General features: G+C 73.7%; 50 protein-coding genes and 1 pseudogene (1 of these 51 only partly in view). 16 read left to right on the forward strand and 35 right to left on the reverse strand.

Annotation, left to right across the window (positions count from 1 at the left end; translation table 11 throughout):
* A pseudogene (locus IEY99_RS24795) lies at positions 1 to 1279 on the forward strand (hypothetical protein); the annotation flags it as partial.
* A 76-nt stretch (positions 1280 to 1355) separates the two neighbouring features.
* Positions 1356 to 1823 (forward strand): hypothetical protein, encoded by a 468-nt coding sequence (locus IEY99_RS24800; protein WP_189206455.1) that lies wholly within the window; start codon positions 1356 to 1358, stop codon positions 1821 to 1823.
* Positions 1824 to 1840: 17 nt separating this feature from the next.
* Here IEY99_RS24800 and IEY99_RS24805 read toward each other — a convergent pair whose 3' ends face one another.
* Both IEY99_RS24805 and IEY99_RS24810 read right to left on the reverse strand, forming a co-directional pair.
* Complete coding sequence (locus tag IEY99_RS24805) at positions 1841 to 2635, reverse strand: endonuclease/exonuclease/phosphatase family protein (RefSeq protein WP_189206456.1); 795 nt, start codon at positions 2633 to 2635, stop codon at positions 1841 to 1843.
* 103 nt (positions 2636 to 2738) lie between these two features.
* Positions 2739 to 3623, reverse strand: coding sequence for a glycosyltransferase family 2 protein (locus tag IEY99_RS24810; RefSeq protein ID WP_189206457.1), 885 nt, complete (start codon positions 3621 to 3623; stop codon positions 2739 to 2741).
* A 119-nt stretch (positions 3624 to 3742) separates the two neighbouring features.
* On the opposite strand from IEY99_RS24810, the gene IEY99_RS24815 reads away from it, so the two are divergent.
* A complete protein-coding gene (locus IEY99_RS24815; protein WP_189206458.1) occupies positions 3743 to 4339 on the forward strand; it encodes a hypothetical protein in 597 nt (198 codons plus the stop codon).
* A 355-nt stretch (positions 4340 to 4694) separates the two neighbouring features.
* Here IEY99_RS24815 and IEY99_RS24820 read toward each other — a convergent pair whose 3' ends face one another.
* The 5 genes from IEY99_RS24820 to IEY99_RS24840 all read right to left on the reverse strand — a co-directional run bounded on the left by IEY99_RS24820 (position 4695) and on the right by IEY99_RS24840 (position 8676).
* Positions 4695 to 5384, reverse strand: coding sequence for a response regulator transcription factor (locus tag IEY99_RS24820; RefSeq protein ID WP_189206459.1), 690 nt, complete (start codon positions 5382 to 5384; stop codon positions 4695 to 4697).
* Positions 5385 to 5485: 101 nt separating this feature from the next.
* Positions 5486 to 6250 (reverse strand): EAL domain-containing protein, encoded by a 765-nt coding sequence (locus tag IEY99_RS24825; RefSeq protein WP_189206460.1) that lies wholly within the window; start codon positions 6248 to 6250, stop codon positions 5486 to 5488.
* 178 nt (positions 6251 to 6428) lie between these two features.
* Positions 6429 to 6860, reverse strand: a complete 432-nt coding sequence (locus IEY99_RS24830; RefSeq protein ID WP_189206461.1) for a glycosyltransferase — start codon at positions 6858 to 6860, stop codon at positions 6429 to 6431.
* 132 nt (positions 6861 to 6992) lie between these two features.
* A complete protein-coding gene (locus IEY99_RS24835; protein WP_189206462.1) occupies positions 6993 to 8027 on the reverse strand; it encodes a hypothetical protein in 1035 nt (344 codons plus the stop codon).
* A 127-nt stretch (positions 8028 to 8154) separates the two neighbouring features.
* The gene (locus tag IEY99_RS24840; RefSeq protein ID WP_189206463.1) at positions 8155 to 8676 is read right to left on the reverse strand and encodes a hypothetical protein; all 522 of its coding nucleotides are present in this window, start codon (positions 8674 to 8676) and stop codon (positions 8155 to 8157) included.
* 86 nt (positions 8677 to 8762) lie between these two features.
* On the opposite strand from IEY99_RS24840, the gene IEY99_RS24845 reads away from it, so the two are divergent.
* Positions 8763 to 9839, forward strand: a complete 1077-nt coding sequence (locus tag IEY99_RS24845) for a hypothetical protein (RefSeq protein ID WP_229799210.1) — start codon at positions 8763 to 8765, stop codon at positions 9837 to 9839.
* Here IEY99_RS24845 and IEY99_RS24850 read toward each other — a convergent pair.
* The 6 genes from IEY99_RS24850 to IEY99_RS24875 form a co-directional block, all read right to left on the reverse strand.
* Entirely contained in the window at positions 9836 to 10867 is a 1032-nt protein-coding gene (locus tag IEY99_RS24850; RefSeq protein WP_229799211.1) for a 5'-3' exonuclease, read from the reverse strand. The two genes, IEY99_RS24845 and IEY99_RS24850, sit on opposite strands and share 4 nt — an antisense overlap.
* Before the next feature lie 34 nt (positions 10868 to 10901).
* A complete protein-coding gene (locus tag IEY99_RS24855; RefSeq protein ID WP_189206464.1) occupies positions 10902 to 11816 on the reverse strand; it encodes an ABC transporter substrate-binding protein in 915 nt (304 codons plus the stop codon).
* Between the two features lie 16 nt (positions 11817 to 11832).
* Positions 11833 to 13806: a putative bifunctional diguanylate cyclase/phosphodiesterase gene (locus IEY99_RS24860; protein WP_189206465.1), complete on the reverse strand. Its 1974-nt coding sequence runs from the start codon at positions 13804 to 13806 to the stop codon at positions 11833 to 11835.
* 46 nt (positions 13807 to 13852) lie between these two features.
* Positions 13853 to 14419, reverse strand: coding sequence for a TetR/AcrR family transcriptional regulator (locus tag IEY99_RS24865; protein ID WP_189206466.1), 567 nt, complete (start codon positions 14417 to 14419; stop codon positions 13853 to 13855).
* 13 nt (positions 14420 to 14432) lie between these two features.
* Entirely contained in the window at positions 14433 to 16838 is a 2406-nt protein-coding gene (locus tag IEY99_RS24870) for a PEP/pyruvate-binding domain-containing protein (protein ID WP_229799212.1), read from the reverse strand.
* Between the two features lie 92 nt (positions 16839 to 16930).
* Complete coding sequence (locus tag IEY99_RS24875) at positions 16931 to 18484, reverse strand: glycosyltransferase family 39 protein (protein ID WP_189206468.1); 1554 nt, start codon at positions 18482 to 18484, stop codon at positions 16931 to 16933.
* A 145-nt stretch (positions 18485 to 18629) separates the two neighbouring features.
* Here IEY99_RS24875 and IEY99_RS24880 point away from each other — a divergent pair, with 145 nt between their 5' ends.
* Entirely contained in the window at positions 18630 to 20672 is a 2043-nt protein-coding gene (locus IEY99_RS24880; protein WP_189206469.1) for a GGDEF domain-containing protein, read from the forward strand.
* Positions 20673 to 20685: 13 nt separating this feature from the next.
* On the opposite strand, the gene IEY99_RS24885 is transcribed toward IEY99_RS24880, so the two are convergent.
* On the reverse strand, positions 20686 to 21810 hold the full coding sequence (locus tag IEY99_RS24885) for a baeRF2 domain-containing protein (protein WP_189206470.1): 1125 nt from the start codon (positions 21808 to 21810) through the stop codon (positions 20686 to 20688).
* A 127-nt stretch (positions 21811 to 21937) separates the two neighbouring features.
* Between IEY99_RS24885 and IEY99_RS24890 the strand changes: the two genes are divergently transcribed.
* A complete protein-coding gene (locus tag IEY99_RS24890; protein WP_189206471.1) occupies positions 21938 to 22324 on the forward strand; it encodes a DUF2795 domain-containing protein in 387 nt (128 codons plus the stop codon).
* Here IEY99_RS24890 and IEY99_RS24895 read toward each other — a convergent pair.
* From IEY99_RS24895 to IEY99_RS24910, 4 genes are read right to left on the reverse strand one after another with little or no spacing between them, the layout of a single operon-like run.
* Positions 22232 to 23134, reverse strand: a complete 903-nt coding sequence (locus IEY99_RS24895; RefSeq protein WP_189206472.1) for an ABC transporter permease — start codon at positions 23132 to 23134, stop codon at positions 22232 to 22234. The genes IEY99_RS24890 and IEY99_RS24895 overlap by 93 nt on opposite strands.
* Positions 23131 to 23985, reverse strand: coding sequence for an ABC transporter permease (locus IEY99_RS24900; RefSeq protein WP_229799213.1), 855 nt, complete (start codon positions 23983 to 23985; stop codon positions 23131 to 23133). The genes IEY99_RS24895 and IEY99_RS24900 overlap by 4 nt, the downstream gene beginning before the upstream one ends.
* A 1-nt stretch (position 23986) precedes the next feature.
* Entirely contained in the window at positions 23987 to 25228 is a 1242-nt protein-coding gene (locus IEY99_RS24905; protein ID WP_189206473.1) for a polyamine ABC transporter substrate-binding protein, read from the reverse strand.
* Positions 25225 to 26331, reverse strand: coding sequence for an ABC transporter ATP-binding protein (locus IEY99_RS24910; protein ID WP_189206474.1), 1107 nt, complete (start codon positions 26329 to 26331; stop codon positions 25225 to 25227). Before IEY99_RS24910 ends, IEY99_RS24905 begins: the two co-directional genes overlap by 4 nt.
* Before the next feature lie 165 nt (positions 26332 to 26496).
* Between IEY99_RS24910 and IEY99_RS24915 the strand changes: the two genes are divergently transcribed.
* The gene (locus IEY99_RS24915) at positions 26497 to 28074 is read left to right on the forward strand and encodes a tetratricopeptide repeat-containing diguanylate cyclase (RefSeq protein WP_189206475.1); all 1578 of its coding nucleotides are present in this window, start codon (positions 26497 to 26499) and stop codon (positions 28072 to 28074) included.
* An 8-nt stretch (positions 28075 to 28082) separates the two neighbouring features.
* Here IEY99_RS24915 and IEY99_RS24920 read toward each other — a convergent pair whose 3' ends face one another.
* The 6 genes from IEY99_RS24920 to IEY99_RS24945 form a co-directional block, all read right to left on the reverse strand.
* A complete protein-coding gene (locus IEY99_RS24920) occupies positions 28083 to 29297 on the reverse strand; it encodes an FAD-dependent monooxygenase (RefSeq protein ID WP_189206476.1) in 1215 nt (404 codons plus the stop codon).
* Positions 29294 to 29863, reverse strand: a complete 570-nt coding sequence (locus IEY99_RS24925; RefSeq protein WP_189206477.1) for a TetR/AcrR family transcriptional regulator — start codon at positions 29861 to 29863, stop codon at positions 29294 to 29296. Before IEY99_RS24925 ends, IEY99_RS24920 begins: the two co-directional genes overlap by 4 nt.
* A 122-nt stretch (positions 29864 to 29985) precedes the next feature.
* Complete coding sequence (locus IEY99_RS34985) at positions 29986 to 31482, reverse strand: S8 family serine peptidase (RefSeq protein WP_268245149.1); 1497 nt, start codon at positions 31480 to 31482, stop codon at positions 29986 to 29988.
* Between the two features lie 119 nt (positions 31483 to 31601).
* Entirely contained in the window at positions 31602 to 32702 is a 1101-nt protein-coding gene (locus tag IEY99_RS24935) for a type III PLP-dependent enzyme (protein ID WP_189206479.1), read from the reverse strand.
* A gap of 311 nt (positions 32703 to 33013) precedes the next feature.
* The gene (locus IEY99_RS24940; RefSeq protein WP_189206480.1) at positions 33014 to 33229 is read right to left on the reverse strand and encodes a DUF397 domain-containing protein; all 216 of its coding nucleotides are present in this window, start codon (positions 33227 to 33229) and stop codon (positions 33014 to 33016) included.
* A 43-nt stretch (positions 33230 to 33272) separates the two neighbouring features.
* Positions 33273 to 34163, reverse strand: a complete 891-nt coding sequence (locus IEY99_RS24945; RefSeq protein WP_229799214.1) for a helix-turn-helix domain-containing protein — start codon at positions 34161 to 34163, stop codon at positions 33273 to 33275.
* Positions 34164 to 34325: 162 nt separating this feature from the next.
* Here IEY99_RS24945 and IEY99_RS24950 point away from each other — a divergent pair, with 162 nt between their 5' ends.
* Together IEY99_RS24950 and IEY99_RS24955 are read left to right on the forward strand one after the other, a co-directional pair.
* Entirely contained in the window at positions 34326 to 34964 is a 639-nt protein-coding gene (locus IEY99_RS24950; RefSeq protein WP_189206481.1) for a GOLPH3/VPS74 family protein, read from the forward strand.
* Positions 34965 to 35038: 74 nt separating this feature from the next.
* Entirely contained in the window at positions 35039 to 36850 is a 1812-nt protein-coding gene (locus tag IEY99_RS24955) for an APC family permease (protein WP_308427084.1), read from the forward strand.
* Between the two features lie 159 nt (positions 36851 to 37009).
* Here IEY99_RS24955 and IEY99_RS24960 read toward each other — a convergent pair whose 3' ends face one another.
* Positions 37010 to 37561, reverse strand: a complete 552-nt coding sequence (locus tag IEY99_RS24960; RefSeq protein WP_189206483.1) for a hypothetical protein — start codon at positions 37559 to 37561, stop codon at positions 37010 to 37012.
* A gap of 358 nt (positions 37562 to 37919) precedes the next feature.
* Here IEY99_RS24960 and IEY99_RS24965 point away from each other — a divergent pair, with 358 nt between their 5' ends.
* A complete protein-coding gene (locus tag IEY99_RS24965) occupies positions 37920 to 39809 on the forward strand; it encodes a Xaa-Pro dipeptidyl-peptidase (RefSeq protein WP_189206484.1) in 1890 nt (629 codons plus the stop codon).
* Between the two features lie 56 nt (positions 39810 to 39865).
* On the opposite strand, the gene IEY99_RS24970 is transcribed toward IEY99_RS24965, so the two are convergent.
* The 8 genes from IEY99_RS24970 to IEY99_RS25005 form a co-directional block, all read right to left on the reverse strand.
* Positions 39866 to 40354 (reverse strand): GNAT family N-acetyltransferase, encoded by a 489-nt coding sequence (locus IEY99_RS24970; protein ID WP_189206485.1) that lies wholly within the window; start codon positions 40352 to 40354, stop codon positions 39866 to 39868.
* 106 nt (positions 40355 to 40460) lie between these two features.
* Positions 40461 to 41981 (reverse strand): MFS transporter, encoded by a 1521-nt coding sequence (locus IEY99_RS24975; protein WP_189206486.1) that lies wholly within the window; start codon positions 41979 to 41981, stop codon positions 40461 to 40463.
* A complete protein-coding gene (locus IEY99_RS24980) occupies positions 41978 to 42517 on the reverse strand; it encodes a TetR/AcrR family transcriptional regulator (protein ID WP_229799215.1) in 540 nt (179 codons plus the stop codon). Before IEY99_RS24980 ends, IEY99_RS24975 begins: the two co-directional genes overlap by 4 nt.
* 52 nt (positions 42518 to 42569) lie before the next feature.
* A complete protein-coding gene (gene mgrA, locus IEY99_RS24985; protein ID WP_189206487.1) occupies positions 42570 to 43619 on the reverse strand; it encodes an L-glyceraldehyde 3-phosphate reductase in 1050 nt (349 codons plus the stop codon).
* Positions 43620 to 43700: 81 nt separating this feature from the next.
* Complete coding sequence (locus tag IEY99_RS24990; protein WP_229799216.1) at positions 43701 to 44129, reverse strand: phage holin family protein; 429 nt, start codon at positions 44127 to 44129, stop codon at positions 43701 to 43703.
* A gap of 160 nt (positions 44130 to 44289) precedes the next feature.
* Positions 44290 to 45114, reverse strand: a complete 825-nt coding sequence (melC2, locus tag IEY99_RS24995) for a tyrosinase MelC2 (RefSeq protein ID WP_189206488.1) — start codon at positions 45112 to 45114, stop codon at positions 44290 to 44292.
* A gap of 36 nt (positions 45115 to 45150) precedes the next feature.
* A complete protein-coding gene (locus IEY99_RS25000; RefSeq protein WP_189206489.1) occupies positions 45151 to 45573 on the reverse strand; it encodes a tyrosinase family oxidase copper chaperone in 423 nt (140 codons plus the stop codon).
* Positions 45574 to 45909: 336 nt separating this feature from the next.
* Positions 45910 to 46536: an NADPH-dependent FMN reductase gene (locus IEY99_RS25005; RefSeq protein WP_189206490.1), complete on the reverse strand. Its 627-nt coding sequence runs from the start codon at positions 46534 to 46536 to the stop codon at positions 45910 to 45912.
* A gap of 223 nt (positions 46537 to 46759) precedes the next feature.
* Here IEY99_RS25005 and IEY99_RS25010 point away from each other — a divergent pair, with 223 nt between their 5' ends.
* Positions 46760 to 48157 carry an acyl-CoA synthetase gene (locus tag IEY99_RS25010; RefSeq protein WP_189206491.1) on the forward strand — a complete coding sequence of 466 codons (1398 nt, stop codon included), beginning with the start codon at positions 46760 to 46762 and terminating at the stop codon, positions 48155 to 48157.
* 271 nt (positions 48158 to 48428) lie between these two features.
* A complete protein-coding gene (locus IEY99_RS25015; RefSeq protein ID WP_189206492.1) occupies positions 48429 to 49376 on the forward strand; it encodes a DUF5995 family protein in 948 nt (315 codons plus the stop codon).
* 281 nt (positions 49377 to 49657) lie between these two features.
* Here IEY99_RS25015 and IEY99_RS25020 read toward each other — a convergent pair whose 3' ends face one another.
* Positions 49658 to 50149: an Hsp20/alpha crystallin family protein gene (locus IEY99_RS25020; RefSeq protein WP_189206493.1), complete on the reverse strand. Its 492-nt coding sequence runs from the start codon at positions 50147 to 50149 to the stop codon at positions 49658 to 49660.
* A gap of 199 nt (positions 50150 to 50348) precedes the next feature.
* On the opposite strand from IEY99_RS25020, the gene IEY99_RS25025 reads away from it, so the two are divergent.
* Positions 50349 to 51482 carry a threonine synthase gene (locus IEY99_RS25025; RefSeq protein ID WP_189206494.1) on the forward strand — a complete coding sequence of 378 codons (1134 nt, stop codon included), beginning with the start codon at positions 50349 to 50351 and terminating at the stop codon, positions 51480 to 51482.
* Between the two features lie 22 nt (positions 51483 to 51504).
* Here the strand turns inward: IEY99_RS25025 and IEY99_RS25030 are convergent, their stop codons facing one another.
* On the reverse strand, positions 51505 to 52833 hold the full coding sequence (locus IEY99_RS25030; RefSeq protein ID WP_189206495.1) for a TIGR04013 family B12-binding domain/radical SAM domain-containing protein: 1329 nt from the start codon (positions 52831 to 52833) through the stop codon (positions 51505 to 51507).
* 172 nt (positions 52834 to 53005) lie between these two features.
* Here IEY99_RS25030 and IEY99_RS25035 point away from each other — a divergent pair, with 172 nt between their 5' ends.
* The 3 genes from IEY99_RS25035 to nirB all read left to right on the forward strand — a co-directional run.
* Positions 53006 to 54148, forward strand: coding sequence for a uroporphyrinogen-III synthase (locus IEY99_RS25035; RefSeq protein ID WP_189206496.1), 1143 nt, complete (start codon positions 53006 to 53008; stop codon positions 54146 to 54148).
* Positions 54149 to 54217: 69 nt separating this feature from the next.
* Complete coding sequence (locus tag IEY99_RS25040; protein ID WP_189206497.1) at positions 54218 to 56311, forward strand: molybdopterin oxidoreductase family protein; 2094 nt, start codon at positions 54218 to 54220, stop codon at positions 56309 to 56311.
* A 1-nt stretch (position 56312) separates the two neighbouring features.
* On the forward strand, positions 56313 to 57671 hold the 5' portion of the coding sequence (nirB, locus tag IEY99_RS25045; RefSeq protein ID WP_229799217.1) for a nitrite reductase large subunit NirB. The gene runs 1101 nt beyond the window's last position; only the first 1359 of its 2460 coding nucleotides appear in the window; it begins with the start codon at positions 56313 to 56315; its stop codon lies off the right edge, out of view.

The following is a 57671-nucleotide window of genomic DNA, read 5'->3' on the forward strand; positions in this document are numbered from 1 at the left end:
GCTGTGCCGCCGGGGCCCGCTCGCCGGGGCGCCGCTGGCCCTGCTCGCCGCCGCCGGGCTGCTGCTCGGCGCGGGCATCGAGGGCCCGCTCGCCCCGCTCTACCGGTGGGCCTTCGACGTCGTGCCGCTCTTCGCGGCCATGCGCGAGCAGCAGAAGTGGCTCGCGCTGACGATGCTGGCGTACGCGATCGGCATCGGGGTCACCGTGGAGGCGCTGGCCGCCGCCTGCCGCCGCGCGCGGCCGCTCCTGGTCCGCCTGACCGCCGCGGGCGCGATGGTGATGGTCGCCGGCGTCTACGCGGTGGTCGCCCCCTCGCTGGTGTGGGGCCTCGGCGGCAGCGTCCGGGTCACCCAGTACCCGCAGTCGTGGCACACCGCCGACGAGATCATGGGCGACGGCGACGAGGCCGTGCTGTTCCTGCCGTGGCACCTGTACCAGCCGTTCTCCTTCTCCGGCTCCCGGACCGTGGCGACCCCCGCGGCGGCGTTCTTCCGCCGCCCGGTGCTCAGCAGCGACGCCGTCGAACTGGGCCCGGTGCGCACCAACTCGGTCTCCCGGCGGATGGCGTACGTGCAGCGCCTGGTCGCCGCCGGGGGCGCGGGCGCCTTCGGCCGTCTCGTGGCCCCGCTCGGCGTGGGATACGTGGTGCTGGCCCGCGACCGGGAGGCCGACCTGTACGCCTGGCTCGACGCCCAGGACGACCTGCGCCGGGTGCTGCGCACCCCGGAGCTCGACGTCTACCGCGTCGAGGCGAGGGGCACCGGCCGGGTGGTCGCCGCCCGTCCCGGCGGCTACGACGAGGCGGTCGCCCTGGCGAACCGCGGAACGCTGGGCACCGAGGCGGTCCTGCCGGACGGTCAGGCCCGCGAACCCCTGCCGTCGACCGCCTCGGGGGGAATCCACCGGACCAGCTCCACCAGCTGGGACGTGGCGCCCGGGACGCCGGGCTGGGTGGTGATCCCCGAGGAATGGTCACCGGGCTGGTCGGCGGGCGGCCTGCCGAGCGCACCCACCGCGGCCGGCACGGTCGCCGTCGCCGCCGGCGCCGAGGCGGCCACCGTCCACTACGAGCCGTGGCGGTGGCTGCGGCTGGGCCTGATCGCCTCGGTGCTCTCCCTGCTGGTCCTGCTGGTGATCGGCCTCCTGGAACACCGCAAGGACCTGGTGCGCTGGTGGGCGGTGCCGTACCCCGAGGGCCCGTCCCCGCCGGCGCCGCCCGCCGTACGGGGCCGCGGCGCTACCGCCAAGGTTTACCGGCGGCCTGCCTCGCCGGGTTGACGCCGGGAGCGCCGCGGCGGCCTACCGTCCATCGGTGACGGCCGATGTCATCGGCCCTGACTGCGCGGAGGTAGGCATGACGTTCCCGAAGGGACACCTGCGGCGAGTGGCGCTCGTCGGCGCTTCGACGATCGGTGCGCTCGTGGTGTCGGCGAGCCCGGCGGCAGCCGCCGTCGACGACAGCTTCACCCTGTACACCACCGACGGCGGCTGCGGGATGGTCGAGTTCGTCGACTACGGGCCCGGCGCCCCGGGCGGCGGCAACAACGACGACTACCTCGTGATCCACGACTACTGCTCCGACGGCGACGGCGTCCAGGTCTGGGCCTCACTGTTCGTCGGCGGCTGGTCCGAGCGCGACCTCGGCACGAAGTACAACGGCAACGGGCGCGCGGGCGCCGCGGTGGTGTGGGACCCCTTCAGCCAGTTCTCCGGCAACGTCAACGCCGGTGACACCGTCCAACTGCAGGTGTGCGTCGTGGACGGCAAGAACGGTCCCGAGCACGGCTGCAACCTCGTGGCCGTCGACAGCGCCGACGGCTGAGCCGCAGGGACGCGGCCTCAGATGTCGAGGATCAGTGCCCGGTGGTCCGAGACCTCCGGCTCGGCCATGACCTCGAACCGCGCGACGGCGGAGACGTCCGAGACGAGCAGGTAGCCGGCGTGCCGCACGGGCTTGCGGTAGCGAGACGTCCGGGTGTCGGCCGTCCCGACCAGATCGGTGAGGCCCAGCCCGGCCAGCACGCCGAACGTCTCGCTGTCCGGTAGCAGGTTGAGGTCGCCGCAGACCACCACCAGGTCTCCGGCGCCGCGGATCCGGCGTACGAGCTCGGCGAGCCGCTCCGCCTGGCGGCGCCGCGCCGGGGTGTCGCCCTTGCCGGCCGGGTCGCGCAACCCGTGCATCTGCACGACCCACACCGACCGGCCCCCGGCCCGGTCGACGGTACGCACGGCGAGGGCGGCGCGCGGGCGGTCGGTGAGCGGCCACCGCACATGGTCGGCGAACCGCCCGTGCACGAAGGCGGAGTCGACCCCGACGACCGGCAGATCCTCGCCGACGAAGGTCGCCACCCCGAAGTCCTGCCGGTGGCAACCGCCCGCGTCGTCCCGGACCGGCCCGGAATCGCTGGTCACGAAGATCGCCTGATGGCGCGGCAACGCGGCGCGCACATCGGCGAGGAGATCGGCGCGTTGGGGCAGGCTCCGTTCCCCGTCGGCGAAGTGCGTCCATCCGCTCAGGCCCGGGGTCCGGGTCACCTCCTGCAGGCAGACGACGTCCGCGCCGCTCGCCGGCAGCCACCGCAGCAGCTCGTCCGCCATCGCGCCGCCCCACGCGTTCACACTCGCGATCCGCACGACGTCGAACCCTAGCCGCCGCGGCGGCCAGGGTTCGAAGGCGGTCGGCCGCCGCGGCCGGCCCGCCGCGCGGAGACTTTCCGGTGCCGGGCCGGGTCGCGGCTCAGGCGGCGTCGACGAGCTGGCCGGTCGTCGTCCAGGCGGCGGGGGCCGGGCGGAGCACGATCGGGGCGGAGGCCGGGCGGCGGTACTGGTTGGTCAGGTGGAGGCGGGCCCAGATGACGAAGGTGTCGCGGATCGTGCGCAGGATCGCCGTGGAGCCGACGGTGGAGCCGGCCACCCGCTCCTCGAGCCGGACCGGCGCGCCGACGAAGCCGCGGATGCCGGCCGCCTTGGCGGCGACGAAGAACTCCAGGTCGAAGGCGAAGCGGCGCTCGAGCAGCCGGGGCAGGAGCTCGGCCAGCACGTCGCGGCGCAGGACCTTGCAGCCGGTCTGGGTGTCGCGCATGCCCAGCACGAAGAGCAGGGTCACCAGCGTCGAGTAGACCATCGAGACCAGCTTGCGGAACGGCGAGGAGGCGCTGCCCGACGCGGAGTGCCGCTTGTCGGCGTAGACGCCGGCGTGGTCGCCCGCGCGGGCGATCCGCAGGTACTCGGCCAGGTGCCGGGGGTCGATGTCGCCGTCGGCGTCGACGAAGCCGATCCAGGCGCCCCGCGCGGCGGCGAAGCCCAGGTGCAGGGCGCCGCCCTTGCCCTGGTTGACCGGGCTCACGACGACCCGCACGCCCGGCAGGCCGGCGAGGGTGCGCTCGGAGCCGTCGGTCGAGCCGTCGGAGACCGCGATGACCTCGTACGAGACGCGCTCCTCGGCCAGGCAGGCGACCAGCTTCTCGACGGTGGGCCGCAGCGCCGCGCCGGGGTTGTAGAACGGCACCACGACGGTCAGCTCGACGGCCGGGTCGGCCGGGGCCCACAGGCGCGCCGCGTTGTACAGCGGAGCGGCGGCGGTCGTCGGTGCGGTGGCGGCGGTGAGCAGCGTTGCGGTCATGCCGTGTTGTTCGGAGCGCTAGCTCAACCCAGCCTCTAGCCGGCTTCAAGGGACCTGCAAGGTTGCGAAGCGGTTTTCGCTCTGGACATTCCGCGCTTTTGCCGTGGCACTATTGATCCGTGACCGGTATTCGTTCCCGCAGCTCAGGCCCGCTCCTGCTGGCCTCGGCCATGCTGGGCGCCGTGCTCGCGCCGGGTGCCGCGCTCGCCGACGGACCCGGGTACGGCGGCACCGCCGACGCCCTCACCGTGCAGTGGCAGACGCCGTCCAGCGCGACCGCCGACGGGCTGGCCGTCTACGCGGTCGGCTTCAAGGGCGGCTCGCCGGTCAACCTGAGGGTGGGCGCCGACCCGGAGCGCTCCGTCATCGCCGACGCCTCCGGTGCGCTGCGCGTGCTGGTGCTGAGCGCCGCCGTGACTCCCGCGCCCGCCTCGACGCCGGACACCACGGTGCTGCCGGCCTCCGCCGGGACGGCCGGGCGGCTCTCGCCCGGCACCAGCGTGCTCGCGGTGGGGGAGACCCCGGCCGGTGTGCTGCGTACGCTCGTCGGCTCGGTGCCGCCGCCGGAGGCGGGCCGGGGCATGCAGGACCTGGCACCCTGGGCGGGTGCCGCGGCGCTGGCCGGCGCCGCCGTGGTCTGGACCCGGCGCCGCGGCGCCGCCCGGGCCGGCGCGCCGCACCGCCACCGGTTCCATCCCCGCCATCGCATGGCCTGACCCACCCGGCCCGGGATCAGGGCCGGTTGTGCAGGAACCACGCGTCGCCCTGCGACACCGCCACAGGCGGTTCCCAGCGGTCCATGTCGAGGGTGCCTGGCGACAGCTTTCAGCTGGTCCGCCACTTTTACGCCGCCCGGCCGGGCGCCGGTGGGCGGTCCGCCACGAGCTGCGGCATGGTGTCCCTGGCACCGTGTCGACCGGCCGGCGGCCGGTGACGCCCAGCAGGGCACGCGCGGCTCGCCAGGACTGAAGGATCAGGCCGGGGTCGACGGCCGGCAGTCTGCGAGCCCGAGCACCGCAAAGGCGGAACCCACGCGCCCGCGGCGCGTGGGTTCCGGAGGTGGGGGACGGCTCAGGGCTCGAAGCGGTAGCCGACGCCGCGCAGCGTACGGATGTGGCGCGGCGACGAGGCCGACTCGCCCAGCTTCTTGCGCAGGTTGCCGACGTGCACGTCGATGATGTGGTCGTCGCCGTACCAGTTGTCGCCCCAGACGTCCTCGAGCAGCTGGCCGCGGGTGAAGGTGCGGCGCGGCGCGGAGGACAGCAGGTCCAGGATGCCGAACTCGATCTTGGTCAGCTCGAGCACCTGCCCGTCGAGGGTCACCTCGCGGACCTCGGGGTCGATGCGCAGCTTGCCGTACTCGCGGATCGCCGTGCTCTGCCCGGCCGCGGAGTTGCGGGGGCGGCGGCGCATCGCCTGGATGCGGGCGGCGAGCTCGCGCGGGGAGAACGGCTTGGTGACGTAGTCGTCGGCGCCCACCGACAGGCCCACGACCTTGTCCAGCTCGTCGGTGCGGCCGGTGACCATGACGATGTAGGCGTCGGTGAACTGCCGGATCTGGCGGCACACCTCGATGCCGTCGACGTCGGGCAGGCCGAGGTCGAGGATGGCGATGTCGGGCCGCTCCTTCTGAGCCTGCTCGACCGCGCCCCGGCCGTCGGTGGCGACGACGACGTCGAAGCCTTCCTTCTCCAGCAGGTGCTGGCAGAGGAGCATGAATTCGGGTGAGTCCTCGACGACGAGAGCGCGCGGCCTGGCCACGGGGACCTCCACTTCTGCGGGACGGACGGAAACACGGGGTGGCGTCGAGTCCTATCGGTCGCGCCGCGCCGAAACGAAGGTTTCGCCGCTCGCGAGGCGGGTCATGCCCCGCCGATCAGGATTCCGTCGGCGGTGATCTCGGCGCGGGCGGGCAGCGGCCCGGGCCGGGCCATGAAGTAACCCTGTCCCAGCTTGACACCCAGCGCCCGCAGTTTCTCGTGCTCGGCCACTGTCTCGATGCCCTCGGCGATCAGCATGGCGCCGATGTCCTCGGCGAAGCCGACGAGCGAGCGCGCCAGCGCCATCCGTACCGGGTCGGTGTCGATGCCCCGGGTGAGGGTGATGTCGAGCTTGATGATGTCCGGGCGCAGCTGCAGGATGTGGCTGAGGCTGGCGAAGCCGGCCCCGGCGTCGTCGACGGCGAGCAGGATGCCCGCCGAGCGCAGCCGCTCGGTCACCTTGACCAGCGCCGGATAGTCGTGCACCTGGGTGTGCTCGGTGAGCTCCACCGCGATGCCGCGCGACGCGTGCGCCATGAGGGTCTGGCCGACGCGCGGGTCGAGCAGGGCCTCCACCGACAGGTTCGCGCTCAGCCACGCCCCGGCGGGCATCTCGTCGAGGTACGCGAAGGCCCGCTCCAGCGCGAGCAGCTCCAGGTCCACACCCACGCCGGCCTCCAGGGCCGCGGCGAACGCGTCCGCCGGACTCGGGAAGTGCGCCTTGTCGAACCGGGCCAGCGCCTCGTACGCCTTGACGACGCCGTCCTCGAGGCGCACGACAGGCTGGAAGGTGGGCTGGATCGCCTGGGAGTGGATAACTTCCCGGAGATTGCGCATGGCGGGCACGGCAGGCGCGGTGAAGGTCATGCCGTCTAGTTCGGCCGCGACCCTCAAGGCAGTCTCAGACCGGTTTCAAGAGCTCGGCAAGCCCGTCACCGGGCGGAAAGCGCGATCGGGGTGCGGTTGCGGACCCGGCGGACACACGAGCGGACCCCGGCACACACGGTGTGCCGGGGTCCGGATGGAGCGGAGCGGGTGAAGCGGCTCAGACGAGCACGCTCTCGCGGTCGCGGGCGCGGTGCAGGCACTCGATGAGCTCGTGCGGGTCGACGTCGACGTCCGCGTCGACGTCCACCACACCGACCCAGGTGCCGGCGGCGGCGGCGAGGCCGGCCTGCAGCGCGGCGCCCTTGTCCTGCAGCTCCCGGTCGGCGATGACCTGGATCCAGGGCAGGCCCTCGAGGCTGCGCTCGGAGCCGTCGGTCGAGCCGCCGGTCACGGCGACCATGTCGAACGAGATGTTCTGGGCGTAGAGCGTCTCGGCCAGGCGCTCGACGGTGCGGCGCAGCTTCACGCCGGGGTTGTGGAACGGGATGACCACGGTGAACTCGACGGCGGCCTGGCCCGACGAGGATGCCCGCTGGACGGCACCGGCGACGACGAAGGGAGGGACGGCGATGAGGTGGGCGACAGTCATGCCCGGTGATTCGGCCCCCAGCCTCAACGCGGTCTCATCAGATTCTCAAGCCGCACGCAAACCTGCCGGCCGCCCGTACGCCTCGACGGCGGCACCCCTCGGGGGTACCGCCGTCGTCGCCGGGCGCCACGCTCAGGCCGGGACCGCCTGCCGGCGTACCAGCCGCCGGGGGAGCCGCGGCAGCCGGCGCACCAGCGGGGCCGTGCGCGGGTCGGAGCCGTACGCCAGCAGGGTCAGGAAGATCCCGTAGACCGGCAGGTGGCCGAGCAGCTCCGTGCCGCCGAACAGCAGCAGGGTGGCGTTGAACGGGATGCCCGCGACGAGCACCGCGACCTGGGGCAGGGCGCCGGAGATCACCAGGAGGCCGAAGAGCAGCTCGGTGACGCCGGCCACCGTGACGAAGACGTCGGCCGGCAGGTCGATGCCCACCAGGGCGAAGACGTCGAGCTGGGGGAACATCCGCAGGGTCTCCCGGGCCAGCGCCGGGTTCGCGAGCTTCTCCGCGAAGGCGAGCGTGATCAGCGCCCCGCCGGCGCCCAGCCGCAGCGCCAGCAGCCCCCGGCCCAGCGTCACCGCGTCGGGCTCGACCCGGCCGAAGGTCGCGTCCGACGGCGGCACGAACGCCAGGAAGACCGCGACGCCGAGCAGGTCCATCGCCGAGAGCAGGCCCACCGGCCCGGTCACCAGCAGCGCCAGCGGGCCGGCCAGGGCCAGCAGGACGGCGGCCGGACGCAGCCGGATGCCGGTGATGAACCAGACTCCCAGGGCCCCCTCGAGCAGCAGCAGGGCGTCGCCCGCGGGCAGCCCCTCGACCTTCAGGTCGTGGGTCAGGAAGTGCCCGGAGACGGCGGCGGCCAGCAGCGACACCCCGAGGTGGATGGCGAGCAGCCGGGGCACGTACGGCACCAGCCGCCCCAGGAAGGACAGCCCCGGCAGCTCCGGCGACGGCAGCCGGCGCACCGCCAGGTACCGCCAGCCGACCGTGACCAGGGCGACGCCCAGGATGAACGCCAGCGTGAGAGGGCGTACGGCGAAGGACCAGTCCCCCGGGTAGCCGTGCGGGTCCGGGACGAACCACTTCTCGTGCGCCGCCGCGGGACTCGGCACCGCCAGCACCGCGGCCGCCGCTCCCGCCAGGGCTCCGAGGCGTCCCACGCTGATCTTCATCGTTCTCACTCCGCTCGTCACACGATCACCGTCACCATTCCTACGGCTGTCGGCGTCGATGATCGAGCGATCCGGCGCAGGTCAGGACCAAAGTCCCGGCCCTTCGGGACCCTGTGCGGCCCGGCGTTCAGGCCCCGTCGGAGTCGTGCTCGGACGCGGCGGGGCCGGTGGCGCTTCCGCGGCGGATCCGCTCCATGCGGTCGGCGCCGCGCCGGACCGCCTCGCGGGAGCGGTGCAGCAGTTCGTTGCTGCGGTCGGTCCTCGCCGACGTGCGGGCGAGGGACCCGCGGAAGCGGGTGATCGGGTCGGTCGTGCGCTCGTCGTCCCGGTCGGCGTCGGCGTCGAGGAGGCGTTCCCGATGGTTGGCGGCGGCCTCGCGGGTGTCGGCCTCCCGTTCGCGCCGGTCGGCGAGCTGCTCGCGCTCGTCGGCGAGCTGGTCGCGCCGGTCGGCGGACTGCTCCCGCTGGTCGGCGAGCTGGTCACGGGCGTCGGCCGCCCGGTCGCGGCGGTCGGCGCGGCACTCGCGGGCGTCCGCTTCGCGCTCGCGCTGGTCCGCGAGGCGCTCCCGGGCCTCGGCCTGTGCCTCTCGGAGATCTGCGGCGCGCTCCCGCGCGGTCAGCCGCCGTTCCCGTTCGTCCAGATTCTCCACCGGGACCCTCCGCTCGCGGTCGGGCACGCCGGAGCCCCCGACGCGCTCCAGAGTACCGGCACCGGCCGCCGCAGTAGCATCGTGGCGTGCCGCGAGACCCTCGGATCCGGCCGGGCGTGGGGCTCGTCGCCGCGCTGGCCGCGGGCGCCCTGCTGCTGGCCGTGCCGCCGGCGGCGCAGGGCCGGCGGACCGCGCCCACGCCCGCCGCCCTGGCCTGGCCGGGCGCCCAGCGCGCCAGCATGGCGGCCACGCTGAGCGACGGGACCGCGTACGAGCCGGGCGTCTTCCTCGACGCGCGGACCTCGGCCGGCACCGCGCCCAGCCGCGACGGCCGCACGCTGCGGCTGCTGGTCCGGTCCGCGGACGGCTCCGTCCGCCAGGTGCGGGCGCTGCCGTCGGCGCGCAACCCGTCGTTCCAGAGCCTCACCGTCGCCGGTGACCTGCTCGCCTGGTTCGAGCGCACCAAGGGCGGGCTGGAGCTCTGGGCGGCCGGGCTGGGGTCCGGCCCGGCGGCGCACCGGGTGACCGCCGACACCGGCGACGCCCGGTTCTACCGGTCGGAGACCGACCTGGTCTTCGCCGGCGGCCGGCTGCGCTGGGTGGCCGCCGCCGCGGCGGGAGGCACCGAGGTGCGTGCGGTCGCGCCCGGTGGCGGCCCGGTCGAGGTACGCCGGGTGCCCGGCACCTGGCGGCTGCTGGCCTGGCCGTGGATGACCGACGGGGTAGCCGACTCGGCGGGGGCCCGTACGCTGCGCAATCTGGTCTCCGGCGCGGACGTGGCGGTGGCCCGGCCGCGGGACGGCGCGATCGGGTGCAGCGCCGCGTGGTGCCGGATCGTGTCGCTGGACGCGGGCGGCTACACCCGCATCGAGCTCATGCGGCCCGACGGCGGCGACCGGCACGAGGTCGCCGGCGGCACGGCGGCGACCGAGATCGTGGACGTGGCCGCGCTCGACCGGTTCGAGGTCTTCGTGCGGATCGGCGCGAACTCGGAGCTGACCGGCAACGCGCAGCTGCTGGTGCACGAGACGAACACCCGCAGCACCGTGGAGATCAGCCCGGACGCCGGCGCGGTGATGCTGCGCAACGGGGTGCTCTGCTGGTCGACGGGCAGCCAGGAGACCTTCGTCCGGCACACCCTCGACCTGCGTACGGTGTCCTAGAAGAGCGACAGCTGTCCCGGGGTGGGATCGCGGCGCCCGCGCATGCCCGCCCGGATGACCCAGGGGCGCAGCTGCGGGATCGGGTCCTCGTCGCGGGGCTCGCGCTGCGGCGGGATGCCGCCGGTCAGGGCCCACAGCGACGGCCCCAGGTTGATGCCGCGCTCGCGCAGCGCCCGCCGGAAGACGGGCAGGCTCAGCGGCAGGCGTACCTCGTCGAGGCCGGGCACGGCCAGGTCGGTGCGCATCCGCATGAGCCGCCGGTTGCGTTCCACCGCCTCCCGGGCGCCGGGCGCGGCGAGCTGCTCGGCGGCCCGCTCGCCCACGGCCTCGCGGACCAGGTGGGCGGCGCCGGCATCGAGGGCCGCCCACGCGCCGTCGACCGTGCCGAAGGCCGCCAGCAGCTTGGCGGCGGTGGCCGCGCCGAAGCCGCGGACGCCCGGCAGGTTGTCGGAGGGGTCGCCGCGCAGCGCCGCGAAGTCGCGGTACTGCCCGGGCTCGACGCCGCAGAGCGCGGGCAGGCCGGCGGCGTCGACCAGGACGGCCTCGTCGAAGCCGCCGTTGCGGACGCGCAGCACCGAGGTCGTCTCGTCGATGAGGGCGAACGCGTCGCGGTCGCTGGTCATCAGCACCGAGCGCCAGCCGTGCCGGCGGGCGTGCGCCGCCGCGCTGGCGAGGACGTCGTCGGCCTCCCACGCGGGCGGCACCAGGGTGCGCACGCCGGCGGCGGTCAGCAGCCCGGGCGCGCCGGCGATCTGGTCGGTGAGGTCGGTGGGCTTGCTCGGCCGGTGTGCCTTGTAACCGGCGTAGTCGGCGCGGCGCGCGGAGTCGTCGGGGCAGTCGAAGCCGACGATCAGCGCGTCGGGCCGCAGGTATGCCGCCGCCCGCGCGATGTATCCGACGAGTCCGCGCAGTGCCCACACCGGCCGGCCGGCGGCGTCCAGCAGCCCGTCCACCGCACCGGCGTGGTACGCGCGGTGCACCAGGCTGTTCCCGTCGAGCACGAGCAGCAGGGGGCCGGGGGGCGACACCCGCCGAGTCTACGCACGGCGGGTGTCACCGGCGTCAGCCGGTCGTGAAGCCGCCACCGGCCGCGTTGATCGACGCCGCGCTGAGCGCGCCGCTGCTGAGGCCCCACCGGTCGAGCAGCTCGTTGTAGGCGCCGGAGCGGATCAGCCGGTCCAGGGCGTCGCGCAGCGTGTCGCGCAGCGGGCCGTGGCCCTTGGGCACGGCGATGCCGTACAGGCCCGGCTCGTACTGGACCGTCGAGGCGAGCTGGTAGAAGCCGCGGGTGCGCTGGTCGGTGGTGAGGTGCACGGCCGGGGGGAAGTCGTTGAGGACCGCCACGGACCGGCCGGTGCGCAGCTGCAGCAGCGCGTCGGCGTTGGTCTTGTAGGTCTTCACGGTGATCGGCTTGGTGCCGCAGCCCTGCTGCGAGCGCTCCAGCAGGTCGACCTGGACCGTGCCCTTCTCGACCGCGACGACCTTGCCGCAGAGGTCCTTGAGGTCGGTGACGCCGCTCGGGTTGCCGCGCTGCACCACGATCGAGGTGCCGGCGGCGAAGTAGTTGATGAAGTCGGCCTTGGTCTCCCGCTCGGCGGTGTCGGTCATGGACGACAGCACGCCGTCGTACCTGCCCTTGACGATCTCGTCGAGGAAGGTGTCGAACTCCGTGCCGCCGACCATCTCGATCTTGATGCCGAGCACGGTGCCGAGCGCGGCGGCGAGGTCCGGCTCGAATCCGACGATGGTGCGGCCGTCGGGGCCGTACGACTCCATCGGCGCGTAGGCGGGGTCGGTGATGAGGCGGATCGTGCCGCGGTCACGGATCTCCTGGGGCAGCGCGTCGTGCAGGGCCTGGTCCATCTCGATGGTGCTGGACGCGGCGCTGCCGTTCTCGGCCGCCTTGTCGCCGCCGCACCCGGCCAGGGCCAGCAGGACACCGGTCAGGGCAAGGCCGGCCTTCGTCAGCTTTCTCATCGCCAGTGTGCTCCTGTCATGAGCCGGCCGCGGCGGGGATTTCCCGCCGGGTACGGCCGGCCGCGGTGGTCTCGATCAGGTCGTTCCAGGTCAACGGGGTGCCGAGCAGGGTGCCCTGGGCGGCGTCGCAGCCGGCTGCGGTGAGCCAGTGCCGGACCTCCTCGTCCTCGACGCCCTCGGCGGTCACCCAGCAGCCCAGGCCGTGCGCCAGCTCGATCACCGAGCGCACGATCGCCTCGCTCTGCGGGTTGCGGGACAGGCCGTCGACGAAGAGGCGGTCGATCTTGATCTCGGAGACGGGGACGGCCCGCAGCTGCGACAGGCTGGTGTACCCGACGCCGAAGTCGTCGACCGCGATGCCGATGCCGATGCCGACGAGGTCCACGACGGCGCCGATGGCGGCGGGGGTGTCCCCGGCCAGTGCCGTCTCGGTGACCTCCAGCATGAGCATGTCGGCCGGGGTGCCGGTCGCGGTCAGCAGGTCGGCCACGGAGGCGGCGAAACCCGGCTGGTCGAGGTTGCGCGCGGACACGTTCACCGCCACCGGCCACGACCGGCCGGCGGTGATCCAGTCCCGCTGGTCGGCGAGGGCGCGGCGCAGCACCCATGCGGTGAGCGGCTCGATCAGCCCGGACTGCTCGGCGGCGGGCAGGAACTCGGCCGGTGCGAGCAGCCCGCGGGTCGGGTGCTGCCAGCGGACCAGCGCCTCCACGCCGCAGATCTCCCCGTCCGAGAGGCGGATCTTGGGCTGGTAGTGCAGGACCAGCTCGTCGCGTTCGAAGGCGTGCCGCAGCTCGGCCTGCACCACGAGCCACTGGGTGGAGTGGGCGACCTCGCCGCCCGCGTACACGACGATGCCGTTGGTGCCCCGCTTGCCCTGGTACATGGCGGCGTCGGCGCACTGCAGCAGCTCCTCGACCCCGATGCCGTGCTCGGGGTAGAGCGCCACCCCGAAGCTGGCCTCGATGGTCAGCGGGATGCCGTCGAGCACGATCTCCTCGGTGAGGCGGCTGCGGGCGCCGGACAGCAGCGCGACCACCTCGGCGCGGTCGACGCCGGGCAGGATCAGGCCGAACTCGTCGCCGCCGAGGCGGGTCACGGTGTCCTCGGGGCGCAGCGCGGCCACCAGCCGCTCGGCGACCACCTTCAGCAGCTCGTCGCCGGCATGGTGGCCGAGCGTGTCGTTGACCTCCTTGAAGTGGTTGAGGTCGACGAGCACGAAGGCGCCGCGCCGCGGGGCGTTCTCCAGGGCGGACTTCGCCCGCAGCCGGAAGGCCGCCCGGTTGGGCAGCCCGGTGAGGCCGTCGTGCAGGGCCTCGCGTTCCTGCTGGGCCGCGTACCGGCGCAGCGAGCGGGTGGTGGACCAGGAGATCAGCGCCAGCACCAGGTAGAGCCCGACCAGGCCGGCGGCGAGGCGCCAGTACGTGACCCGCATCTGCTGTTGCAGGTGTGCCGCGATGCTCTCGTACGGCAGGTACAGCTCCAGCACGCCGATGGCCCGCCCGGAGGCGCTGGCGACCACCGGCTCGAGCACCCGGATCACCTGGCCGCGGCTGCGCTCGGTGTCGGCGACGACCGCGACGTCCGTCTGCCCCACCGCGGCGGTCCGGAAGGCGGGGTCGGCGACCGGGATGCCCCCGGCGGTGGAGCCGTCGTCGGAGAAGACGACCTGCCCGCTGAAGCTGCGCAGCCGCAGGCGGACGACCGAGCCGTGGAAGATCGCGAAGTCGGTGGCGGCGTGCAGCCGTTCCCGCTGGGTCTGGGTGAGCCCGGCGGTCAGGTCGGCGTCCTCGAGGGCCGGGGCGACGGCCATCTCGGCGATGACCACGGCCTGCGCGCGGCCCTGCTCCTCGGCCTGCCGGGCGGCGTCGTCGCGGTAGCCGGTGACCAGCACCGCCCCGAGCACGCCGACGGGGACGAGGCTGGCGGCGGCGTAGGCCGCGAAGAGACGTGACCCGCCCTTCGCGCCGAACTTGCCTCGCAGCCCCACGCAGGAACTATCGGCCGTCCGCCGGATGTGATGAAGGAAACGCCGCCTACCGGAAGAGCCGGTCGAGATGATCGTCCAGGGTCGCCAGGGCCTGCCCGGCGGTGCGGTGCCCGCCGAGCAGGTGGACGCCGAGGCCTTCCATCAGCGCCAGGAGCCCGGCCGCGGCGCGCTCGGGGTCGGCGACGTCGAGGAGCCCGGCGACGAACCCGGTCATCTCGGCGGTGTCCTCGCGCAGCGCGGAGCCCGCCGCCGGGCGTACGGCCGTGTAGGCGAGGAAGGCGAGCGCCACCCGCCCCAGGGCGCGGGACTCGTCGTCCAGCGGCAGGATCGCGGTGATCATGGTGCGGAGCAGCAGCCGGGGCTCCGGCTCGGCGCCGAGGCGGGCGATCGCCTCGGTGACCCGGACCTGGGTGCGGTCGCGGACCACGGACAGCGCGAACCGCATCATCTCGTCCTTGGTGCGGAAGTAGTGCTGCACCATCCCCGCCGACACGCCGGCCTCGGCGGCGACGTGGCGCAGGCTGACGGCCTCCAGCCCCTGCGCCGCCGCGACCCGCATCAGCGCGTCGGCGATCCGGGTGCGCCGCTGGTGGCTGTCGACCTTTCTGGGCATGGCCTCGATCGTTTCACAGCGTGGCGGCATCGACCGTGACGGTTCCGGCCGCGCCGTCGACGGTGACGACCTGGCCGGTGGAGATCGTCCGGGTCGCTCCCGGGACGCTGATCACGGCGGGGATGCCGTACTCGCGCGCCACCGTGGGGCCGTGGGCCATGATCGCTCCGGTCTCGGTGACGAGCCCGCCGGCGGTGAGGAACAGCGGCGTCCAGCCCGGGTCGGTGGTGGCGGCGACGAGGATCTCGCCCGGCTCCACGTGGGCGGTCGCCGGGTCGTGCACCACCCGCGCCGGCCCGGTGACCCGGCCGGCCGCCGCGCCCACGCCGCTGAGCACGCCGCCGGTGGCCGGCGCCGGGGGCAGCACGGCCTCGATGTCCGTGCCGTCGGACAGCAGGCCGACCGGTACGGCCCGGCGTCGTGACTCGGCCCGGTGCACCGCCCGGCGGGTGGTGGCCGTGTCGTGGCAGGCGGCGCCCTCGTGCACGGCGGCGCGGACCTCGTCGAGGGTGAGGAACATGATGTCGTCCGGCCGGTCGAGCAGGCCGGCCGCGGTGAGGTCGGCGCCGATGAGCAGCAGGTGCCGCCGGACCGCCCGCAGCCGGTAGAGGCCGGCGAACTTGCCGGCCTCCCGCAGGCCCGCCAGCGACCGCGCCCGGCGCAGCAGGAACACGGCGAGCCGTCCGCGTACGGGCCGGCGCCGGGCCCGGACGGCGAGCCCGCGCAGGGCCTCCTCGGCCGTGGCGGCGGCGCGGGCGAAGCGGCGGTCCGGCGCCTGCTCCAGGTCGGTGACCCGCAGGTAGTTCGCGATCATGGCGAAGACCGGCGTGGGGTCCTCGTCCCAGCGGGGCACGCCCAGGTCGACCTCGGCGATGCCGCGGTGGCCGTACGCGCGCAGGAACGCGTCCAGCCCGAGGTCCGGCAGCTCCCCGCGGGCGTACCGCGCGGCCAGCTCGCCGGGCGCCGTGCCGAGCAGCAGCTCCCGGTGCTCTCCCGCGTCCGTGGCGAGCCGCCAGAGGGCGAGGTCCATCTCGATGGTGACGTTGTGCGGCATCCCGCCGAGCACGGTGTGGATCTCTCCCGGCGTCGCGATGCCGTCGAGCAGCTTGGCGGGCAGGGCGGCGGCGAGCATGCCGGCGACGATGGGCCAGATGATGTCGTCGGGGCTCTCCGCGGCGTCGTGGGCCTCGACCTCGCGCAGCCGCTCGGCGGTGGTCATCGCCGCCGCGGGGACCGCGCCGGCCAGCCGGATGCGCTCGACCGCCCCGGTCAGCCGCTGCCGGGCGGCCTCGGGACGGGCCAGCGCGCGCACGATGCCGGCGAGCGCCCGGACGGCCGTGCGCAGCGCCGCCGCGTCCGCCCCGCCCGTGCGCCCGGAGCCGCCGGGCTGCGCGGCGAACCGGGGGTCGTTGAGCACGTGTGCCATGACGGCCTGGGCGCGCGGGCCGAAGTCGACGGCCATGAGCTTGACCAGCCGCTTGCGGGCGGACCGGTGACGGGCGAGGTCGCTGAGGTCGCCGTAGAGGCGCCCGCCGATGTCCACGACGTCCGCCCGGACACCCAGCGCGGCCAGCATCGCGACGATCTGCGCCCGCAGGGTGGCCATCCCCATCGGCGTCACCGGCCGCAGCATGCCCTGCACGTGCCCGAACTCCACGTAGACGCGGGGGAGGGGCTTGGTGGTCGGCGGGGGCAGCGGGAACAGGGTGGTGATCGGCCGTGACTGCAGGAGCCACAGGACGCCGTCGTCGTCGAATGCCCATTCCACGTCCTGGGGACCGCCGAGGCGCTCCTGGAGCCGGGCGCCGGCCGCGCGGAGCTCTTCGAGCCGGGCGGGGGTCAGGCAGCCCCCGAGGTCTCGGGCGGTGCCGTCGAGGACGTAGTGGTCCACCGGGCCGGTGCCGTCCACCACGGCGGTGCCGAGCCCCGGTGCGGCGTCGACGAGCATCTCGGTGCGGCGGCCGGTCACCGGGTTCGCGGTGAAGAGCACCCCGGCGACCGCGGGCTGGACCATGCGCTGCACCAGCACCGCCATCGCCACCGTGGCGCCGTCGATGTCGCGGGCCTCCCGGTAGGCGGCGGCGCGCGCACCGTGCAGGGACTCCCAGCACTTCGCGACGGCGGCGAGCAGCCCGGCGGGGCCCTCGACGTCCAGGACGGTGTCCTGCTGGCCGGCGAAGCTCGCGTCCGGCAGGTCCTCGGCGGTCGCGCTCGACCGCACCGCCACCGGGCCACGGCCCAGCCGCTCGTACGCCGCAACGATCTCGGCCTCCGGGATCACCCCCCGCCGGAAGGCCTCGGTGGTGACGCAGAAGCCGGGCGGCACCCGCTCCCCGTGCCGGATCAGCCGGCCGAGGCCCGCCGCCTTGCCGCCGACCAGCTCGCCGCGCTCGGCGCACGCCTCGGACAACTCGATCACGTGCACGGGGACCCTCCGGTTTGCGATACACCTGTATTGGATCCGACGGTACGCCGATGCCAATACGACTGCAACGTGACGGAGTCCGCAGGTCAGCCGGGCGGGCGCGCGCGGTAGAGGGCGACCGTGGCCGCGGAGCGGTGCCAGATGCCGATACGGTCGTAGCGCTCGCGCAGCAGGCCCTGCAGCGCGGGCTGGCCGGTGGTGGGGTCGGCCGTCTGACCCCCGACGACCAGCCACACCCGGCCCGTGCCCGCCACCTGTCCCGCGGCGTCGGGATGCTCGTCCGCCCGCAGCCGGCCCACCTCGGCGGCCGGGCGCCGCTCCAGCACGTCACGCGGGCGGGACGGATAGCGGCGCAGGTAGTACTCCATGCCCGCCCGCATGGCCCGCGACCGGGCCTCGTACACGATGACGTCGCCGGGGCTCTGGTGGCGGGCGACGAGCGCGGCGACGCCCCGGTAGTCGGGGCCCTTCTTCGCGGTGGTGCCGCGGACCCGCCCGTGCGCCGGGTAGGCGGTGACGGCCAGCAGCGCCACGATGCCCACCACCCGCAGGACCGCCCCTCGCCGGCCGGAGCGCCGGTCCGGCCCGGCCGTGCCCACCACCGCCACCGCGGCCAGGATGGCCAGCGGCGCGAGGACGACCAGCAGGTACCGCGCCACCCAGATCGGGCCCCAGGCCAGCGAGACGGCGGCGACCGCGAGCGGCGGGGCGAGCGCGAGAACGGCGACGTGGCGCACCCGCTCGGCCCGCCGCCAGCGGGCGAGCACGGCCAGCCCGATCAGCAGCCACGCGGTGTTGGCGGCGCCGACGATCTCGCCGGGCGCCTGCAGGAAGGTGTCCGGCGTCAGCGGATCCACCCACGCCAGTTGCTCGTTGCGCTGCCGGGTGCCCAGCCACACCACGGGCAGCAGCGCCACCGCACAGGCGCCGAGCGTCACCACCCAGGCCCGCGGCGGCCGTCCCCGGCGGCGGCCGGACGCCGCCACGGCCGCGTGGGCGGCGAGCGTGGCCAGCGCGATCAGGTGGCTCGCCCCGAGCAGGACCACCGAGACGCCGTAGCCGATCCAGCGCCGGCGGCGCGGCCGCTCCAGCGCCCGCAGCAGAAGCAGCAGGGAGAGCACGGAGAGCAGGCAGGTGAACGCGTACGGCCGGGCCTCGGCCGCGTACCGCGAGCTGTTCGGGACGAGACAGAGCAGCAGCCCGGCCAGCAGGCCGATCAACGGGGTGAACAGGCGGCGGCCGAGCTCGCCCGCGAGCCCGACCGCCGCGGCCATCGCGACGATCGAGGGCAGGCGCAGGTCGGTCTCGGAGGTGCCGGCCAGCCGGGTCCAGGCGTGCACGAGGAAGTAGTACGGGCCGATGACGGCGTCGACGTGGTGGACCAGGTCCCAGATCTGCCCCGGCGTCCGTCGCGCGATGTCGGCGGTGCTGGCCTCGTCCCAGCTCAGCGCCGGACGGCCGGCGCCGGCCAGGCCGAGACCGAGCATCAGCACCGCGGGGACCACCCCCGGTGCCAGGCGGCCCCGGGCCGGGTGGCGGGTCCAGGCCGCGAGGCGGGTCCTGACCGGGAGGAAGCGGGGGACAGGCGGTGTCTGGGACCGTAGTTCCTCGTCCATTGCTTCCGTCTGGTCAACCACCACCACCGAAGGTTAGCTCCGGCATTGACCCAGCCTCCTAGGACGCCCCTCGGGGTGTGTGCGGCGCCGCGAAAGCTCACCTCGCTGGTGCCCCCGCCGATGGGGAGGTACGGATCGACAAGGGGGCGCGAACCGGGTGATACCAAGGGTGGTGGATCCTCGTGGCGTACCCGCGCGCCGGCTACGGCAGACGCGCGGCGGCGCGCTGCGGGCACTGCTGACCCTGACGCCCCTGGTTCCCTACCTCGCCGCCACCTGGCCGGCCGCGAACCGTCCCGCGATGGCCGTGATCGTCGCCGTCCTCGCGCTGTGCGCGGCCGGTGTGTGGGTGGCCGCCCCGCTCGGCCGCTTGCGGATGCCGATGCACATGGCCTTGCTCGTGGTGAACACCGCCGGGTACGCGGCGCTCGGCATCCTCGACGGCGGGGTGGCCGGCCCGCTCGGCCCGCTGCTGCCGTTCGCCGTCATGGTGTACGCCGTCACCATGCCGCCCCGCGCGTTCGTGCCCGCGGCGGCGCTGTCGGCCGTCGCCTACTGGGTCGTCGCGCTCGCCGGTGGACCGGCACCGCCCGGCTACGCGGTGATCTACACCGTCGCCTTCGGCGGGATCTCCCTGCTCTGCCTGCGCTACTCCGGCGCCATGGCGTCGCTGCGGCGGCGCCTCGACGCTTTGTCGCGCTCCGATCCGCTGACCGGCGGCCTGAACCGGCGCGGCTTCGACGAGCGGCTCACCGCGGCCCTCGCCGGGGCCGACCGCACCGGGGAGCCGGTCACGCTGCTCGTGCTGGACCTGGACCGGTTCAAGGAGGTCAACGACACCTACGGCCACCAGGCGGGCGACGAGCTGCTGACCTGGACCGCGCGGACGCTGGCGGCGCAGCTGCGGACGCACGACGCCGTCGGGCGCCTGGGCGGCGACGAGTTCGCGGCGGTGCTGAGCGGCGTCGGCGCCGAGGGCGCCGTCGTCGTGGCCGACCGGCTGCGCGCCGCCCTGGCCGGGGTGGTGACCGGCAGCGTCGGTTTCGCCTGTTACCCCGCGGAGGCGGCCGGCGCCGACGAGCTGCGCCGGCGCGCCGACGAGCGGGCCTACGAGGACAAGACCTCCCGGGTACGGCAGCTGCCCCCGCCCGAGGCCGTCGCCCGGGTCCGCGCCGCCGCCGCGCCGGCCGAGGCGCCCCGGGTCTCCCGGCACGAGCGGCGCCGCCGGGCGATCGCCGACTCCGGCCGGCTCGGGCTCTTCGACCCCGGCGTCGGCCTGCTCTACGTGGCCCTCTTCGCCGCCGGTCATCCGCACCGGCTGGCCATGGGCCTGCTGCTGGGGCTGGCCGGGCTGATCGGCCTCGGCACGCTGTGGCTGGCCGGCCCGCTGAGCCGGTACCGGCACGGCGGCCCGGTCATGTTCGCCGTCGGGATGGCGCAGTTCGGCATCGCCGGGGCGGTGGTCTGCCTGGACGGCGGTGCCGCCGCCACCCTGGCGCTCGGGCTGTTCGCGCCGCTTCCGCTGATCGCGCTCACCACGCCCAGCGTGGGCCGCCCGCTGCTGGGCCTCATCGTCGCCGGCTACCTCGGCATCGCGGCCTTCGTCGGCGACCCGAACCCGTGGTACGTCGTCATGCACCTCGCCGGCGCCCTCGCGGTGTCGGTGATCTGCGGCCACAAGGGCCGGATCGCCGCGCGGCAGCGGCGGCAGCTCAGCAGGCTGTCGCGGCTGGACGGGCTGACCGGCTGCCTCAACCGCCGGGGGTTCACCGAGCGCTTCGCGGCCGAGCGCTCGCACGCCCGCCCGACCGCCCTGCTGATCTTCGACCTCGACGGCTTCAAGCAGGTCAACGACGTGCAGGGACACGCGGCCGGCGACGAGCTGCTGGCCTGGGTGGCCGCGACGCTGCGCGCCCACGGGCGGGCGGGCGACCTGGTCGGCCGCCTCGGCGGGGACGAGTTCGTCATGCTGCTCGGCCTGCGGCGCGGGGAGACGGCGGCGGAGCGCGCCGAACAGCTGCGCGCGGCCCTCGCCGAGCGCACCGCGTGCAGCGTCGGTGCCGCGGTGCTGGGCACCGACGGCGAGGACTTCGGCGCCCTCTACGCGCACGCCGACGCCGAGCTCTACGTCCGCAAGGTGGCCCACGGCGGTGGCCGCGGCCGCCGCCCGTCACCGCGGGCGGCGGCTCCGCTCGAGGGTTCGAAGAGCTAGGCCCGGCGCCGGGTCAGGATGCCGCGGTGCTTGCGTCCGCGTAGCGCAGCACCGCGCCGATCCCGTGCTCCAGCGCCGCCTCGCCGGGACCGACCAGGACGAGGTTCGCGCCCGTGCCGGCGATCGCCCGGACCAGCGCGGCGTCCGCCCGGACCCGCTGGACGTCGCGGGCACCCGACTCCCGCAGCAGGCTCTCGTCGACCGCGACGAGCGTCGGGTCGTCGGGGGCGATCCACAGCATGTCGGTGGAGGACGGGTCGTCGACCAGCAGCACGGTGTCGACCTGTCCGCGCTGCAACCGGGTCACCACGTCGGCCAGGCCGGTGCCGGCGCCGTCGGCGCCGCGCTGTGCCCCGTAGCGGTCGACGGCCTCCCGGACGTGACGCTCCGCCACCTCGGCGATCGCCTGGATGGTGACGTCGTCGAGCGCCGCCTCGTCGGCGCCGGCGTGCCGGGACCCGGCGTCGGTGGAGACGAGCCGCTCCTGCCAGCGGCGGGGCAGCCGGTCGGTGAAGGTCTGTACCGCCCGTACGTCGCCGCCGACCACGATGACCTCGGCGCCGACGGCCTCGGCGAGGTCGACGGCCGCGGCCGCGACGTCGCTGGCGTTGCGCTTCCAGGCCTCCTCGACGGCCATCTGGTAGTGCCGGTGCGACCAGCCGCCCGGGTGCACCTTGCGCAGCGGGAACGTCTCGCTGCCGGTCACCGTGCGCCGCCGCGGCGCGCCGCCGACGGACATGCCCTCGACGTCCGCTCCGGTCCGGTCGGCGAGCACCCGCACGTACGGCACCTCCTCGCCGCGCTGGGCCAGCAGCGGCATGGCGTGCGGCAGGGGACCGTGGTGCGCCTCGTCGGCGGCCGGGGGAGCGGACAGGATCTCCAGCATGGCGACCTCGCCGGCGGTCGCGAAGATGGCCAGCCCGTACTGCCCGGGCTGGTACGGATGTTGCTCGACGGCGGCGCCCACGGCGTCCAGGGTCGCCGGGTCGGCGCCGTGGCCGGTCAGCTCCTCCCGGAGGGCCTGCCAGCGCAGCTGCACTTCGTGGTCGGCGTTCTCGTTCGACCGGGTCGCGTCCAGGTAGACGGAGACCCACGGGCCGGGACGGTCGTAGAGCGGCCGGAGAAAACTCAGATTCATCACATCGCCTCTCGGTTCGGACGGTTTGGCTACCCAGGTGCGGCGGCTTCTCGCCGGCGACGGCCGCGTTCCGTACGCCGCCCGGCTTGACCGGTTTACCCCAGCTTGGCCGGGGCACTCCGGAACCATGGAACGAGCTAGCAGCAAGCACGGCACACGTCTCGACGAAGAGATGAAGCAGGAGGTGCGCGGCAACGTCCAGGGCGTGGCCGGCGGCCGTGCCGAGGAGTGGAAGACGCCCGAGCCGGCCGGCGAGGACCAGCCCGAGGCCAGCCGGGTGCCCCACCTGGACGACCACGCGGCGCTCAGCCGCTTCGGGCGCTACATCGGGCTGTCGAGCATGCCCGGGGACCGGGAGGCGCTGCGGCAGGGCGCCGAGACCCTGGGGGCCCCCGCCGACGTGCTCGCCGATCTGGACGGACTACCGGAGGGCGTCGTCTTCCACACCGTCACCGAGATCTGGGCGGCGCTGGGCCGGGGCTCGGCCGAACGCATGCCCCGCTGGCCCGGCTGAGCCGCTCGCCGCGCCGGCGTGGCGCCTGGCCCGGCCGGGCCGGGCGCGGACGCCGGTGACCACCGCGAGCAGGACGCCGGTCAGGTAGAGCAGCGTGCCCATGACGTTCACCTGGGGCGGCAGGCCCACCCGCGTCGAGCCCCAGATCCACAGCGGGAACGTGGTGGTGGTGCCCGCGGTGAAACCCGCGACCACGAAGTCGTCGAGGCTCAGCGCGAAGGCCAGCATCATGCCGGACGTGACCGCGGGCGCGATGAGCGGCAGGGTGACCCGGCGGAACGTCGTCCACCGGCCGGCGCCCAGGTCCGCGGCCGCCTCCTCGAGGGAGCGGTCCAGGGTCAGCACGCGCGCCCGGACGACCACCGCCACGAACGAGATCGTGAACATGACGTGCGCGATGGTGATCGTCACGGGACCCAGGCCGGCGCCGAGCGACACGAACAGGGTCAGCAGCGAGGCGCCCATGACCAGGTCGGGGCAGGCGACGGCGGCGAACATGACGAGGTCGAGCAGGCCCGCGCCGCGGAACCGGTAGCGGCCCAGCGCGTAGCCGACGCCCGTGCCCAGCGCGCCCGCGAGCAGCATCGTCGCGAGGGCGACGAGCAGCGAGGTGGCCAGTGCGCGGGTGAGCTCGCCGTGCTCGAGGACCCGGCCGTACCAGGCGAGGGTGAAGCCGTTCCAGCTCTGGTTGTAGCGGCCCCGGGTGTCGTTGACGCTGAACAGCACCATGACCAGCACCGGCAGGGTGAGCCAGGCGATGACCAGCCAGGTGTACGCCCGCAGCACCCGCTCGCCGCCACGCCCCGTCATCGCGCCGCCACGGTGAGCACGTCCCCGGTGCCCAGCGCCCGCGCGTAGGCGAACAGCCCGCTCAGCAGCACCGCCATCAGCGTGGCCGACAGCGCGGACGCGGTCGGATAGTCGGAGCTGACCAGGTACTGGGCCTGGATGACCTGGCCGATCATCGTCGTGGACGGGCCGCCCAGCACCGCCGAGGTCACGTAGTCCGAGCTGGCCGGCACGAACGTCATGAGCACGCCCGCGAAGACGCCGGGCAGCGCCAGCGGGAGGACCACCCGGCGGAAGGCGGCGGCCGGGCCGGCGTACAGGTCGCGGGCCGCCTCGACCACCCGGGGGTCGAGGCGCTCCAGGGCCACGTACACGGGCAAGACCATGAACGGCAGGAAGGTGTAGACCAGCCCGCCGATCACCGCCACCGGGGTACCCAGGACGTGGAACTGCGCGCCCAGCACCCCGGCGCTCTTGAGCGGGCCGAGCAGGACGCCCTCGTCGGTGAGCAGCTGCCGCCACGAGATGGTGCGCAGCACGAACGACACGAAGTACGGCGACAGCAGCAGGAGCAGGTACACGGGTTTGCGCCGCCCACCGTGCACGGCGATCCAGTACGCCACCGGGAACGCCACCACGACCAGCACGAGCGTGGTGATCGCGCCGTACAGCAGCGACCGGGCGAACTGGGTGCGGTAGGTGACGAGCGCGTCGGCGTACGTCTGCCAGTGCCCGGTGAAGACGTAGCCGTGCACGACGTCGCCCTCCTGCAACGACAGCGACAGCATCGTCGCGGCCGGCACCACGAAGAACAGCAGCAGCCAGAGCCCGCCGGGCAGGACCAGCAGGTACGGCGTCAGCGCGCGGCGCACGTCAGCCCAGCACGACGGGTTCGAAGATGCGCTGGTACTCCTGCTGCTCCGCGGCGGTGGCGAAGTCCCGGAAGTAGTGCAGCTTGGCGTAGTCCGCGGCGGACGGGAACACCAGCGGGCTCTGCGCCACCGCCTGCAGCTCGGCCCTCCGGTCGCCGCTCGCCGCCGCCGCGTCCTGCTGGATGCGCTCCCGGGCGGCCGGCACCGGGCACACGTAGGAGATGTAGCGGGCCAGCGAGGCGGCGACGTCCACCCGGTAGAAGAAGTCCATGAGGGTGAGCGCGTCGACCGGGTTGCGCGCGGTGACCGGGATCGCCAGGTTGTCGGTCCAGATGGTGCCGCCCTCCTGCGGGATCACGAACTTGAAGTCCGTACCGTCGGAGAGGTTCTTCTGGAAGATGTCGCCCGACCAGGCCTGGGTGATCCACACCTCGCCCTTGCCGAGCGCGTCGATGTAGCTCTGGTCGTAGTAGTTGCGCACGATGCCGGCGCTCTTCTGCTCCCGCAGCCGGTCGGCGGCGCGGCGCCAGTCGTCGGGGGTGGAGCGCACCGGGTCGACGCCCAGCGCCAGCATGCCGGCGTTGCCCAGCTCCTGGGTGTCGGCGAACATCCCGACACGGCCGCGGAACGCCGGGTCCCACAGGTCGGCGAGCGAGGTGATGGGGCGGGTGACCTTGCGCGGGTCGTACGCGATGCCGGTCATGCCGGAGGTCCACGGGATCGTGTAGACGTTGCCGCGGTCGAACGCCTCCTCCCGGTACGCCGGCGCGGCGTGGGCGGCGTAGTTCGGCAGCTTGGCGTGGTCGAGCGGGGCCAGGAATCCGGAGTCCACGAACTGCCGGAAATGGATGCCGTTGCTGATGACCATGAGGTCGAAGCCGATGTCCTGCCCGGCGGCGAGCTGCGGGCGCACCTTGGCGAACCAGGGCGCCATCTCCGTGATGACCTCCTGGTAGTCCACCCGCACACCGGTCTCGGCGGTGAACTTGCCGAGCTCCGGGTGGGCCGGGTCCATGTAGAGGGGCCAGTTGGCGAAGCGCACCGTGCCCGTGCCGGTGCGCCCGGCCCAGAAGTTCGCCACGGCGCTCGGTGCGGGTGTGCCGTGCGGGCCCCGGCCCTCGACCCCGCAGGCGGACAGGGCCGTGCCGAGCGCCGCGAGCCCGGAGATCGTCAGGACGTCGCGGCGGCCGAACCGCCGCCGCGGCAGGCCGCCGATCGCAGGGGCGCCGAAGTGGGGGGTCATCGAACTCCGATCGGGTAGGAGTACTGCGGGCTCCAGGTCAGGAAGACGCGGTCGCCGCGGCCGGCCAGCTCCTCGGCGGAGTGGGCGTTCTGGCCGAAGACCACCAGGTCGGTTCCGGCGGCCGTGGTCACGGTGTAGCTGGTCGAGGTGCCGCGGTAGACGACGTCGGTCACCAGGCCGCTCAGGACGCTGCCCGCGGCCGTGGCGGGTTCCTCGCGGCTGAGCCCGATCTTCTCGGGACGTACGGAGACCTCCAGCTTGTCGCCCTCCCGCACGCCGGCCGGCACGGGCACGAGGACCCGGTCGCCGGGGCCGTAGGTCAGCACCGCGATCCCGTCGTCGACGGCGGCGGCGTGGCCGTCGAGCAGGTTGGTGGTCCCGACGAACCCGGCGACGAACCGGGTCGCCGGGCGTTCGTAGATCTCCCGCGGCGTGCCGAGCTGTTCCAGGCGCCCGGAGCGCATGACCGCGATGCGGTCGGACATGGTCAGGGCTTCGCCCTGGTCGTGGGTGACGTAGACGAAGGTGATGCCGATCTCACGCTGGATGCGCTTGAGCTCGAGCTGCATCTGCTGGCGCAGCTGGAGGTCGAGGGCGCCCAGCGGCTCGTCGAGCAGCAGCGCCCGGGGCCGGTTGACCAGCGCCCGGGCCAGGGCGACGCGCTGCTGCTGGCCGCCGGACAGCTCCCGCGGGGAGCGCTTCTCCAGGCCGGTCAGCGAGACGATCTCCAGCATCTCGCCCACCCGGCGGCGGATCTCGTCCCGGCCCACCTTGCGCCGCTCCAGCCCGAACGCCACGTTGCGGTAGGTGTCCAGGTGCGGGAAGAGCGCGTACGACTGGAACACCATGTTGACGTCGCGCCGGTGCGGCGGCACGCCGGTGACGTCCCTGCCGTCGAGGTGCACGGTGCCGCCGGTGGGCTGCTCGAACCCGGCGATCATCCGCATCGTGGTGGTCTTGCCGCAGCCCGAGGGTCCCAGCAGCGAGAAGAACTCGCCCCGGGCGACGGCGAGGTCGGTCGGGCACACCGCCCGGACCGTCTCGCCGTGCGACGCGAAGTCCTTGTGCACGCCGACGAGCTCGATCGCGGCCTTGTCGTCCATCGCCGTACCTTTTCCACCGACATGTTCCCCAGCTGCCCGGACCTCCCGGTCGGCGCCCGCCGCACGTTACCGTCCGCGGCGGCCGGCATCGACCGCGGGCACCGTCTCGCAACCGAGGCGGTCACGATTTCTTCGATTCCGGCTCCGGTGGCCGATCAAAGGCGCGTGAGTGTGCGGACGCCCCCGGCCGTCGCGGAACCCACCGGTGCCGCGGCGAGACTGACGTCCGAGCTTGATGATCTTGAGAATCACCAGGGTCACGACATCGACGCCATCCTCGTGCGGGCGGCCGAGGCCGCCTGGGCGGCGCAGGCGCTCGGCGACGACCTGCTGCTGCGCCGGGCCCAGCTCGTGCAGGCGGACATGCGGCAGCGCAGCGGCAGCCCCGGCGACGCCGCCCGGATCTTCCTGACGATCCACGCCTGGGCGGAACGCTGCGACTCGCGTCCGCTGCTCGCCCGCAGCCACTTCCACCTGGCCCTGACGTACCACTACCTCGGCGACCACGCCGCCAGCCTCGAGCACGCGCTCGCCTCGGTGGAGCTGCTGGAGGAGAGCGCACCGGCCGGGCTGCGGATCATCTACCTGGTCCGGCTGGCCAACTCGCTGGTCGAGTGCGGATCGCTGGACGCGGCGCGGGAGCGGTACGCCCAGGCGGAGCGCCTGGCGCTCGACGCCGGCGACCTCACCCGCCAGCTGCTGGTGCTCAACAACCTCGCCTACACCGAGATCGAGGTCGGCAACGACGCCGTCGCCGCGAAGATCGTCGAACGCATGCACGCCGCCGTGCGCGCCCTCGGCCGCGACTACCTGGTCATGGAGCTCGACACCATCGCCAACGTCCAGATCGGCGCCGGCGACTACGCCGGCGCCGAGCGCACGCTGGCGGGCATCGCCGACGCCCCGCGCTGGTTCGAGGCGCACGACGTCGCCGACGCGCGGCTCACCCTGGCGACCGCGCAGCGCCGGCTCGGCGCGCTGGAGCGCGCCCAGGCCACCCTGGACCGCTGCAAGGCCGGGTGCACCACGGACGACCTGCGGGCCGTCCTGGTGCGGGCCATGGCCGAGCAGGCCGAGCTGTACGCGGCCGGCGGCCGCTACGCCGACGCCTTCGCGGAGTACAAGCGGTTCCACGCGGCCTCCGAGGACCTCCGCAACCGCCAGCAGGAGGCCCGGGCGCGCACCCGGCAGGCGATGTTCGAGACCGCCGAGGCGCGCCGCGAGGCCGAGCGCTACCGGGAGCAGGCCCGCCGGGACCCGCTCACCGGGCTCTACAACCGGCGCTTCGTCGACGAGCGCCTGCCGCACATCGTCACGCACGCGGTCCGGGCCGGCGCCCCGCTCACCGTCGCCCTGATCGACCTCGACCACTTCAAGCGGATCAACGACACGCTCTCGCACGACGTGGGCGACCGCGTGCTGGTCGCCATCGCCGACCTGCTCGCCGCCGCCATGGACGGACAGGACAAGGACGCCTTCGTCGCCCGCATGGGCGGTGAGGAGTTCCTCGTCGTCGTGCCCGGTCTCGCCCAGGGCGCCGGCCGGTCGTGGCTGAACAACCTGCGGCGCACCGTACGGGAGCACCCGTGGGCACCGATCACCGGCGAGCTGCCGGTGACGGTCAGCATCGGCGCGGTCGCCGGCCCGGCGGCGCCCGGCGACGACCAGGCCGCGCTGCTGGCCGAGGCCGACCGCAACCTCTACGTCGCCAAGCGCAGCGGCCGCGACCGCGTCGTCTGCTGAGGCGCCCTTCACGTCGTGGGGAACAGACCCCCTCGCCGGTCCGGCCGCCCGGCCGCCAGCTCGGTGACGAGAGCGCTGGGCTTGCCGGCGATCGCGGTCGCCGCGAGCCGGTCGGCCAGCGGCAGCCCGGCCAGCGCGAGGGCGGCGCGGCGCAGCCGTAGCCGGGTCCGGGTCGCCGGCAGGAACCAGCGCGCGCCCCGGCGACCGGCCTCCTGACGGTCGAGGACGACCGGCCGCAGCGCGCTCTCGTACGCCGCCAGCGCGGCGTCGACGGATGCCGAGCGGGCCAGCTGCTCGGCGAGCACGTACGCCCCGGCCACCGCCAGCGAGGCGCCCTGCCCGGCCAGCAGGGACACCGCGTACGCCGCGTCGCCCAGCAGCGCCACCCTGCCCCTGCTCCAGGCCGGTGCGACGACCTGCGCGACCTGGTCGTAGTACACCTCGCCGGACGGCGGGCAGGCCTCGAGCGCGCGGGGTGCGATCCAGCCGAGCGTGCCGTACTCGCGGCGCAGCGCCGCGGCGGCGTCGGCCGGCAGGGCCGGGTCCGGCGCGCGGTGCACGGTGAACGCGGCGACCCGCCCGTCGCGCAGCCCGTAGAAGCCCATGGCGCGGTGCGGCGTGTCCGTCATGCAGAACCTGCCGTCGACGGCGGCGTGCACGGCCGGGTCGTCGAACGAGAAGGCCGCGGTGTGCAGGCCCAGATAGCGCAGATACCGGTCCTGCGGGCCGAAGACCAGCGCGCGGACGGCCGAGTGGATGCCGTCGCAGCCGACGAGCAGGTCGGCGTCGAGGACCGCGCCGTCGTCCACGGTCACGCGCACGCCTGCGGCGCCGTTGTCCACCCGGGCGATCGTGCGGGCGAAGCGCACGTCGACGCGGGCGCTCAGGCGTTCCCGCAGCGCCCGCTCCAGGTCCGGCCGGGTCACGCTGACCAGGCGCCCGCCCGCGGCCCGCGCGAACCGCCCGAGCCGCAGGCCGGCGCGGCGGCGCCCCGAGGCGTCGCAGTAGGCGACCTCCTCGATGCGGTAGCCCAGCTCGAGGATGCGGGGCAGCACCCCGGCCGCCTCGGCGGCGTCGTAGCCCGGCCCGAAGAAGTCGATCATGTAACCACCCGGCCGCGGGGCGGGTGCCTTCTCCAGCACCACGACCTCGGCGCCGGCGGCGTCCAGCCGCTCGGCGAGCGCCAGCCCCGCGATGCCCGCGCCGCAGACGACCACCTTCACGGCGTGGCCTCCGATCCGTCCGCCAGCAGCCGGCGCAGCACGGTGGCCACGGTGGCGCCGTCGAGGCCGGGCAGCAGCGCCCGGTGCAGGACCACCCCGTCGACCGCCGCGGCCACCACCGCCGCCGTGCCGCCCGGGTCGGGCACGGCGTGGGCGGCGAAGCGGTCGGCCAGCTCGCGGCGGAACTCGCCGATCACCTCGCCGAGCGCGGTCCGCAGCGCCTCGTCGCGGGCCGCCGCCAGGTAGGTCTCGACGAACAGCACCGACACCGCGCCGGCGCCGTCGAGCGCATCCAGCAGCACGCTCAGCGCCTCGCCGGCGCTGCGGGTGCCGGCCAGCACCGGGACGGCCTGCGCGGTCAGGGACCGGGCCGCCCCCAGCGCCGCCTCGCTGAGCAGGGCCTGCACCGAGGGGAAGTGGTAGTGCACCACGCCGGGCGCCACCCCGGCCCGCTCGGCCAGCAGCCGGGTGCTGATCGCCGACCACCCCCGTTCGGCGATCAGCTCCGTCGCCGCCCGGAGCAGGCGCTGCCGGGCCTGCCGGCCGCGTTCCGCCATCGTCACCATGCCGATCTCCTTTGGTCGTTCGCCCAAAGCGACCGTACAGGACGAGTGCCCAATACTCCAGAGACGACGATGGCCGCGCCTGTCGGCGCGGCCATCGTGCGTGCGGTCTGCTCAGGCGGGCGTCACTTGAGCCATGAGCCCTTGGTGCCGTGCTGCCAGGCCACGCCGGACCAGGCCCGCCCCGACCAGGGCACCCCGTTCACCAGGGTGTTCGACCAGGACCGGCCGGTCCAGGTGGCCCCGGCCCAGGCGATCTCCGACCACGACCGGCCGGCCCAGTTGGTGCCCGACCAGGAGCGGCCGGCCCAGTTGGCCTGCCCGTACTCGGTGCCGGCCCAGCCGGTGCCGGTCATCGGCCGGCCCATCCAGGAGCCGCCCTGCCACGAACGCTCCGCCGTGCTCGCCGCGGCCCACGTGGCCGACTTCAGCGGGCCGAAGATGTCGCGCTCGCCGGTCAGCGGTACGCCGTTCAGACTGACGATCGAGGTGCCCCGGGCGGCCTGGATGCTGCCCGTACCCGTCGAGTGCGGTCCCACCGCCCGGCACAGGGTCGGCAGGCCCGCCGTCGCCCGGTCGAGGTCGACCATCCGGCCGCCGCTCGTGCCCACGGACGGGCCGGACTGGCGCAGCGTGCACTTCAGCGAGTCCGGCGTCAGTCCCGGGTAGCGGTCGAGCAGCACCGCGGCCGCACCGGTGGCGACCGCGGCGGCCTGGGAGGTACCGCTGCCGACGAAGTACCGCTCACCGACGCGCGCCGACGGGTTCATGGCGTCGACCATCGACCCCGGTACCCGCAGCGAGACCAGGGAACGGCCGGGCACCAGCAGGTCCGGCACCCGCGGCGCCGCCCCCATGCTGGTGAACGACGCCACCTGGTCGTCCGCGGGGGACGTCGTGCCGCGCGGGTCGGTCGCGCCGACCGTGATCACGTACGGGTCGTAGGCCGGGTTGGTGATGGCGCCGCCGGTGTTGCCGGAGGCCACCACGACCGCGATGCCGGCCCGGTAGGCGTTCTGCACGGCGTGCGACAGCGGGTTCTTCTGCCAGCTCAGCACGCCGTCGGTGCCGTACGAGAGGTTCAGCACGCGGATCGGGTTGCGCGGGTCGTCGTTGCGGTGCTCCACCACCCAGTCGATGGCGGCGATCACCTGGGTCACGTCGACCGCGCCGTTGGCCGCCCCGACCTTGAGCGACAGCAGCTTGGCGTCGGGCGCCACGCCGGAGAAGCCGCCGGGCGCCGGGTCGCGGCCGGCGATGATGCCCGCCATGTGGGTGCCGTGCCCGTACGTGTCGCGCCACCGCAGGTTCGCGACCTGGCTCTCGAACGACAGGTCCGGCCCGTTGGCGACGTTGCCGGAGGTCAGGCCCTCCACGGGGGCCACGCCGGTGTCGACGAGGGCGATGCCGATGCCCCGGCCGGTGTACCCGCGCTGCGCGGCCACGTCCGCCCGGGTGATCCGGCGGACGTCGGTCAGGGTCGCCCCGGCGGCGTTGAAGCTGTAGTCGGCCACCGCGGCGGCCCGGGCGGGCGAGGCGGCCTGCGCGGGCGTGACCCCGGTCAGGGCCGTCACCACCGTCGCCGCCGCCGTTGCCGCGACCCCCGCCGCGTACTGGCGCACTCGTGCTCGTCTGACCGTCATGGCCCAGGACATCGACCCGCCGGGGGAGGACTTGAGGACTTCCGCACCGGGACTTGAGGACTTTCCTCGTTGCTTTCCCGGGGCGATCGGGGCTCAGCTCAGGTGAGCACCACCCGCGGCGGCGCGAAGCCGTTGAACCGGGACGCGTACACGCTCGTGTACGCCCCCGCCGACCCGATCAGCAGTTCGTCGCCCTCGTGCAGGTCCGCCGAGAGCAGCACGTCGCGCGCGAACGTGTCCTGGCTGTCGCAGGTGGGGCCGGTGAGGTGGTAGCAGCGCCGCAACCGCGTGCCGCGGGTGTCACGGATCGGGTAGCGCAGCTCGCCGCCGGACTCGAGGACCTCCATGAGGCCGTGGAAGACCCCCAGGTCGGTGTGCGCCCACCAGCCGGACGGGCGCTCGGCGACGCCGATCACCCGGCAGCGGAAGGTCCCGGCCTCGGCGACCAGGCAGCGGCCCGGCTCGGCGAAGACCTCCACCGGGTACGGCAGCGCGGCGATCCCCGCGGCGGCGGCGCGACCGAAGTCGGCCAGCGGCGGGACGGGTTCGTCGTAGGCCGCCGGGAAACCGCCGCCGATGTCGACCATCTCGAGCCGTACCCCGGCCCGCCGCAGCCGGTCCATCGCGTGGGCCACGTCCTGCAGCGGGCGCCGCAGGGCCGACGGCGCCAGCGACTGCGACCCCATGTGGAAGGTGATCCCGTACGGCACCAGCCCCCGTTCGCGCGCCTCCAGCAGCAGCCGGACCGCACCGGTGACGTCGACGCCGAACTTGCCCTCGCTGGGCACGACGCTGTCCTGGCCGACGGTGGCGAGGCGCGCGTACACCCGGGCGCCGGGGGCCTCGTCGGCCAGCCGGTGCAGTTCCTCCACGGAGTCCACGCTGAACCGGTCGACGCCGGCGGCCGCCGCGCGGGCCGTCTGCTCCCGCGCCCGGACCGGGTTGCTGAAGATCACCTCGGGGCCGGGGACGCCGATGCCGCCGAGGACGTCGATCTCGTGCGAGGACGCGACCTCGAAGCCGCACCCGGCGTCGCGCAGCGTCCGTAGCACGCCGGCATGGGTGTTGCACTTGGTGGCGTAGTACGGCCGCACCCCCGGGAACGCGGCCCGGAACGTCTGCAGCGCCGCGACGATGCGCTCGGCCCGCATCTCCAGCACCGGCCCCGGGCGGGGCTGGGTGATCGGCGCGACCGTCATGAGGTGGGGCGATGACTGGCGCAACGGGAGTCCCCTCACGCTAAGTATTTGGTCCAATGCGGAGCGTGCGTTACTCAGTATGCCTCGCGGCCGCGGAAGCGTCGATGACCTGCGCTCATGGAGATCAATGCGTGCAAATTGCATCCGCGGCGGCCGGAAACGCGGTTCGGGGCGCTCCCGAAGAAGCGCCCCGAACCCGTGGTGAACGAGCCTGATCAGGACTCTTTCACCATCTTGAATTAGATCTTGAACCCCCGGGAAGTTGACTTTGAGTATCCACTTCCCATCCGTGAGTACAGATCGGTAATCTCTCAGCGGTTGATATCGAACTCGCCGTTCTGCACCGAGTTCACGAACTCGGTCCAGCGGGCTGGTTCGAAGACGAGAGCGGGACCGGAAGGGTTCTTGCTGTCGCGTACGGCAACGGCTGTGTCGAGGACTGCGACCTCGACACAGTTGTTGCCGCCGTTTCCGTTGCTGCGACTGCTCTTTTTCCAGACGGCAGCGTCGAGATGGTGCGCTGGCATGCCATGCACCCCCCTTCGATATGCGGTTGTGCGTGCCCGCCTCCTACGCGCGCAGGAGACTTTCGATCATTTTGAGGGTCAGGCGCGGATCCAGGGCCCGTGCACTCAACGCCTCGAACTCCGCACGGTAACGTGCGACCTCTGAATGTTGCTCTTCGTAGAGGTCTCCCGCAAGACCCTCTAGATAAACTACATCCAAATGAGTGGTACCCCGGAACTCCAAAAGCGCAGCTGAACCGCCGAGGAAGGGGTGCTCGCCGGCGTCGAACGGCAAGATCTGCAGCGTCACGTTGGGTAATTTAGCGACGTCGATGAGATGGCGGAGCTGCTCCTCCATGACCTCGGGGCCGCCCACCGAGCGCCGCACCACCGACTCGTCGATGATGGCCAGCAGGTCGAGCGGGTTGGCGCCGGTCAGCCGCCCCTGCCGCTTGAGCCGCAGGGCCACCCGGCGGTCGATGTGCTGCGGCGGGTCCGCCGCCCGGCCGGTGCGCATCAGGGCCCGGATGTACGCCTCGGTCTGCAGCAGCCCGGGCACGATGATCGGAGCCCAGTCGCGCAGGGACGAGGCATCTGCCTCCAGCCCGATGAAGCCGCCGGGGCGCATGATGTCGCGGTAGTCCGCCCACCAGGTCTTCTGTCGTGACGAGCGGGCCAGCTCGAGCAGGGCCTCGCGGTACTGCTCGTCCTCGACGCCGTAGAGCACCAGCAGGTCCCGCACGTCGCGCGGGGTGACGGCGACCCGCGCGGTCTCGATCCGGGTGACCTTGGCGGCGTGCCATTCAAAATGGCGCGAAACGTTTTCCTGGGTCAGCCCGGCCCGCTCGCGGCACCGTTTCAATTCGGTGCCCAGACGACGTCGGCGCAGCGTAGGTCCCTCGTCCATGGACACCGTGACTCCCTCGATCTTGGGGTTGTCGTCACTCCGTCCCATCGTCTCATGATCCATTTTGGACGAGCGGGACTGCCGCGAGTCTAGTACTTCTTGCATTGACCTCGAAGCCAGGTACATGATGCTTCGAACAGCGAGATATCGCCTTCCCCGCGGGTGTTTGCCCGCCGAGGTGTCTCAGATGTTCGTCTAAGGAGTGGCGGCGTGCTGGCTGACCAGTTCTTCCTGATTGCACACGAGGACCGGACCGGCCGGTCGCGTCTGCACCCCCGGGCCACCGGTCTGGGTCTCGCCGCGGCACTGCTCGGCGAATTGATGCTCGAGGGACGCCTGCGGATCTTCGACGGCGATCTGTACATAGAGAGCCGCCAGCCGCCGCGGGACTCGCTGTCCCATTCCGTGCTGGAATTGCTCATCGCCCAGCCGCAGCACCGCGAGGTGCGCACCTGGCTCGCCTATCTGTCGCAGGACGCGGCCGACCGGGTGGGGGAGCGGCTGATGCGCGTGGGCGCGGTGGAGTCCGTGACCCGGCGCCGGATGCTGAGCACCCAGACCTTCTACATGCCCAACAACGAGGCCCAGCGCAACGCCGCGGCGTGGGCGCCGATGCGGCTCGCCAACATCATGGTCCGCGGCCTGCAGATGTCGGTGAGCGACCGGCTGCTCGCCGGCCTGGTCGTCGCGACCGGCCTGACCCGCCACGTCCTGTGGGACTTCGAGGTGCACCGCCACGCCCTGACCCAGCTCCCCACCGCCATCGGCACCCTGCCGGAGGACTTCCGCCAGTTGATCGAGCAGACCGAGGCGTCCGTCGGCTCGGTGCTCGCCGTCGGCCGCAGGTGAGTGCCGTCGGCCGTCACCACCGCCGGCGGGACAACATCGATCAATGGGCTGGGAGGCTCTTGATGGCGCGTGACATGACCGAGCCCGACATCGTGTCCACCGCCCTGGCGCGAAACCGGCTCGGCGTTCCCTCGGTGGTCTTCTTCGGGGTGGCGGGCGCCGCCCCGCTGACCGTCGTCATCGGGGCCATCACGACGATCTACGCGGTCGTCGGCAACACCGCCGTGCCGGTGGTCTACCTGGTCGTCGCGGGCATCCTGTCCATCTTCACGGTCGGTTTCGTCGCGATGAGCCGGCACATCGTCAACAGCGGGGCGTTCTACTCGTACATCAGCCACGGGCTGGGCCGCATCCCCGGCGTCGGCGCGGCGTTCGTGGCGCTGCCGGCGTACGCGCTGATGCAGATCGGTCTCTTCGGCCTCTTCGGCGTCGTCGCGTCCGGGGTGCTGGACGGGCTGGGCCTGCAGGTCGGCTGGTTCACCTGCGCCATCGCCGCCTGGGTGCTGGTCGCCGTGCTCGGCCTGCTCTGGGTCGACCTCAGCGGCAAGGTGCTCGCCGTGCTGCTGATCGCCGAGATCGTCATCGTGCTCGTCTACGACGTCGTGATGGTGGCCAACCCGGCCGGCGGATCGGTGTCCTTCTCGACGCTGGCGCCGGCGCAGGTCTTCACCCCCGAGGTCGCGGCCATGATGGTGCTCGCCATCGGCGGCTTCGTCGGCTTCGAGGCGACCGTCGTGCTCTCCGAGGAGGCCAAGGACCCCCGCCGCACGATCGCCCGCGCCACCCACTGGGCCGTCATCCTCGCCGGGCTGCTGTGCGGGCTGTCGGCCTGGGCCATGTCCGTGGGGGCGGGGCCCGGCAACATCGTGGCGGCCGCCCGGGCGGAGCAGACCGACCTGGTCTTCGCTCTGGTCGGCCCGCACCTGCCGGAGGCGCTCGTCAACCTCGGCTACGTGCTCTTCATGACCAGCATCTTCGCCGCCCTGCTGGCCTTCCACGCGGCGGTGGCGCGCTACCAGTTCGCGCTCGGCCGCGAGGGCGTGCTGCCGCGCACGTGGGGATACACCCACCCGCGCACCGGCGCGCCGATCGTCGGCTCGCTGTCGCAGAGCCTGCTCGCGCTCGGCGTGCTCGTCGTCTACCGGGTCACCGGCGCCGATCCGCTGGTCTACCTCTTCGCCTGGCTCACCGTCGTGGGCGGGCTGGGCGTGCTCATCCTCATGTGGAGCGCCTCGGCCGCGGTGATCGCGTTCTTCCTGCGGCACCGGCACCAGGAGAACGTGTGGCGCGGCCAGGTGTCGCCGATCATCGCCTTCCTGTTGCTGAGCATCATCCTGTTCGCGACCGTCTACGGCCTGGGTGACCTGTTGCAGGTGGAGGCCGGCTCGATCTTCCACTGGCTCTTCCCGACGGGCTACGCCGTCTGCGCCGTCCTCGGCTTCGTCTGGGCGGTCGTCATGCGCGCGGCGCGCCCCGAGGTGTACGCGGCCATCGGCCGCGGCGCGGACAGCGGCTTCGTCGCCGACGCGCCCCGCCTCAAGGGCTCGCACACCGAGCCGATCAGCGCCCGCGCGATGCTCGCCGCCGGTGCCACGCCCCGCGAGGCCCCGAGCGAGCCGTCCCCGGACTGGGACGCCCCGACCGAGGCGTCCGCACCCTGGTCCATCCCGTCCCAGCCGTCCGCGCCCTGGGACGAGCAGTCCTCCTCGAACTGGCCGGGCCCCGCGGAGCCGCCGCCCTGGCCACCCTCGCCCGAGCAGCCGCCGCCGTGGCGGACCCCGCCCGGACCGTCGGCGTCCTGGGACGCCCCGCCCGGGCACCGGCGCTGGGAAACCCCGCCCGAACAACCGTGGGAGACCCCACCCGAGCCGTCCCGGTGGAAGTAGCCCACCGGGCGAACCATCACGACCGGAACCAGCCCACCCCACAGAACGCGCCGAAACCGCCCGCCGATCCCGGAAGGAAAGGAGGTCACGATGCCGGCCGGACCGTCAGCCCCCCAAGAGCGCGATCCGGTGCGAAGCGGCGGGCGGTGACGGCGTGGCTCAGGCCGCCTGCGGGAAGCGGTAGAGCCAGAACTGCTGCGCGTCCATCATCTCGGCCTCGCAGTTGCCGGAGAGGCGTTGCAGCATCAGCCGGATGACCCGGCTCATCTTGCGCTTGTCGTCGTTGTGCCGGCAGAAGTCCAGGCCGATGATGCCGTTCTGCGCGGCGGCGATCAGATACATCGCCTCGACCAGGTCGGAGAACGACGAGGCGGCGCGCCCGCCGGGCAGCACGGCGACGAATCCGCAGTACCAGATCTTGCGCTGGGCGTAGAGGTCCGGCCAGCGCCGCTCGAAATACTGCGGTGAGATCAACGGCATGGCGTCCAGCTCGTTGGTGTACGTGGACAGTCCGCACAGCGTGCCCTCGTCGTCGAGGCTCAGATACTTCTGCACCCGGCCGTCGCGCATGACGTCCTCGAACTCGTGACGGAACATCAGATGGCGCTGGACCGCCAGGGCGTTCAGGCCGCGGAACGACTCCTCGTACATCTTCCACGCGGTCTCGATGAGCTCGTCGTCGGTGATCTGCTCGACAACCTTGATAACCATGCGACGCTCCCCGGAGTCATGGCGCTCAAGCCGATCGATGGCCTTTCCTGACCACAGCGTACGGAGCGTATTTGACGGATTACAAGGCGTGATTCATGCCAAGGTCAACGTGTCCTGAAATGACAATTTCCGGTGCTCAGTCGGGCCGGAGCGGCCTTGTTCCCGCTGGTCGAGGCGGGGCAAGCGATCGAGGGCTCGGGCCGCATATCCGGCACCGGTCCGGGTGGAGGTGATGTTCACGACTTCGAGTTCAGGACTCGTGACCGCTTTGGATCAGGCGTTTCCCGGCCCGGCCGCCGACGCATCGACATTGGACGATAGGGTGTGGCTCCGAGTGCGAGCCGGAGGCCTGTCGACGATGCGAACTTCCCGGGGTGGGGCGCGGCTGCTCGCCGCCGCCTGCGCCGTCATCACCGTTCTCTGCCCGGCGGCCACGGCCACCGCCGCGCCGCCGTCCCCGCCGCCCGCCGGACCCGGCGGCACCGAGCCCGTCTACGACTACGCCCAGGCCATCCGCGAGCGGGTGTGGGTGCAGGTGCCGGTCGACAGCGACGCCGACGGACGGCCCGACCGCGTCGCGGTGCGCATCATCCGGCCGCGGGAGACCGGCGAGACCGGGAAGATCCCGGTGATCTTCCAGCCGAGTCCCTACTACGCCGGGCTCAACGACGTACCCAACCACGACGACATCGACCGCGGCGGCGCCGCGGCTCACCGCAGCGCGAGCGCCGGCGCGGACCGCGCGGCGGAGACCGTCGTCTTCTCCGGCTACCTCGACAACTACTTCGTGCCCCGCGGCTATGCGGTCGTCTTCGCCGACAGCCTCGGCACCGGCGGCTCGACCGGCTGCCCGACCTCCGGCGGTCGCAACGAGACGCTCGGCATGAAGGCCGTGATCGACTGGCTCAACGGGCGCGCCCCGGGCTTCGACGAGTCCGGCGCCCCGGCCCGCGCCTCGTGGTCCACGGGGCGCACCGGCATGATCGGTGTGTCGTACAACGGCACCCTGCCCAACGCGGTGGCCGCGACCGGCGTGCGCGGCCTGGAGACGATCGTCCCGATCGCCGCCATCTCCCGCTGGTACGACTACTACCGCGCCAACGGCGGCGTGGTGGCGCCCGGCGGTTTCCAGGGCGAGGACACCGACGTCCTGGCCAAGGCGGTGCTCACCCGGGAGAACCCCGAGGCCTGCGCCGGCGTGATGGCCGGCCTCGAGCGCGCGCAGGACCGCGAGACCGGCGACTACAGCCGCTTCTGGGCGGAGCGCGACTACCTCCGCGACGCCGCCCGGGTACGCGCCAGCGTGCTGCTGGTGCACGGTCTGCACGACGACAACGTCCGCACCCAGCAGGCGGGCCAGTGGTGGGACGCCCTCGCCCGCCGCGGCGTGCCCCGCAAGATCTGGCTGCACCAGGCCGGCCACACCGACCCGTTCCACGTCCGCCGCGACGCCTGGCTCGCCACCCTGCACCGCTGGTTCGACCAGTGGCTCTACCGGATCGACACCGGCATCATGCGCGAGCCGATGGCCGACGTGGAGGTCGCGCCCGGCCAGTGGCGCACGGCCACGACCTGGCCGGTCCCCGGCGCCGCACGCACGGCCCTCGCCCTCGGCGGCCCCGCCACGGACGGCCGCCCGGGCACCCTGCGGCCCTGGCCGGCGCCGGCCGGAGCCCGGCAGACGTTCGTGGACGACCCCTCGCGCACCGCCGAGGACCTGGTGGCGCAGGAGCTCGCCGCCGACCCGAACCGGCTGTCCTATCTGTCCGCGCCGCTGGAGAAGGAGACGCGCCTCTCCGGCACCCCCGAGGTCACGCTCCGCGCCGACCTCGCCGGCAAGTCGCCGTACCTGACGGCGCTGCTGGTCGACTACGGCACGGCCGACCGCTTCGCGGGCGTCCGGACGGTGCCCGGCCAGGACTGCGTCGGCCCCGGCATCCCGGAGGACCCGGGCTGTTTCCACCGCCGCGCGTACGTGACCGAGCAGACCCCGTTCGAGATCGTCAGCCACGGCTGGCTCGACGTGCGCAACCGCCTGTCGGCCTCGCACAGCACGCCGATCGTGGCGGGCAAGCCCTACACGTTCCGCTGGAACCTGCAGACCCAGGACCACGTGTTCGCCCCCGGCCACCGCATCGGCCTCGTCCTGATCTCGACGGACCGCGACCACACCCTGCGCTACCCCGCCGGCACCGAGGTCGGCGTCCGCCTGGGCGTCTCCAAGGTGCTCCTGCCCCTGGTGGGCTGACCCGCCGCTCCGCCGCGCCGTCTCTTCCGGACGGCGCAGCGGGCTGCGGCGGGTGATCAGTCGCCGAGGCGCAGCGTCATGTAGGTGCTGTTCGGGTCCGTCGTGTAGTCCGCGAAGGGCGCGCAGGGGACGAAGCCGTGCCGGCCGTAGAGCCGCCGGGCCGGGGCGAAGAAGTCCTGGGTTCCGGTCTCCAGGCTGACGCTGCGGTATCCGCGCCGGCGGCACTCGTCGAGCAGGAACGTGAGCAGGTGGGCGGCCACCCCGCGACCGCGGGCCTCCGGACGGGTGCGCATCGTCTTGATCTCACCGGCGGAGGGGTCCAGCTCCTTCAGCGCGCCGCAGCCGAGCAGCTCGGCGCCGTCCCACACGGTCCAGAACGACACCTCGGGCGCCCGCAGCTCCGTCAGGTCCAGGGCGTGCACGCTCTCCGCGGGGGAGGTGGCGTGCATGTCGGCCAGATGGTCCGCGATCAGCCGCCGGACCTCCTCCCGGCCCAGGTCGTCGACCTCGATCCTCAGCTCCGCCGCACTCCCTTGCGTGATCATGTGACGAGTATGCGGCACCCACGCCACCTGCCGGACCGCTGCCCGGGCCGAGCCGTCCGGTGCGCAGGCCGGCGGGTGCCTGAACCCCGGCCAGGACGGTTCCGGTCTATTTCTCGGGCCGGGGGGTCCTGACGAGGGCGACGACGGCGGCCGCGGCGGCGAGGAGCAGGATGCTGCCGGCCGTCGTGGCCAGGGCGAGGCCGTCGGTGAAGGCGGTCCGGGCGGCGTCCAGCAGCGCCGCGGCCTGCGCTGCGGGCAGTGTCTCGGCGGCCGCGGCGGCGCCGGCCAGGGAGTCGTGCGCGGCCGCGGCGAGGTGGGCCGGCGTGCCGGCGGGCAGGGCGGCGTCGCGGTAGGCGCCGGTGACGACCGTGCCGAGAGTGGCGATGCCCAGGGCCATGCCGAGCTCGTAGGCGGTCTCGGAGACCGCGGAGGCGGCGCCGGCCTGGTGTGGCGGCACGACGGTGAGGATGACGTCGCTGGCCACCGTGAAGGCCAGGCCCATGCCCGCGCCCATGAGGAACAGCGCCGTGCCGAGCAGCAGGTACGGCGTGGACGCCTCGACCACGGTCAGCGTGGCCATGGCGAGGCCGCTGAGCGCCATGCCGCCGCCGAGCACCGTGCGCACGGAGGTGCGGCGGGTGGTAGCGCCGGCCAGGATGCCGAAGAGCATGGAGCCGAGCGCGGCGGGCAGCTCCGCGAGGCCCGCCTCGAGGGGGCGGTATCCCACGACGAGCTGGAAGTACTGGGACAGGAAATAGAGCAGTCCGGAGAGCCCCAGGACGGAGAGCATGCCGGCCGCGATCACGCCGCCGAAGGTGCGGTTGCGGAACAGCCGGACGTCGATGAGCGGGTGCGGCAGGCTGAGCTGGCGCCGGGCGAAGGCGAGGAGGGCCGCCACGCCGAGCATGGCGGCGGCCACCGTGCCGGTGCCCGGCCCGTGCGCGGCGATCTCCTTGACGGCGTAGACCACGCCGAGCATGCCGACCATGGACAGTGCGACGCTGGGCAGGTCCCACGGCCCGGGCTCGGGGTTCCTGGACTCGGGCAGCAGCTTGCCGCCGACCGCCAGCAGGATCGCCATGACCGGCGCGTTGATGAGGAAGGCGGAGCCCCACCAGAAGTGCTCGAGCAGGAACCCGCCGAGCACGGGGCCGAGCGCCGCGCCCGCGGACATGGCGGCGCCCCAGATGCCGATCGCCGTGCTGCGTTCCCGGCTGTCCGGGAAGAGCGTACGGATCAGCGCCAGCGTGGCGGGCATCAGCGTGGCGCCGGCGACGCCCAGCAGGACGCGGCCCGCGATCAGCCACGGTGCGCTGGGGGCGTACGCGATGGCCGTGGAGACGAGGCCGAACCCCGCGGCCCCGTACAGCAGGAGTTTCCGGCGGCCGATCCGGTCGCCGAGGGTGCCCATGGTGACCAGCAGGCCGGCGAGGACGAAGGAGTAGACGTCGCCGATCCACAGCATCTGCGTGCCGGTCGCGGCGAGGTCGCGGCCGATGGACGGCATCGCCAGGGCCAGGACGGTGCCGTCGACCGAGACGAGGAGCACCGCGAGGATCAGCGCGCCGAAGCCGAGCCAGCGCGTCGGCCGGCCCTGCGCGGTGGCGGCGGCGATGGTGGTGGTCATCGGCGCACCGCGCCGTGCAGCAGGAGCGTGGTGACCATGTGGGTGAAGTCGCGGGCGGCGGCCCGTCCGGTCTGCACGGACCACGCCGCGCCGGCCGCCAGGCTGTAGAACGCGTCGGCCAGCCAGGCCGGGCCGAGGTCGAGCCGGAACTCGCCGGCCTCCTGCCCCCGCCGGAAGAGCGCGGCGATCTCCGCGTCGATCTCGGCCCAGGCCTCGTGCGGGTGCTCGGGGTCGTACTCCTGGCTCTGGCTGTACATCAGCGCCAGGTAGGCGGACGCGTCCTGGCTGGCCGCCACGAGGCGGGCCAGGGCGTCGGTCGCCGGGCCGTCCGCGAGCCGGGCGGTGGCCAGCGCCTGCCGCATCTGTGCCACGGCGAGCTGTTCGAGGGCCGCGAAGAGCGCCGTCCGTCCGGCGAAGTGCCGGTGCAGCGTCGCCCGGCTCACCCCGGCGGCCCTGGCGATCTCGTCCTGGGTGGCGTTGGGGCGGCGGCCCAGGAACTCGGCCGCCGCCCGCAGGATGTCGTCCCGTTCCTTCACGAGACGAAGATAGCTCAGATGAGACAGAAACGTCTCACCTGAGTGCGTGCGGTCACATGACCTTGCCCTGCCGGGCGCCGGCCCAGAGATCCACGGAGGAGAAGTCGGCGTCGAGGATCTTGTCGATCAGGCCGAGCTCGTCGTCGGTGAAGGAGAGGTTGCCGAGCGTGGCCACATTCTCGTCGAGCTGCCGCACGCTGCTGGCGCCGATCACCAGCGAGGTGACGCGCGGGTCGCGCAGCGCCCAGGCGAGCGCGAGCTGGGCCAGGTTCTGCCCGCGGGCCCGGGCGACCTCGTCGAGCGCGCGCAGCCGCGAGACCAGCGCCTCGTCGATCGATCCCGGGTCCAGCGACTTGCCCTGGGTGGCGCGCGAGCCCTCCGGGATGCCGTTCAGGTACCTGCCGGTGAGCAGCCCCTGGGCCAGCGCGGTGAAGCCGATCACCCCGGCGCCCACCTCGGCCGCCGCGTCGAGCAGGCCCTCGGTCTCGATCCAGCGGTTCAGCATCGAGTACGACGGCTGGTGGATGAGCAACGGCGTGCCCAGCTCGCGCAGCAGCCCGGCCATCCGGCGGGTGTGCTCGGCGTCGTACGAGGAGATGCCCACGTAGAGGGCCTTGCCGGCGCGGACCGCGGCGTCCAGCGCCGAGGCGGTCTCCTCCAGCGGCGTCGTGGGGTCGTAGCGGTGCGAGTAGAAGATGTCGACGTAGTCCAGGCCCATCCGGCCCAGCGACTGGTCGAGGCTGGCGAGTACGTACTTGCGTCCGCCGCCGCCCCGGCCGTACGGGCCCGGCCACATGTCCCAGCCGGCCTTCGTCGAGACCACGATCTCGTCCCGGTACGGCCGCAGGTCCTCGCGCATCAGCCGGCCGAAGCTGACCTCGGCGGCGCCGTACGGCGGGCCGTAGTTGTTGGCGAGGTCGAAGTGCGTGACGCCGAGGTCGAAGGCCCGCCGGGTGATGGCGCGCTGCTGCTCGAACGGCTTGTCGTCGCCGAAGTTGTGCCAGAAACCGAGCGAGAGCACGGGCAGGTCGAGGCCCGAACGCCCGGTGCGGCGGTACTGCATTCCACTGGTGTATCGGTCCGGTGCGGCGGCGTAGATCATGACGCCACTATCCCGGCCGTGATCATGGACGTCCACCACCGGCGGCGGACGCCGCCGGTGTGTCCCCCGGTCGCGCGCGGCTCACCCGCGGCGACCCTCGCGCACGGCCGTCGCGACGGTGTCCACGTCACGCTTGGCGCTGGCCGCCGCGGCCGTCGGCGCGGGCGGCACCGCCTGCTCCACCTGCTTCTTGCCGACCAGGGCGGCGACGCCTGCCGCCGCGAAGACCACGACCATGACCGTAAGGGCGGCCAGCCAGGCGGGCCAGGCCAGCGCCAGCGCGGCACCGATCGTCAGCAGCAGGGTGGAGACGCCGTAGAGGGCGAGGACGCCGGCCCCGCCGAGCATCCCGGCCCCGGCTCCGGCCCGCTTGCCCTTCTCCACCATCTCCGTACGCGCGAGCGCCAGCTCGTCGCGCACGAGGGTGGAGACCTGCTCGGCCATCTGCTGGACGAGCACCCCCGTGGAGGCGTCCGCCGAGGGGTCCAGCCTCATCCGTGTGTCGCTCATGGCCACCACTTACCCCAGCTCAGGCGGGTTATGCGGCCGGAAGGCTCAGGTAGCCCGATCGGCTGCCGATGGCTGCGCTCACGGAAGGGGATGATCAAGGTGGGGATCCCGGCCCGGGCAACTGGCGTCGCCCGGGCCGGTGCCACTCATCCGGCACGGGTCACTCGTAGGTGTACCAGGCCGTGTGGTTCAGCATGTCGGCCGGCCGCACGGTGCCCCACGGGGTCATGGTGTCGTTGAGGTCCACGACGTTGGTGGTGTTGCCGGTCGGCAGGTAGCCGGAGCTCGGGTTCGCCCGCTGCCAGTCCGACCAGATCTTGTCGATGTGGCAGTGGTGCAGCCAGAACAGCGGGTCGTTGGGCGAGGTGCCGGTGCCCATGTCGCCGCCCACCCAGACGTGCACGAGGTTGTGCATGGCCGGACCGTTCCGCCAGCCCTCCAGCGCGTTGCGGAAGCCGGTGGTGGAGCTGCTGTTCCAGGGCGCGACGTCGTACACCCGCTGCGCCATGACCGTCTGCAGCTGGGTGGCCGTCGGCAGGCTGCGCCCGCCGGCACCCAGCGCGCGGCGCAGGTAGTTACGGCTGTCGCTGCGGACGTTGATCGTCCAGTTGCCGGTGCTGAACGCGAACGGGCCGGTGGTCACCTGACCGTCCGAGCTGCGTCCGGTGCCGCCCATGAAGTCCGCCGCGAACAGCGACGCGGTGGCGGTGCGGTCGACGGTCCAGTTCCAGTACGGCAGGTTCACCGCCGGGTTGATCGACTGCAGCGCCCGCTCGAAGTCGAGCAGGAACTGCCGGTGCCACGGCAGAAACGACGGCGAGCGGTGGCCGACGCGGTTGCCGTTGTCGGTGTCGCTGACGATGAACTGGTTGTGGGTACGGACGAAAGCGTCGTAGCGGCCGCTGCGCTTGAGCTCAAGCACGGCGTCGACGAACGCCTTCTTCTCCGTGGCGGTCAGGTTGCGCTGGTCCTTGCGTACGCCCATGAGTGGTGCAGTCGCCTTTCGGGTAAGTAGGAGGGATCAGCCGTGCTGCGGCGGCAGCAGGCGGGCACCGTCGAGCTCGTCGACGGCGGCGCGGGCGACCTCGCGCAGGGACTTGAAGCTCTCGTAGTGGTTCGACACGCTCGTGTAGGTGCCGTCGGCGTTCTGCATCACGTGCAGCGGGACGCCGTCGATGCGGATGCCGAGGTCGGCCGCGCCACCCGTGGCGGACAGGTGGTGGGCTGCGGCCTGCCTCTGCGCCGGCGAGGCGGCGCCGATCTCGATCCGCCGGCCCCGGTAGGTCTCGGTGATCTGCTTCGGCTGCGCGGCGGCGACCGGCGCGTCGACGGCGGCCTGCGAGCCACCGGCGGTGGTGACCTGCACGATGAGTGCTCCCGTGCCGGCGGCCACGGTGGCGGCGCCGGCGAACTTGAGCAGATCGCGACGTTTGGTGTTGGACATTTCCTCCCCCTTCTCCGGACGCCGGGCAGCAAAAATTCACGCCACAAAGGAAGATGAACGTAAAAATTGCTGCGCTGCTCGGCATTTCCTGAGTATTTCCGGCGCCGGAAGCGGGGCGAAGGTAACAGCGGCGCTCGGCGCCGGGCAAGGCGCTCGATGCAAGCAGTCACGGTGCAGATTCGCGCAGAGTGACTCTGCACGGCCCGTGCACCGGGCACCGCACGGGGATCGGCCTCGATAAGATCAATAAGTGATCGTCAACGGTCGATCACCGGCGTGCGCGCTGCGTCATCGCCGGTCCGCCGGGGTGAGCTGGTTCATAGCCGAACGGACAGCTCAGCTGCCGAGTCGGCCGGGGTCGAAGCCGGCACCGTCGCGGCGCGGCACGACCGGATAGACGCTCGAGTGCACCTGCCAGGACGGAGCCCGCCGCGGCGCGGGCAGCGCGACCGCCCGGTCCAGCGCGCGCAGCATGTCCTGCAGCGCGGTCGGCAGCCGCGGGTCGGTGACCACGCCGCCGGCGACGGCGCGCGGGCCGAGCGGGACGCGGATGCACGCCGGCTTGAGCACCCGGGCCCGGGCGTGCTCCAGCACCGTCTCCAGCGTCGCCAGGGCCGCCTGGTCCTGCGCCGGCGGGGAGAGCGAGAGCCACGCGGCCGGCTTGCCGCCGAGCTCGCCGCTGTCGACGAGCCAGTCCAGGAGGTTCTTCAGGCTGCCCGGCAGCGAGCCGGCGTACTCGGGGGTGCTCACCAGCACGGCCCCGGCCGCGCCGGCCCGGTGTCGCAGCAGGGCCACCGCGGCGGGCGGGACCGGCTCGCCGGGGACGAACGCGGGCAGTGCGCGCAGGCCGTCGTAGAGACTCACGGCGATGCCCGCGGGCGCGTGCCGCACCGCCGTGCGCAGCGCTGCGGTGTGCAGGGAGTCCTCTCGCGTGTCACCCGAGATCAGCAGGATGCGCGTCATGACGCCGACGATAGGGCCCCCGGCCGCGCACGGCCGGGCCCGCGCCCGCGACGCCGGGCCCGGCGTCGAGTCGGATCGAGGACGTTTCCCGGGTGAAACCGCGGCACCTCCAGGCCCTCCACCGAGCGCAAGGGCGCCACCCGCCATGCCGTGACCGGGCACTGGGCGCCGCGTGGCGGGGTGGCCGTCGTCGATGGCCGGCGCGGTCTGCGATCATCGCGGCATGCGCCTGCTGCGAGCTCTGCACGACCCCGCGGACGACGAGCGGGCCGTCGCCACGCCCGGGCTGACGCTGTCCCGGCACGATCTGCTGGGCCGTGCCGCCGCGCTCGCCGCCGAGCTGCGGGGGCTGCCGATGGCGGCCGTGCACGCGGTCCCCGCCGCGCCGACGGTCGTGGCCGTGACCGCCGGGCTGCTGGCCGGGGTGCCGATCGCTCCGGTGCCACCCGACGCCGGCGACGTGGAACGCGCGCACGTCCTGCGGGACTCCGGCGCGGCCGTGATGCTCTCCGACGATCCCGGGGCCGCCGGGAGCAGCGGGCTGCCCGTCGTGCCGGTCTCCGGGCCCGCGCGCGGGACCGTTCCCGCCGAGCCGGACGCCGGCGCCCCGGCCCTCGTGCTCTACACGAGCGGGACGACCGGCGCGCCGAAGGGCGTCGTGCTGTCGCGCCGGGCGATCGCCGCCGGGCTCGACGCGCTCGCCGAGGCATGGCAGTGGACGGCCGGCGACACTCTCGTGCACGGGTTGCCGCTCTACCATGTGCACGGGCTCGTGCTCGGCGTGCTCGGCGCGCTGCGGACCGGGTCGCGGCTCGTGCACACCGGACGGCCCACCCCGCAGGCGTACGCGCAGGCCGCGGGCAGCCTCTACTTCGGAGTGCCCACCGTCTGGTCGCGAATCTGCGCCGCCCCGCAGGAAGCGCGCGCCCTGCGGGGAGCGCGGCTGCTCGTGTCGGGCAGCGCGCCGCTGCCGGTGCCGGTCTTCACCGACCTGGCCACCCTGGCCGGGCAGGCGCCGGTGGAGCGGTACGGCATGACCGAGACCCTCATCACGGTCAGCGCCCGGGCGGACGGCGAGCGGCGCGCGGGCCACGTCGGCCTGCCCGTCGCCGGCGTGCAGACCCGCCTGGCCGGTGACTCGGGCGAGCCGCTGCCGGCCGACGGCAGCACCATCGGCCACCTCGAGGTCCGCGGCGCCACGCTCTTCGACGGCTACCTGCGGCCGGACGGCACCGCGGCCGCCCCGCTCACCGCCGACGGCTGGTACCGCACCGGCGACGTCGCGACCGTCGGGCCCGACGGCTGGCACCGCATCGTCGGCCGCGCCTCCACCGATCTGATCAAGACCGGCGGGTTCCGGGTCGGCGCCGGTGAGGTCGAGGACGCGCTGTTGCGGCACCCTGCCGTCCGGGAAGCCGCGGTGATCGGGACCCCGCACCCGGACCTGGGGGAGCAGGTGACCGCCTTCGTGGTCGCCGACGGCCGACCCGACCCGGACGAGCTGACGGCGTTCGTGGCCGCCCGGCTGGCCGCCCACAAGCGTCCCCGGCTGGTGCGCCTCGTCGCGGAACTGCCCCGCAACGCCATGGGCAAGGTCCAGAAGGCGCGCCTGAGGGAGTGAGAAGGTTCCGGACCGGGCCGGCGGGCGGCACCGGCGAGCACGGTGGTGCCACCCGAGTCGCCGCCATGCTCCGCGGTCGCGGGGGCCCCACCGGTCGCGACCGCCGTGGTAGTCTCCGGCGGCGCCATCGATGTGGCCCGATTCAATAATCTGCTTTTTCGCTGACCGCGACGCTACTAGTGTCGGGTAGCCGCCGGGAAGCTGGTCAATCACGGTGATCTTCAGCACTGTGGACGACCGACGGGGAAGCTACGGGGGCTGGGGGGCCACCATGACCACGACTGTCGCCTTCGACCGCGGTGGAGTGCAGAGCAGCGCCAAGCTGTTGCGCGAGGAACGCCGGCGGATCGCACCGGACGAACCGGGCCTGGTGCCCGCCGGCCGCGGCTGGGCGCCCGCCGCCGAGCAGATGGCCGAGCTGTGCGCCGACTGCCCGGGCACCATCGGCGACGTGCTGCGGATGCTCACCCGGGCGCAGCAGATCATGAACGAGCTGCCGCCACCCGCGGCCAACCGGGTCGCCGCGTTCAACTCGCTCTACTTCACGATCACCGACCGGGTCGAGGCGGCGCTGCGCGGCACGACGGTGCGCGACGCCGACTTCCTCGAACTGCTCGACGTGGAGTTCGCCAAGCGCTACTTCGAGGCGCTGCGCCTCTGGGGCGACGAGAACCGCGCCACCCCGGACGCCTGGGAGATCCTCTTCCGGCGGGCCCAGGACCACCGGCTCAGCAAGCTCGCCGCCGCGATGCTGGGCGTGAACGCGCACATCAACCACGACCTGGCGCTGGCCCTGATCGCCACGTGGGAACGCCTCGGCCCGCCGCGCGACGACCTGGTCCACCCGGACTACCTGCTGGTCAACGACATCTTCTACGCCGAGATCCCGGCCCTGCGCCGCCGCTACTCGACGAGCTGGCAGCTGCGCATCGACGGCCTGGTCGGCGACCTGGACGACTGGAGTCAGCGGGTCCTCGTGGCCGCGACCCGCGCCCGCGCCTGGGAGCAGGCCGAGCGGCTCTGGGCGCTGCGCGACGACGAGGAGGACCTGGCGCGGGCCCTGCTCGTGATGGACCGCGCCTCGGCGTACGTGGGGGAGCTGCTGATCACCGGCGACGGCGTGGTGAACCGGGTGGGCGCGGCACTGCGCGCCGGCCGCGACACCGTGCGGACGGGCGTCGGCCGCCTGCTGGGCCGCCGGAGCGCCGCGGTCCGCTGAGCGCAAGCGCCGCCGAGCGCCGCGGCCCGCTGAGCGCAAGCGCCGCCGGAGCGCCGCGGCCCGCTGAGCGCAAGCGCCGCCGGAGCGCCGCGGCCCGCTGAGCGCAAGCGCCGCCGGGGCCTCGTGCGGAAGTGGCCGCCGGGGCGTCGCGGTGCGCTGAGGGCAGGGGCGCGTTCGTCGACCGTGGGGGCCCGCCGGGCGCGGAAGTGGAGGATTCCGCGCCCGGCGAGGCCACCCGTGCATGCCCCGCAGCGGCGAACCGCCGGCTCCGGGGCGGCGGGTCACGACGAGACGGCCGGCCTCTCCTCGGCGCTGCCCTCGACGACCGGGCCGCTCTCGCTCTTCAGCGCCGGCGCGCCGGTCGTGGTGGAGATGTCGATGCGGCGCGGCTTGGCGGCCTGCGCGATCGGGATGGTGAGCGTCAGCACGCCGTCCTGCCAGGTCGCCGCGATGCGGTCGAGGTCGAGACCGTCGCCGAGGGTCAGGCGGCGCTCGAAGGTGCCGGTGACGCGTTCGCGGCGCAGCCACTGGACGTCGGAGTCGGTGCGCGGCGAGCGCTCGGCGCGGATGGTGAGGATGCGGTTGTCGACGTCGACCTGGACCGAGCCGGGGTCGACACCGGCCAGGTCACAGTGCAGGACGAAGTGGTCACCGGAGCGGTAGAGGTCCATCGGCATCGCGGCGGTCGCGGCCCCGCCGGCCCCGGGGGCGGCGCCGAGAACCTGGCCGGCCAGGCGGTCGAGCTCGCGGAAAGGATCGAAGGTCAGCACCACAATCCACCTCCTCGTGCGGCCCGCCGGACGATCCGGCGGGCATGTGGCGCTCGGCGATCTGATCTTCTCTGCCGAGGTCGCACAGCCTGCCCCGAGGTGGTCATCACCGCGGTTGAGCTGCAGCGACAGTTCATTTTTTAGCACTGTCCCCTGGCGAGTGCCAAGAGGCGCCGCAAGATTTTTCTGCGAGGATGGCGCCATGCCCGCTCTCGTCGACCGCTCCGGCCACCGCTACCCGATCGATGAGCCGCGGTGGCGCGGCGACGACGGTTCGCCGCTCATGGTGGCGCCGCTGCCCGGCATCACCCGCGCCGACGTCGACACCTCCGTGCGCTCGCTGTGGCGCTATGCCGCCGCCCTGCCGGCACCGATCGCGCGCCCGGTGACCCTCGGCGAGGGGCGGACGCCGCTGCTGCCCCTCGAGCTCGACGGCGTCGCGTTGCGGGTCAAGCCGGAGTGGCTGAACCCGACCGGCAGCTTCAAGGACCGCGGCACCACCGTCATGGTCTCGGCCCTGCGCCAGCAGGGCGTCACCGAGATTCTGGAGGACAGCAGCGGCAACGGCGGTTCGTCGGTCGCCGCGTACGCGGCCGCCGCCGGGATCCGCGCCACGATCCTGGCTCCCGAGGCGACCTCCCCGGCCAAGATCCAGCAGAGCCGGGTGCACGGGGCCACCGTGGAGCTGGTGCCCGGCAGCCGCCAGCACACCGCCGACGCGGCCCTCCGGCGTTCCGCCTCGGTGTTCTACGCCAGCCACAACTGGCACCCGTTCTTCCTGCAGGGCACGAAGCTGCTGGCGTACGAGATCTGGGAGGACCTGGGCTTCGCCGGGCCGGACGCGGTCGTCGTGCCGTGCGGTGCCGGCAGCCTGGTGCTGGGCCTGCACCTCGGCTTCGGGGAGCTGCTGTCCTCCGGCGCGATCACGCGCCGCCCGCGCCTGCTGGTCGCCCAGCCGCGGCACTGCGCGCCGCTCGTCGCGGCCTTCGACAGCGGCGCGAGCGAGACCGTGCCCGCGCAGTGGGCGCCGACGGTCGCCGAAGGTACGGCCATCGCCCGGCCCGTGCGCGACCGGGAGGTGCTCGAGGCGGTCCGGGTCTCCGGCGGTGACCTGGCGGCGGTGGCCGAGCACGACATCGGCCCGGCGACGTTCGAGCTGGCCGGACGCGGCCTCTACGCCGAGCCGACCAGCGCGATCGTGGTCCCGGCCGCACGCGAGTTCCTGCGCCGGGGCTCGCTGCGCCGCGACGAGACCACGGTGATGATCCTGACCGGCTCGGCGCTGAAGGCCGCGGACGCGGTGGGCCGCCTGCTCGCGGCGGCGACGACACCTTGAGGGACGCCGGCCGGGCCGGCGGCTATCCGGCGCCGGGCACGGTCGGCAGGGTCGGCAGGATGGTGCGGCTGCGGCCCGGCCGCGGATAGGCCTGCGCCGCGGCGGCGAGCCGGGCCGCGTGGTCGCGCTGCTTCTGCCAGTGCCCGTAGAGGGCGCCGCGCTGCGAGAGCCGGTCCACCTCGCGGACGGTCGCCGGGTCGACGTCGCCCGGCGGGGCGTCCCGCCACGGGGTGCCGGGCAGCGGCATGAAGGTGTGCGCGTGGATGCGCGCCCCGAGCTCGGCCAGCTCCCGGGCCAGGGCCAGCGAGTCCGCGACGTCCCGCTCGTCCTCGCCGGGCATGCCGAAGATCATGTCGACGTTGATCCGGAAGCCCTCCTCGACGCCGAGCCGCGCGGCCCGCTTGACCTCCTCCACGCCGTGGCCGCGCTTGGCCGCGCCGAGCACCCGGTCGGAGCCCGACTGGGCGCCCACGATGATGTTGTTGTTGTCGCAGTACTTCTTGACCAGGCGCAGAGCGTCGCGGCTGACGTGCTCGGGGCGGATCTCGCTGGGGAAGCTGCCGAAGAAGACCCGGCCGTTCGGGCCGATGCCCTCGCGGCAGCTGGCGAGAAGCTCTTCGACGGCGTCGAGGTTCGGCTCTTCCGTCTGGCTGCCGTAGCTCAGCGCCGTCGGGGTGATGAACCGGACGTCCCGCAGGCCGCGGGCACGCATCCGATCGACGTGCCACCGTACGTTCTCGACGCTGCGGTGCCGGAACCGCGCCGAGAACATGAACGGCGTCTGGCAGAACCGGCACGAGAAGACGCAGCCTCTCGTGATCTCCAGAGCGTTGAAGCGGTCCCACTTGAGGGAGAACCCGCGGAAGTCGCCGAGCGGCCGGCGCTCGGGCCGTCCCGTCTTGACGATCCCGCCGGTCTCGTCGCGGTACACCAGCCCGGTGACCCCGGCCGGGTCCCCCACGGCGTCCACCAGCCGCAGCAGGGTGGTCTCGCCCTCGCCGACGGCGGCGACGTCCCAGCCCGCGTCCAGGGTCTGCACCGGCTCGGCGGTGGCGTGCACCCCGCCCGCCACGTGCCGGACCCGGTCGTCGTCGGCCAGGGTCCGGATGTGGGCCAGCTCGGCGGCGAGCGCGTCCGCGTCGGGCGAGTAGAACGACCAGAGGACCAGCACCCGGGCACCCGACGCGAGAGCACTGTGGATGTGCTCCGCGGTGGTCTCGGGGGTGTCGCCGAAGCGGACCTCGTACCGGGTGGTGGTCTCGTGCTCCTCCAGGGCGCCGAGCAGCACGTGGAAGCCGTACGTCACGGCCTTGCGGTAGCGCAGGATCAGGACGAGGTCCGGGCCGCTCATCCCGCGATTGTGCCAGGAGCCCGGACCGTTCGGCCGCGCGCCGGGCGGGGCCGGAAGGCGGTCGTCGTGGCGGCCCCGGCTGCCCCGATCTGCGCGACCCGTGGTTCGGCGTTGACACGGGCGAAACATTCGGGATCCGTACCCGTAACGCCCGGTGGCGAGCATCTGTCGGGTGAGAGCCGAGCAGAACGACGGTGCGGGACCGCTCGCCGGGTTCACCGTGGCCGTCACCGCCGAGCGGCGGCGCGACGAGCTCGCCGCCCTGCTGGAGCGGCGCGGCGCGCGGGTCGTCGTCGCGCCCGTCATCACCATCGTGCCGGTGCGCGACGACCGGGCCCTGCAGGCCGCGACCGAGGTCTGCGTGGGGCTCGCCCCGGACATCGTCGTCGCCACCACCGGCATCGGCTTCCGGGGCTGGCTGGAGGCCGCCGAGGGGTGGGGGATGGGCGACGCCCTGCGGGCCGCGCTGCGCCGGGCCCGGGTGATCGCCCGGGGCGCCAAGCCGTGCGGGGCCATCCGGGCCGCCGGCCTCACCGAGGACTGGTCCGCCGCGACCGAGTCGTCGGAGGAGATCCTGCAGTGGCTGCTGGCACAGGGGGTCTCCGGCCGGCGGATCGCCGTCCAGCTGCACGGCGGCCCGCAGGCCGGGTTCACCGGGGCGCTGCGCGCGGCCGGGGCCACCGTCGTGGAGATCCCGGTCTACCGGTGGACGCTGCCGGCGGACATGGCACCGGTGCACCGCCTCGTCGGCCGCCTCACCGCCGGGCAGCTCGACGCCGTCACGTTCACCAGCGCCCCGGCCGTGCAGGCCCTGCTGGAGACCGCCGGCGACGCCGCCCCCGAGGTGCTGGACCGGTTCCGCGGCCGCACCATGGCGGCCTGCGTGGGGCCGGTCACCGCGGCCTCGCTGGTCGAGCAGGGCGTGCCCGTGGTCACCCCGCACCGGTCCCGGCTCGGCGCCCTGGTCAAGGTCGTCACGGACGAGCTGCCGCGCCGGGCGCCGCGGCTGCGGGTGGCCGGGGACGAGCTGGAGATCCGCGGGCACGCGGTGCTCGTCGACGGTCGCCTGCGCAACCTCGCGCCGGCCGCGATGGCCATCCTCGGCGCGCTCGCCGCCCGCCCGGGCGCCGTCGTCGCCCGCGAGCGGCTGGCCGGCGCCCTGCCCCGGGGCACCGACGCGCACGCGGTGGACGTCGCCATCGCGCGGCTGCGCACCGCCCTCGGCGGCGGCGGGCACATCGAGACCGTCATCAAGCGCGGCTACCGGCTGCGGGTCGACGACGTGGATCTCACATCCCGCGTACACACGTTGTAAAGAATTGCGAACGTCGAGGCAATCGGCACGGGCGGGGAATGGAAACGACGGCCCGCCACCATCGTGGGCGTGACGGTCACCGAGACGCATTGCCCGTACTGCGCTCTGCAGTGCGGCATCCGGCTGACACCCGTGATCCCGCGGGTGCACCTGGAACCCGCCGACTTCCCGGTGAACCGCGGCGGCCTCTGCGCCAAGGGGTGGACCGCCGCGGAGCTGCTCGACCACCGGGACCGCCTGCTGAGCCCGCTGGTGCGCGAGGACCCCGCGGACCGCCGCAGCCCGCTGCGCCCGGCCACCTGGGACGAGGCCCTGGACCGGATCGTCACCGCGATCCGCGCCAGCCAGCAACGGTACGGCCCGGACAGCGTCGGCGCGTTCGGCGGCGGCGGGCTCACCAACGAGAAGGCGTACGCGCTCGGCAAGTTCGTCCGGGTGGCGCTGCGCTCGGCGTCCATCGACTACAACGGCCGGTTCTGCATGTCGTCGGCGGCCACCGCCGCCAACCGGGCGCTCGGCGTCGACCGCGGGCTGCCCTTCCCGCTGGAGGACGTCGCCCGGGCGCGCACGGTGCTGCTGGTCGGCGCCAACCCGGCCGACGCCATGCCGCCCTCGATGCAGTACCTCGACGCGGGGCGGGCCGAGGGCGCCCGGCACATCGTGGTGGACCCGCGGCTGACGGCGACGGCGAAGGGTGCGTACCGGCACCTGCAGCCGCTGCCCGGCACGGACCTGGCGCTGGCCAACGGCCTGCTGCACCTCGCGATCCGCGAGGGCCTGGTGGACGAGGACTACATCCGGGACCGGACGAGCGGCTTCGAGGCGGTCCGCGCCGCGGTCAACGCCTACTGGCCCGCCCGGGTCGAGCGGATGACCGGCGTGCCGGAGGCGCACCTGCGCGAGACGGTCCGGCTGCTCGCCACCGAGGGCCCGGCGATGATCCTCACCGCCCGCGGCGCGGAGCAGCACAGCAACGGCACGGACACCGCCCAGGCCTACCTCAACCTCGCCCTCGCGCTGGGCCTGGTCGGGCGCCCGTACTCGGGCTACGGCACGATCACCGGCCAGGGCAACGGGCAGGGCGGGCGCGAGCACGGGCAGAAGGCCGACCAGCTGCCCGGCTACCGGCGCCTCGACGACCCCGCCGCCCGCGCGCACGTGGCGAAGGTGTGGGGGATCGACCCTTCCGAGCTGCCGATGCCCGGGAAGTCGGCGTACGAGATGCTCGACCGGCTCGGCACCGACGGCGGGGTGCGGGTCCTGCTCGTGCTGGCCAGCAACATCGCCGTCTCCGCGCCGCACGCCACCCACGTGATCGACCGGCTGCGCGCGCTCGACCTGCTCGTGGTCTCCGACATCTTCCTCTCCGAGACCGCCGCCCTCGCCGACGTGGTCCTGCCGACGGCGCAGTGGGCCGAGGAGGAGGGCACGATGACCAATCTGGAGGGCCGGGTCATCCGCCGCCGCCGGGCCCTGCCCCCGCCCGGCGAGGTCCGCACCGACCTGCGCTTCCTCGCCGACCTCGCGGGGCGCCTCGGCCGCGGCGAGTTCTTCAGCGCCGAGCCGCGCGAGGTGTTCGAGGAGCTGCGCCGGGCCAGCGCCGGCGGGATCGCCGACTACGCCGGCATCACCTACGAGCGGCTCGACGCCGAGCAGGGCGTGTTCTGGCCGTGCCCGTCCGAGGACCACCCGGGCACGCCGCGGCTGTTCGCCGAGGACTTCCCGACGCCCGACGGGCGGGCGCGGTTCGTGCGGGTCGAGCACCGCGACCCGCACGAGCTTCCCGACCGGCATTACCCGTACGTCCTGACGACCGGCCGCACGATGCAGCAGTACCAGAGCGGCAACCAGACCCGCCGCGTCGCCGCGCTGACCATGGCGACGCCGGAGCCGCGCGTCGAGCTGCACCCCGACCTGGCCCGGCGGCACGGCATCGCCGACAGCGACCTGGTCGAGCTGCGCAGCCGCCGCGGTCGCGCGCTCTTCCGGGCCCGGCTCGACCCCGGCATCCGCCCGGACACCGTCTTCGCGCCGTTCCACTGGGGCGGCGACAACGCCGTCAACGCCCTCACCGATCCCGCGCTCGACCGGCACTCCCGGATGCCGGCCTTCAAGGCGTGCGCGGTCGCGATCTCGCGAACCGAGGAAGAAGGGAACCGCTGAAGTGCAGCAACCGCGTCTGGTGGTCATCGGCAACGGCATGGCCGGCGCCCGTACGCTCGAGGAGATCCTCGCCCGGGACGGCGACTTCGCCGTCACCGTCTTCGGCGACGAGCCGTACGGCAACTACAACCGCATCATGCTCTCCAATGTCCTCGCGGGCGTGGAGGACGAGGCGGGCATCTTCCTCAACGACCTGTCCTGGTACGCCGACAACGGCATCACCCTGCACACCGGCACCCGCATCGCGCGCATCGACCCGCGCGAGCGGCGGGTGTACGCCGAGGACGGCACCGCGACGCCGTACGACAAACTGATCATCGCCACCGGCAGCCGCCCGTGGGTGCCGCCGATCAAGGGCATCCACCGCCCCGGCCGCGGCTACCACCAGGGCGTCTTCGCCTTCCGGACGCTCGACGACACCCGGGCGATGATCCGCTACGCCCGCGACCACGAGCGCGCGGTCGTGATCGGCGGCGGCCTGCTCGGCCTGGAGGCGGCCCGCGGCCTGCAGAACCACGTGAGCCACGTGACGCTCCTGCACGCCATGGGCCATCTGATGAACACCCAGCTGGACGCGCAGGGCGGCAAGATCCTGCAGCGCAGCGTGGAGCAGCTCGGCATCGAGGTGATCACCGACGCGATGACCACGGAGATCCTCGGCAAGCACGCGGTCACCGGCGTGCAGCTCGCCGACGGCCGCACGATCGACTGCGACGTCGTGGTGATCGCGGCCGGTATCCGCCCCAACGCCGAGGTGGCGCAGGCGAGCGGGCTCACGGTCGACCGCGGCATCGTCGTCGACGACCAGATGCGCGTGCAGGGCGAGCCCGACATCTACGCCGTCGGCGAGTGCGTGCAGCACCGCGGCGAGGTCTACGGGCTGGTGGCACCGCTCTGGGACCAGGCGAAGGTGCTCGCCGACCACCTCACCGGGCGCGACCCGGACGCGGCGTACCACGGCTCCCGGGTCGCCACCAAGCTGAAGGTCGCCGGGGTGGACGTCGCCGCGATGGGCGTCCAGGAGGCCGAGCGCGAGGACGACGAGACGGTGGTCTTCAGCGAGCCGCGCAAGGGCGTCTACAAGAGCCTCGTCATCCGCGACGGCCGCCTGATCGGCGCCACGCTCGTCGGCGACGTGCGCAAGGTCGCCTTCCTCATGCAGGCGTTCGACCGGGGCCTGGCCCTGCCGGAGGACCGCGCCGAGCTGATGTTCGACCTCGGCGGCCCGCCGGCCGAGGTCAGCGCCGCCGACATGCCCGACGACACCCAGGTCTGCAACTGCAACGGCGTCAGCAAGGGCACGCTGGTGCAGACCGTGCAGGGCGGCTGCCGGACCGTCACCGGCGTCATGGACGCCACC

The organism is Couchioplanes azureus, from assembly GCF_014648355.1.
GTDB lineage: Bacteria > Actinomycetota > Actinomycetes > Mycobacteriales > Micromonosporaceae > Actinoplanes > Actinoplanes azureus.

Bases quoted from the DNA above. Each gene is read 5' to 3' on its own strand.
- IEY99_RS24800 (WP_189206455.1), top strand. From the start codon at position 1,356: ATGACGTTCCCGAAGGGACACCTGCGGCGAGTGGCGCTCGTCGGCGCT.
- IEY99_RS24810 (WP_189206457.1), bottom strand. From the start codon at position 3,623: ATGACCGCAACGCTGCTCACCGCCGCCACCGCACCGACGACCGCCGCC.
- IEY99_RS24825 (WP_189206460.1), bottom strand. From the start codon at position 6,250: ATGACCTTCACCGCGCCTGCCGTGCCCGCCATGCGCAATCTCCGGGAA.
- IEY99_RS24830 (WP_189206461.1), bottom strand. From the start codon at position 6,860: ATGACTGTCGCCCACCTCATCGCCGTCCCTCCCTTCGTCGTCGCCGGT.
- IEY99_RS24835 (WP_189206462.1), bottom strand. From the start codon at position 8,027: ATGAAGATCAGCGTGGGACGCCTCGGAGCCCTGGCGGGAGCGGCGGCC.
- IEY99_RS24855 (WP_189206464.1), bottom strand. From the start codon at position 11,816: ATGAGAAAGCTGACGAAGGCCGGCCTTGCCCTGACCGGTGTCCTGCTG.
- IEY99_RS24865 (WP_189206466.1), bottom strand. From the start codon at position 14,419: ATGCCCAGAAAGGTCGACAGCCACCAGCGGCGCACCCGGATCGCCGAC.
- IEY99_RS24885 (WP_189206470.1), bottom strand. From the start codon at position 21,810: ATGAATCTGAGTTTTCTCCGGCCGCTCTACGACCGTCCCGGCCCGTGG.
- IEY99_RS24890 (WP_189206471.1), top strand. From the start codon at position 21,938: ATGGAACGAGCTAGCAGCAAGCACGGCACACGTCTCGACGAAGAGATG.
- IEY99_RS24895 (WP_189206472.1), bottom strand. From the start codon at position 23,134: ATGACGGGGCGTGGCGGCGAGCGGGTGCTGCGGGCGTACACCTGGCTG.
- IEY99_RS24905 (WP_189206473.1), bottom strand. From the start codon at position 25,228: ATGACCCCCCACTTCGGCGCCCCTGCGATCGGCGGCCTGCCGCGGCGG.
- IEY99_RS24910 (WP_189206474.1), bottom strand. From the start codon at position 26,331: ATGGACGACAAGGCCGCGATCGAGCTCGTCGGCGTGCACAAGGACTTC.
- IEY99_RS24925 (WP_189206477.1), bottom strand. From the start codon at position 29,863: ATGGTGACGATGGCGGAACGCGGCCGGCAGGCCCGGCAGCGCCTGCTC.
- IEY99_RS24935 (WP_189206479.1), bottom strand. From the start codon at position 32,702: ATGACGGTCGCGCCGATCACCCAGCCCCGCCCGGGGCCGGTGCTGGAG.
- IEY99_RS24940 (WP_189206480.1), bottom strand. From the start codon at position 33,229: ATGCCAGCGCACCATCTCGACGCTGCCGTCTGGAAAAAGAGCAGTCGC.
- IEY99_RS24945 (WP_229799214.1), bottom strand. From the start codon at position 34,163: ATGGGACGGAGTGACGACAACCCCAAGATCGAGGGAGTCACGGTGTCC.
- IEY99_RS24955 (WP_308427084.1), top strand. From the start codon at position 35,039: ATGACCGAGCCCGACATCGTGTCCACCGCCCTGGCGCGAAACCGGCTC.
- IEY99_RS24960 (WP_189206483.1), bottom strand. From the start codon at position 37,561: ATGGTTATCAAGGTTGTCGAGCAGATCACCGACGACGAGCTCATCGAG.
- IEY99_RS24965 (WP_189206484.1), top strand. From the start codon at position 37,920: ATGCGAACTTCCCGGGGTGGGGCGCGGCTGCTCGCCGCCGCCTGCGCC.
- IEY99_RS24970 (WP_189206485.1), bottom strand. From the start codon at position 40,354: ATGATCACGCAAGGGAGTGCGGCGGAGCTGAGGATCGAGGTCGACGAC.
- IEY99_RS24975 (WP_189206486.1), bottom strand. From the start codon at position 41,981: ATGACCACCACCATCGCCGCCGCCACCGCGCAGGGCCGGCCGACGCGC.
- mgrA (WP_189206487.1), bottom strand. From the start codon at position 43,619: ATGATCTACGCCGCCGCACCGGACCGATACACCAGTGGAATGCAGTAC.
- IEY99_RS24990 (WP_229799216.1), bottom strand. From the start codon at position 44,129: ATGAGCGACACACGGATGAGGCTGGACCCCTCGGCGGACGCCTCCACG.
- melC2 (WP_189206488.1), bottom strand. From the start codon at position 45,114: ATGGGCGTACGCAAGGACCAGCGCAACCTGACCGCCACGGAGAAGAAG.
- IEY99_RS25000 (WP_189206489.1), bottom strand. From the start codon at position 45,573: ATGTCCAACACCAAACGTCGCGATCTGCTCAAGTTCGCCGGCGCCGCC.
- IEY99_RS25005 (WP_189206490.1), bottom strand. From the start codon at position 46,536: ATGACGCGCATCCTGCTGATCTCGGGTGACACGCGAGAGGACTCCCTG.
- IEY99_RS25010 (WP_189206491.1), top strand. From the start codon at position 46,760: ATGCGCCTGCTGCGAGCTCTGCACGACCCCGCGGACGACGAGCGGGCC.
- IEY99_RS25015 (WP_189206492.1), top strand. From the start codon at position 48,429: ATGACCACGACTGTCGCCTTCGACCGCGGTGGAGTGCAGAGCAGCGCC.
- IEY99_RS25025 (WP_189206494.1), top strand. From the start codon at position 50,349: ATGCCCGCTCTCGTCGACCGCTCCGGCCACCGCTACCCGATCGATGAG.
- IEY99_RS25030 (WP_189206495.1), bottom strand. From the start codon at position 52,833: ATGAGCGGCCCGGACCTCGTCCTGATCCTGCGCTACCGCAAGGCCGTG.